General features: G+C 71.4%; 39 protein-coding genes and 1 pseudogene (2 of these 40 only partly in view). 17 read left to right on the plus strand and 23 right to left on the minus strand.

Annotated features, from left to right (window positions below):
- Both ACQP17_RS01135 and ACQP17_RS01140 read right to left on the minus strand, forming a co-directional pair.
- Window positions 1-2,834 carry the 5' end (the start) of an SDR family NAD(P)-dependent oxidoreductase gene (locus tag ACQP17_RS01135; RefSeq protein WP_433854474.1) on the minus strand. The gene continues 10,510 nt to the left of window position 1, outside the view, so 2,834 of the gene's 13,344 nt are visible here — the first part of the coding sequence; the start codon lies at window positions 2,832-2,834; the stop codon falls past the left edge of the window.
- A 57-nt stretch (window positions 2,835-2,891) separates the two neighbouring features.
- Window positions 2,892-8,912 (minus strand): SDR family NAD(P)-dependent oxidoreductase, encoded by a 6,021-nt coding sequence (locus ACQP17_RS01140; protein ID WP_433854475.1) that lies wholly within the window; start codon window positions 8,910-8,912, stop codon window positions 2,892-2,894.
- A gap of 490 nt (window positions 8,913-9,402) precedes the next feature.
- Here ACQP17_RS01140 and ACQP17_RS01145 point away from each other — a divergent pair, with 490 nt between their 5' ends.
- The 3 genes from ACQP17_RS01145 (at window position 9,403) to ACQP17_RS01155 (ending at window position 12,992) form a co-directional block, all read left to right on the plus strand.
- The gene (locus tag ACQP17_RS01145) at window positions 9,403-10,068 is read left to right on the plus strand and encodes a 4'-phosphopantetheinyl transferase family protein (protein WP_433854476.1); all 666 of its coding nucleotides are present in this window, start codon (window positions 9,403-9,405) and stop codon (window positions 10,066-10,068) included.
- 513 nt (window positions 10,069-10,581) lie between these two features.
- Entirely contained in the window at window positions 10,582-11,319 is a 738-nt protein-coding gene (locus tag ACQP17_RS01150; RefSeq protein ID WP_433854477.1) for a TetR/AcrR family transcriptional regulator, read from the plus strand.
- On the plus strand, window positions 11,316-12,992 hold the full coding sequence (locus ACQP17_RS01155; protein WP_433854478.1) for an MFS transporter: 1,677 nt from the start codon (window positions 11,316-11,318) through the stop codon (window positions 12,990-12,992). Before ACQP17_RS01150 ends, ACQP17_RS01155 begins: the two co-directional genes overlap by 4 nt.
- A gap of 185 nt (window positions 12,993-13,177) precedes the next feature.
- On the opposite strand, the gene ACQP17_RS01160 is transcribed toward ACQP17_RS01155, so the two are convergent.
- The 10 genes from ACQP17_RS01160 to ACQP17_RS01205 form a co-directional block, all read right to left on the minus strand.
- Window positions 13,178-14,527 (minus strand): acyltransferase domain-containing protein, encoded by a 1,350-nt coding sequence (locus ACQP17_RS01160; RefSeq protein WP_433854479.1) that lies wholly within the window; start codon window positions 14,525-14,527, stop codon window positions 13,178-13,180.
- A gap of 28 nt (window positions 14,528-14,555) precedes the next feature.
- Complete coding sequence (locus ACQP17_RS01165) at window positions 14,556-15,515, minus strand: class I SAM-dependent methyltransferase (RefSeq protein WP_433854480.1); 960 nt, start codon at window positions 15,513-15,515, stop codon at window positions 14,556-14,558.
- A 27-nt stretch (window positions 15,516-15,542) separates the two neighbouring features.
- Complete coding sequence (gene panD / locus ACQP17_RS01170) at window positions 15,543-15,959, minus strand: aspartate 1-decarboxylase (protein ID WP_364879707.1); 417 nt, start codon at window positions 15,957-15,959, stop codon at window positions 15,543-15,545.
- A gap of 16 nt (window positions 15,960-15,975) precedes the next feature.
- Entirely contained in the window at window positions 15,976-17,181 is a 1,206-nt protein-coding gene (locus tag ACQP17_RS01175) for a cytochrome P450 (protein WP_433854481.1), read from the minus strand.
- Window positions 17,181-18,440, minus strand: coding sequence for a cytochrome P450 family protein (locus ACQP17_RS01180; protein ID WP_433854482.1), 1,260 nt, complete (start codon window positions 18,438-18,440; stop codon window positions 17,181-17,183). Before ACQP17_RS01180 ends, ACQP17_RS01175 begins: the two co-directional genes overlap by 1 nt.
- Before the next feature lie 78 nt (window positions 18,441-18,518).
- Complete coding sequence (fabD, locus tag ACQP17_RS01185; RefSeq protein ID WP_433854483.1) at window positions 18,519-21,818, minus strand: ACP S-malonyltransferase; 3,300 nt, start codon at window positions 21,816-21,818, stop codon at window positions 18,519-18,521.
- Entirely contained in the window at window positions 21,818-22,819 is a 1,002-nt protein-coding gene (locus ACQP17_RS01190) for a methyltransferase (RefSeq protein WP_433854484.1), read from the minus strand. Before ACQP17_RS01190 ends, fabD begins: the two co-directional genes overlap by 1 nt.
- A gap of 22 nt (window positions 22,820-22,841) precedes the next feature.
- Entirely contained in the window at window positions 22,842-25,979 is a 3,138-nt protein-coding gene (locus ACQP17_RS01195; RefSeq protein ID WP_433854485.1) for a non-ribosomal peptide synthetase, read from the minus strand.
- Window positions 25,976-26,836: a hypothetical protein gene (locus ACQP17_RS01200; RefSeq protein ID WP_433854486.1), complete on the minus strand. Its 861-nt coding sequence runs from the start codon at window positions 26,834-26,836 to the stop codon at window positions 25,976-25,978. The genes ACQP17_RS01195 and ACQP17_RS01200 overlap by 4 nt, the downstream gene beginning before the upstream one ends.
- 1,524 nt (window positions 26,837-28,360) lie before the next feature.
- Window positions 28,361-29,068, minus strand: a complete 708-nt coding sequence (locus ACQP17_RS01205; protein ID WP_433854487.1) for a peptidylprolyl isomerase — start codon at window positions 29,066-29,068, stop codon at window positions 28,361-28,363.
- A gap of 367 nt (window positions 29,069-29,435) precedes the next feature.
- Between ACQP17_RS01205 and ACQP17_RS01210 the strand changes: the two genes are divergently transcribed.
- The 4 genes from ACQP17_RS01210 to ACQP17_RS01225 all read left to right on the plus strand — a co-directional run bounded on the left by ACQP17_RS01210 (window position 29,436) and on the right by ACQP17_RS01225 (window position 33,973).
- Window positions 29,436-30,227 (plus strand): AraC family transcriptional regulator, encoded by a 792-nt coding sequence (locus ACQP17_RS01210; protein WP_433854488.1) that lies wholly within the window; start codon window positions 29,436-29,438, stop codon window positions 30,225-30,227.
- Between the two features lie 230 nt (window positions 30,228-30,457).
- The gene (locus tag ACQP17_RS01215) at window positions 30,458-31,507 is read left to right on the plus strand and encodes an FAD-dependent monooxygenase (RefSeq protein WP_433854489.1); all 1,050 of its coding nucleotides are present in this window, start codon (window positions 30,458-30,460) and stop codon (window positions 31,505-31,507) included.
- A gap of 389 nt (window positions 31,508-31,896) precedes the next feature.
- The gene (locus ACQP17_RS01220; RefSeq protein ID WP_433854490.1) at window positions 31,897-32,574 is read left to right on the plus strand and encodes a matrixin family metalloprotease; all 678 of its coding nucleotides are present in this window, start codon (window positions 31,897-31,899) and stop codon (window positions 32,572-32,574) included.
- A gap of 317 nt (window positions 32,575-32,891) precedes the next feature.
- Window positions 32,892-33,973, plus strand: a protein-coding gene (locus tag ACQP17_RS01225; RefSeq protein ID WP_433854491.1) for an IS630 family transposase whose coding sequence is annotated in 2 segments (ribosomal slippage) — window positions 32,892-33,393 and window positions 33,393-33,973 — 1,083 coding nt in all. Because the reading frame shifts where the segments join, the coding sequence is not laid out codon by codon here.
- Window positions 33,974-34,110: 137 nt separating this feature from the next.
- Here the strand turns inward: ACQP17_RS01225 and ACQP17_RS01230 are convergent.
- Window positions 34,111-34,722 (minus strand): class I SAM-dependent methyltransferase, encoded by a 612-nt coding sequence (locus ACQP17_RS01230; protein ID WP_433854492.1) that lies wholly within the window; start codon window positions 34,720-34,722, stop codon window positions 34,111-34,113.
- Between the two features lie 182 nt (window positions 34,723-34,904).
- Entirely contained in the window at window positions 34,905-35,825 is a 921-nt protein-coding gene (locus ACQP17_RS01235; protein WP_433854493.1) for an NADP-dependent oxidoreductase, read from the minus strand.
- Between the two features lie 82 nt (window positions 35,826-35,907).
- Here ACQP17_RS01235 and ACQP17_RS01240 point away from each other — a divergent pair, with 82 nt between their 5' ends.
- The gene (locus tag ACQP17_RS01240; protein ID WP_433854494.1) at window positions 35,908-36,477 is read left to right on the plus strand and encodes a TetR/AcrR family transcriptional regulator; all 570 of its coding nucleotides are present in this window, start codon (window positions 35,908-35,910) and stop codon (window positions 36,475-36,477) included.
- 316 nt (window positions 36,478-36,793) lie between these two features.
- On the plus strand, window positions 36,794-39,118 hold the full coding sequence (locus ACQP17_RS01245; RefSeq protein ID WP_433854495.1) for a protein kinase domain-containing protein: 2,325 nt from the start codon (window positions 36,794-36,796) through the stop codon (window positions 39,116-39,118).
- A gap of 88 nt (window positions 39,119-39,206) precedes the next feature.
- Here ACQP17_RS01245 and ACQP17_RS01250 read toward each other — a convergent pair whose 3' ends face one another.
- The 7 genes and pseudogenes from ACQP17_RS01250 to ACQP17_RS01280 form a co-directional block, all read right to left on the minus strand.
- Window positions 39,207-40,196: a glycine betaine ABC transporter substrate-binding protein gene (locus ACQP17_RS01250; RefSeq protein ID WP_433854496.1), complete on the minus strand. Its 990-nt coding sequence runs from the start codon at window positions 40,194-40,196 to the stop codon at window positions 39,207-39,209.
- Window positions 40,196-40,378, minus strand: coding sequence for a hypothetical protein (locus ACQP17_RS01255; protein ID WP_433854497.1), 183 nt, complete (start codon window positions 40,376-40,378; stop codon window positions 40,196-40,198). Before ACQP17_RS01255 ends, ACQP17_RS01250 begins: the two co-directional genes overlap by 1 nt.
- Window positions 40,379-40,616: 238 nt before the next feature.
- Window positions 40,617-41,378, minus strand: a complete 762-nt coding sequence (locus ACQP17_RS01260; RefSeq protein WP_433854498.1) for a hypothetical protein — start codon at window positions 41,376-41,378, stop codon at window positions 40,617-40,619.
- Entirely contained in the window at window positions 41,375-42,286 is a 912-nt protein-coding gene (locus tag ACQP17_RS01265; protein ID WP_433854499.1) for a hypothetical protein, read from the minus strand. Before ACQP17_RS01265 ends, ACQP17_RS01260 begins: the two co-directional genes overlap by 4 nt.
- Window positions 42,287-42,445: 159 nt before the next feature.
- On the minus strand, window positions 42,446-42,811 hold the full coding sequence (locus ACQP17_RS01270) for a hypothetical protein (protein ID WP_433854500.1): 366 nt from the start codon (window positions 42,809-42,811) through the stop codon (window positions 42,446-42,448).
- Window positions 42,812-43,327: 516 nt separating this feature from the next.
- Window positions 43,328-44,437 (minus strand): annotated as a pseudogene (locus ACQP17_RS01275) (short-chain fatty acyl-CoA regulator family protein); the annotation flags it as partial.
- 51 nt (window positions 44,438-44,488) lie between these two features.
- On the minus strand, window positions 44,489-45,916 hold the full coding sequence (locus ACQP17_RS01280; RefSeq protein ID WP_433854501.1) for an aminotransferase class I/II-fold pyridoxal phosphate-dependent enzyme: 1,428 nt from the start codon (window positions 45,914-45,916) through the stop codon (window positions 44,489-44,491).
- A gap of 167 nt (window positions 45,917-46,083) precedes the next feature.
- Here ACQP17_RS01280 and ACQP17_RS01285 point away from each other — a divergent pair, with 167 nt between their 5' ends.
- The 8 genes from ACQP17_RS01285 (at window position 46,084) to ACQP17_RS01320 (ending at window position 56,052) form a co-directional block, all read left to right on the plus strand.
- Entirely contained in the window at window positions 46,084-47,094 is a 1,011-nt protein-coding gene (locus ACQP17_RS01285) for a hypothetical protein (RefSeq protein ID WP_433854502.1), read from the plus strand.
- Window positions 47,095-47,180: 86 nt separating this feature from the next.
- Window positions 47,181-48,014 (plus strand): deaminated glutathione amidase, encoded by an 834-nt coding sequence (locus ACQP17_RS01290; protein ID WP_433854503.1) that lies wholly within the window; start codon window positions 47,181-47,183, stop codon window positions 48,012-48,014.
- Between the two features lies 1 nt (window position 48,015).
- Window positions 48,016-48,951, plus strand: coding sequence for an ABC transporter substrate-binding protein (locus tag ACQP17_RS01295; RefSeq protein WP_433854504.1), 936 nt, complete (start codon window positions 48,016-48,018; stop codon window positions 48,949-48,951).
- A gap of 114 nt (window positions 48,952-49,065) precedes the next feature.
- Complete coding sequence (locus ACQP17_RS01300; protein WP_433854505.1) at window positions 49,066-50,022, plus strand: amino acid ABC transporter permease; 957 nt, start codon at window positions 49,066-49,068, stop codon at window positions 50,020-50,022.
- The gene (locus ACQP17_RS01305) at window positions 50,019-50,828 is read left to right on the plus strand and encodes an amino acid ABC transporter ATP-binding protein (protein ID WP_433854506.1); all 810 of its coding nucleotides are present in this window, start codon (window positions 50,019-50,021) and stop codon (window positions 50,826-50,828) included. Before ACQP17_RS01300 ends, ACQP17_RS01305 begins: the two co-directional genes overlap by 4 nt.
- Before the next feature lie 382 nt (window positions 50,829-51,210).
- Window positions 51,211-52,755, plus strand: a complete 1,545-nt coding sequence (locus tag ACQP17_RS01310; RefSeq protein ID WP_433854507.1) for an FMN-binding glutamate synthase family protein — start codon at window positions 51,211-51,213, stop codon at window positions 52,753-52,755.
- Between the two features lie 168 nt (window positions 52,756-52,923).
- Complete coding sequence (locus ACQP17_RS01315; RefSeq protein WP_433854508.1) at window positions 52,924-53,715, plus strand: alpha/beta hydrolase family protein; 792 nt, start codon at window positions 52,924-52,926, stop codon at window positions 53,713-53,715.
- A gap of 468 nt (window positions 53,716-54,183) precedes the next feature.
- Entirely contained in the window at window positions 54,184-56,052 is a 1,869-nt protein-coding gene (locus ACQP17_RS01320; RefSeq protein WP_433854509.1) for an Ig-like domain repeat protein, read from the plus strand.
- Here ACQP17_RS01320 and ACQP17_RS01325 read toward each other — a convergent pair.
- On the minus strand, window positions 56,033-57,091 hold the full coding sequence (locus ACQP17_RS01325; RefSeq protein ID WP_433854510.1) for a cytochrome P450: 1,059 nt from the start codon (window positions 57,089-57,091) through the stop codon (window positions 56,033-56,035). The genes ACQP17_RS01320 and ACQP17_RS01325 overlap by 20 nt on opposite strands.
- A 230-nt stretch (window positions 57,092-57,321) precedes the next feature.
- Window positions 57,322-57,671, minus strand: the 3' portion of a protein-coding gene (locus tag ACQP17_RS01330; protein ID WP_433854511.1) for an AraC family transcriptional regulator. 643 nt of this gene lie beyond the right edge of the window; the window shows 350 of its 993 coding nt (coding positions 644-993); the start codon falls outside the window, past its right edge; the stop codon is at window positions 57,322-57,324.

Consider the following 57,671-nt stretch of genomic DNA (forward strand, 5'->3'; position numbering starts at 1 on the left):
GCGGCCTCGCGCGGGGTGATCCGGAAGAAGCCGGGGTCGAACTCGTCGATGCCCGCCAGGAATCCGCCCCACTTGCTGTACGAGTGGCCGGCCGCGCGGTCGGGCCGGTAGAAGTCGTCCGAGGTCCAGCGGTCGGTTGGGATCTCGGTGACGCAGTCCCGGCCGGCGTTGAGGTTGCTCCAGAACCGGTCGAGGTCCTCGGCCATGGGGTAGCGGCCGGCGACGCCGATCACCGCGATGTGCCGGTCGTCGGTCTCCGGCGTGCCGTGGGTCTCCGCGGGCCGGGGGGCGGCGGTGCCGGTGGAAACGGCCCCGGCGGGGGCGGCGTCGGCGGGGGTGAGGCCCAGCGCTTCGCGGGCCCGCTCCGGGTCACCGTGGAGCACGACCAGCTCGGTGCCCGACAGGGCCAGGGCCCGCTCGAACGCGTCCAGGCCGGCCGCGGTCGGCAGCGGGGCCTGGCCCTGCCGGGCGAACAGGGCCTCGGCGGCGGCGTCCGTGCGCATACCGCCCTCGGCCCACAGCGGCCAGGCGAAGGAGAGCAGTCCGCGCTCGCGGGCGTAGGCGTCGAGGAAGGCGTTGGCGGCCGCGTAGTCGCTCTGCCCCGCATTGCCGGCGACGCCGGTGACCGAGGAGAACAGCGCGAAGAAGTCGAGGTCCAGGTGGCGGGTGGCCTCGTCCAGCAGTACGGCTCCGCGCACCTTGGGCGCGAGGACCGCCGCGAGGTCCGTGGCGGTCTTCGTGGTGAACAGCCCGTCGCGCAGGACGCCGGCCGCGTGCACCACGCCGTCCAGCCGGCCGTGCCGTTCGAGAATGCCGCTGATCAGGGCGTCGACCTCGGCGGGCACCGTGATGTCGGCGCGGACGTAGGGGACTTCGGACGCCGGGCGCGGCGTCCGTCCCACGAGGACGGGCGTGGCTCCGCGCGCGGTCACCCGGGCGGCGAGTTCCCGGCCGATGCCGCCCGCACCGCCGGTGATCAGGTAGACGCCGCCGGGCCGGAGGGGGACCGCAGGGCCGGGGTCGGCGTCGCGGTAGCGGCGGACATGGCGGCCGCCGGGGGTGTGCCGTACCCAGGACTCCCCGTGGTCGGTGAACTCCGCGAGCAGGGCGTCCGCGTCGGCGGGGCCGTCGGACTCGACGGCGGTGATCGCGAGGCGCGGCTGCTCCAGGCGCACCGTACGGGCCAGTCCCGCCACGGCGGCGGCGACGGGGCCCGGGCCCACGTGCACGACGGGGACCGGGCGGTCGGCGAGGACCTGGGCCAGGGCGAGCACCTCGGCACAGGCGGACCGTACGGCCTCGGGCAGGCCGGCGGCGCCCTGGTCCGCGGCGTGCAGGACCGCTTCCGGGGCCGTGCCCGCTCCGGCGAGGTCGGCGAGGAGCTGCCTCAGATCCCCGGCCTCGGCGGGGCGCAGCTCGTAGGAGTGCGGGGCGGTCCGGCGGAAGGCGGGACCGCGCCGGACGGTGATCTGGTCGGCCCGTACCCGCTGGTCGCCGATGACCAGCAGGGGTCCGGCGGCCGGTGCGAGAGGGCGCGGCGCCGCCTGCCACCGGCCGGTCAGGCAGTGGGTCCTGGCGGGGGTGTCCGCCGCGGGGGCGGAGGCGGCCGGGCGGGCGGGCCGCTCGGTGGGCAGCAGCCCGGCGAGGTGAGCGGCGACCGCGTCGACGGTCGGGTACTCGAACAGCAGGGTCGGGTAGAGCGCGATGTCCCAGTGCTCCTCGAACAGCCGCACCAGGGTGAGGAGATGGGAGGAGTCCAGGCCGAGGTCGTAGAAGCCCCGGTCGCCCTCGACCACCAGGGCGGGGTCGGCGACCGCCCGGCGGACCAGCTCGACCACCTCGGCCCGGAGGTCCACCGGTCCGGCGTCGGCGCGGACGGGCTCCGCGGGGCTTTCCGGCCGGGTGGGGACGGACGATGGCGCGGGGGCGGCCGGCTGCGCGGGGACGGCTCCGGCCGCGGCCTGCGGGGCCGGCTCCGGCCGCTCGCCGGCGAGCCGGGTGATCGCCGCGGCGGAGCGGACGCGCTTGAAGGTCAGGTTCGTGAACCGGGCGGCCAACGCGCCCGATCCGTCGTGCAGTTCGATGTCGGCCTTCACCACGTCGTCCCCGGCGCCGGCTCCGGCCGGGTGCATGCGCAGGTCGACGGTGCAGGCGTCCCCGAGGGTGCGGGCGGCGCGGAAGGAACCGATGTGCAGGGGGATGAGGGGGCGCCCGTCCGCGTCCGCGCCGTCGAAGGCGAGCGCGTACGACTGCATGGTCGAGCCGTCGAGCAGGGCGGGGTGCAGCAGGAAGTCCCCCACCGTGCTCCGCGCCTCGTCACCGAGCGCGATCTCGGCACGCACCCGGTCCGCCGTGGCGCGCAGGGTTCCCGCGCAGCGCATGAACGCCCGGTGCTCGATGCCGGCCGACCGGCCGGTGGCGTAGACCTCGTCGACGTCACGCGGCACGCCGGACGGCGGGAGTGCGGCGGCTCCGGTGAGCGGGGGCAGGTCGGTGCGCAGGGTGGCCCGCAGGTGGGTGGTCACGCCGTCGTCGACGGGCTGTCCGTCGCGGATCCGGCGGCTGGTCGCCGTCACCCGGAAGACCGCGCCGTCGGGTGTGAGGTCGACGGTCAGCTCACGGTCGAAGGAGTCCGTGGTGACCACCGGCTCGACGAACAGCACGTCGCTCAATTCGGCGCGGTCCAGGGGGATGTCGCGGGCGGCGAGCAGCCGGTAGACGATGTCGAGGAAGGTGACACCCGGCAGGGTGCGCACCCCGTGCACCCGGTGGTCGTCGACGATCGGGTTGTCCCGCTTCAGGTGCAGGGCACAGCGAACGGACCTTCGGTCCACGTGTTCTCTCCTGGTGGTCGGCGATGCGGGGGCGTGATCGGGCCAGGCCGCGCCGGGTTACGGGAAGGTCAGGTCGAGCCGGGCCGAGCGGACCGGCGTGGGGACCGGTCCGGGCGCGGCGGGCAGGCGCCAGAATCTGCTGCGCCGGTAGGCGGGCTTGGGCAGCGCCGGTCGTCCTGGTTCCCCGGGGGTGCCGGGGCCCAGCAGGACGTGGGCGTTGGTGCCTCCGAAGCCGAAGGCGCTGATGCCCACCCGGCTCCCGGCCGGCAGGTCCGTCACCCGGGTGACCGGATAGAAGGGCGAGTCGGCGAAGGCGAAGCGCGGGTTCGGCCGGTCGCAGTGCAGCGTGGGCACGAGCCGGCCGTGCCGCAGGATCTGGACCGCCTTGATGAATCCGGCGACGCCCGCGGCGCTGAGCAGGTGCCCCATCGAGCTCTTGACGCTGCCGATGCCGCAGTAGCCGCGGTCCTCGGTGTACGTCCGGTGCACGGCGGTCAGGGCCTGGAGCTCGATCGGGTCGCCGATCATCGTGCCGGTGCCGTGGGCCTCGACGTAGCCGACGGTGCGGGCGTCGGCGCCGGCGCGCGTCAACACGTCGGAGATCAGCGTGCGTTGGGCGCGGCCGCTCGGCGTGGTGTGCCCCATGGTCCGGCCGTCGTTGTTGACGCCCGAGGACTCGATGACGGCCAGCACCCGGTCCCCGTCGCGCAGGGCGTCGTCGAGGCGCTTGAGGAGCACCATCCCGGCGCCCTCGCCCGGGACGAGGCCGTCGGCGGACTCGTCGAAGGTACGGCAGCGGCCGGTGGGCGACAGCGCCTTGCCGGCGCTGAGCATGAGGTAGGGCTCCTCGTCGAACAGCAGGTCCACGCCTCCGGCCAGGGCCATCGACGTCTCCCCCGACGCCAGGCTCCGGGCGGCCAGGTGGATGGTCACCAGCGACGAGGAACACGCGCTGTCGACCACGAGATTCGGCCCGGTCAGATCCAGGAAGTGCGAGATGTGGGCGGCGACGAAGTTCTGGTTGACGCCGGCGATGTAGGCCCGCTGCGGGGGTTGCAGGTGCGCGCGGTGGTTGCCCGTGCGGGTGCCGACGAAGACGCCGACCGCCCCTCCCCGTACCTCGTCCTCGCGGTACCCGGCGTCCCGCAGGGCTTCCACGGACACCTCCAGCGCCTTGCGCGCCAGCGGGTCGAGGTGGTGGGCCGCCTCGGCGTCGAATCCGAAGAACTCCGGGTCGAACAGGGCGGCGTCGTCGAGGAATCCGCCCCACTTGCTCTGGCTGCGCCCCGGTCCGCCGTCCGGGCTGTAGAGGGAGGCCACGTCCCAGCGGTCGGCCGGCACCTCGGTGACGAGGTCGCGGCCGGCCAACAGGGCTGACCAGAACTGCGCCGGGTCGGACGCGCCCGGCAGTCGGCAGCCCATCCCGATCACGGCGATGGGCGTCGGCCGCCCGTCCGGGGACGGGGACGGGGTCGGGGCCGGGGCCTGTGCCCGGGTCCGTTCGTCGGCCCGGGACGGCTGCGTCGGCGCCGCGGGGGCGGGCGGGCCGGCCCGTTCGGGTACGAGGTCGGCCGGGGGTGCGCCGAGCGCGGCGGCGAGGCCGCCGAGCGTCGGGTACTCCTGGAGGAGGCTCGGATCGACCGGGTGGCCGAGGATCTCCTCCAGGGCGCGCACGAGTTCGGCCATCAGCAGCGAGTCCACGCCGATGTCACCGAGCAGGGTGTCGGTCGCCAGCAGGCCGGGGTCGACCTTGGTGGTGCGGGCCACGACGGCGTACAGCCAGTCCGGCGACGCCGCCGTGGCGGACGCACCGTACGGTGCGGTCGCGTGCGGTACGGCAACCGCCTCGGCCGAGGGCTGCGCGGGCCGCGGCGCCGCGGCGCGCCGCGGTGCCAGGAGCAACTCGTCGGCGGCCACGGCGGTGCGCTCCACCCGGCACGGCAGGACCACGGGGTCGCCGGGCACCCGCAGGGCGAGGTCGAGCAGTTCCAGGGCGTCGTCGGCGGCGAGGTCGGGGATGCCGAGCCCGCCGCCGGCACTCCTACGCTCCTGCCCCATGCCCACGCCCCGCCACAAGGGCCAGCGCAGGGCGCGCACCACGCACCCGGAGGCGCCGGTGTCGTGGGCGGCGGCGAAGTCGTCGAGCACGCCGTTCGCCGCCGCGTAGTCCAGGTGGCCCGCGGCGAGGGACGGCACCGCTCCCGCCACGGAGGAGAACAGCACCATGAGCCGGGGCGGCGTGGCCTCGAAGGCCGCCCACAGCACCCGCAGCCCGTCGGTCTTGGGCCGCAGCACCCTCGAGATCTCCTCGGGCGTACGGGACAGGAAGGACGTGGGCGGGTCCATGACCCCCGCGCAGTGGAAGACGGCGTCGATTCCGCCGGCCTGCTTCCTGACCCGGCCGATCAGCCGGCGCAGGGAGGCGACGTCGTCCAGGGCGTCGGTCCGCACGGTCAGCGTCACCCCCCGCTCGACGAGGGCGAGCAGCGCGGTGAGGCGGGCGCGCAGCGCCGGGTCGGTGGTGGGTGCGGCGACGAGGGCGGCCCACTGGTTGCGGACCGGCGCCCGGGAGCGCCCGACGAGCACGATGTGGCGGGCTCCCCGGTCGGCGAGGTGGGCGGCGAGGCGCAGGCCGATGCCGCCGAGGCCGCCGGTGATGAGCACCGCGCCACGGTCGACGCACGCGAGCAGGTCCTCGGCGGCCCGCGCCGGCGCGAAGGCGGCCACGGGCCGGCGGCGGCGCGTGCCCTCGTACCGGATCTCCGTCTCCCGGTCGACGGCGGCGGTCTCGGCCCGGACCGCGGCGGCGAGTTCGGCGGTGCCGCCGTCGACGCGGACGGTGCGGCCGTGGAGGGCCTGGAACTCGCCGGACAGGGAGCGGTAGAAGCCCGCGAGCGCGGAGCGTTCGGCGCCGCTGACGTGGACGCAGCGCAGCCCGACGCGGGGGTTCGAGGTGAGCGTTTGCTGCAGCAGGCTGATGCGCTCGGTGACGAGGGTGCCGGGGGCGGACCAGTCGACGAGGTCGACGATCCCGCCGAGGCCGGCCAGTTCGGGTACGGGCTCCCCGGGGACGTGCGCCACGGCGCGGTCGCCGAGCACCGTGCGGGCCAGTTCCGGGTCGGTGGTGACCACCAGCAGCCGGCCGGTGTCGTCGGTCTCCGGCGCCGGTGCGTCCGTCCACTCGGTGGTGAGGAGTTCGGCGCCCGCGACGGGCGCGACCCAGTGCTGGTCGCGGCCGAAGGGGTAGGTCGGCAGCGAGACGGGCGGTGCGTCCGGGGCCGTCCCGGCCGGCCCCACCCCTTCGGACTGTCCGTTCACGGGCGCGTTCGGCGGGGTGTCGAGCACGGAGGCGAGCCGCGCGGCGAGTGCGCCGAGGTCCGACGCCTCGACGGCGACGCGGTACGGCAGTGCCGCGCGCCCGGTGCTCAGGGTCCGCGCGATCGACGCGAGCGGCGGGGCGTCCGCGGAGCGGACCACCTCCAGCAGACGGGCCACGGACTCCCGCAGGGCCTGCGGGGTCCGGGCGGAGACGGACACGACCACCGGAGCGGACGTGGCGGGGGCCGCCGCCGGGCGGGGGCCCTCCTCCAGGACCACATGCGCGTTGGTGCCGCCCATCCCGAAGGAGCTGACCCCGGCCCGCAGGGGGCCGCCGCCCACGGGCGACTCCCATGCGCTGCGGTCGCGTTGGAGGCGCAGCGGCGTACCGTCGATCTTGATCATCCGGTTCGGGCGGTTCAGGTTGCGCGCGGCCGGCAGCGTACGGTGCCGCATCGCCAGGATCACCTTGACCATGCCGGCGATTCCGGCGGCGGCCTCCAGGTGGCCGATGCTCGTCTTGACCGAGCCGACCGCACAGTGCGGCGCGGTGGGACGTGCGTGGCCCCACTGCGCGTAGAGCCGCTCGAACGCGGCGACCATGCCGGAGACTTCGATCGGGTCCCCCAGGCGCGTGCCGGTGCCGTGCGCCTCGAGGTAGCCGACCGTGCGCGGGTCGACGCCCGCCTCGCGGTAGGCAGCGACGAGCAGGTCGGCCTGCGCGTCGGGGTTGGGGGCGGTGAAGGACTGGGCCTGCCCTCCGTGGTTGACGGCCACGCCGCGGATCACCGCGTGCACGCGGTCGCCGTCGGCCAGCGCCCGGTCCAGCGGCTTGAGGAGCAGGGCGGCGACGCCCTCGCCGCGGACGTATCCGTCAGCCTCGTCGTCGAAGGTGTGGCAACGGCCTCGCGGACTCAGCACGCCGGTGCGCTGGTAGGCGTGTTGCCGGGCGGGGTCGCACAGGACGTTGACGCCGCCCGCGAACGCCTGGTCGCATTCGCCGGCGCGCAGCGCGGCGACGGCCTGGGCAACGGCGACCAGGGACGAGGAGCACAGGGTGTCCACGGCGACGCTGGGTCCGCGCAGGCCGAGGGTGTACGAGACGCGGTTGGCCACGAGGGAGGGTGAGACCGCGACGCTCAGGTGCGGCTCGTCCCGCCCGGCGTGCCGGGCGATCAGCGCGGCGTAGTCGGAGTGGCACACGCCCGCGTAGACGCCGGTGCGGCTGCCGGTGAGCGAGGCCGGATCGCGTCCGGCGTCCTCGGCCGTCGCCCACACGGTCTCCAGCAGCAGCCGCTGCTGGGGGTCCATCAGGGCGGCTTCACGCGGGCTGATGGCGAAGAACTCGTGGTCGAAGCCGCGTATGTCGTCGAGCAGGGCCGCCTTGCCGACCAGACCGGGGTGGTCTGCCGCGTTCCAGCGGTCCGCGGGAACGTCGCGGACGGCGTCCTCGTCGCGGCCCAGGAGGTCCCACAGTTCGGGCACGCTGGGGGCGCCGGGGAACCGGCCGGCCATACCGATCACGGCGATCGGCATGGCACCGGGTCTCTCGGTCGGCGGCAGGGCCTCGGGCACTGCGGCCGCCGGCGCGGCCGCGGCCGGATCCGGGCGTTCGCCGCGCACGACGCGGGCCATGGCGGTGACCGTGAACGCCTGGAACAGGGTGCTGGGATCGATCTCGCAGCCGACCTCGTCCTCGGCCCGTACGGCGGCCTCGGACAGTGCCAGGCTGTCCAGTCCGCGCGGGCGCAGGTCGTCGTCCGCGGTCAGCGAGCCCGCGGGCTCCCCGAGCACGGTCTCCATCAGGGCCAGGAGCCGGCTTTCGAGGTCTTCGGGCAGGGGGCCGCGCGGCGGTCCGGAAACGGCAGCGGCGGAAGCGGAGGCGGACTCGATCGCGACGGCCGGAGTGGCGCCGCCGCCCGGGAGCGCGGCGAAGGCCTCGGGCCGGACGAGTCGCTTGACGGTCTCCAGGCGGGCTAGCGGCCGGCCGTCGCGTTCCCGCAGGAGGGAGGAGGTGAGGACCACCCGGTGCTCCGACTCCCGCCGGAACCCGTCCAGGCGGTAGCGCACAGCGTCGGACAGACCGCAGTTGCCGAGGTAGACGATGTCCCGGCTGACGGTGACGGCGTCGACGGCCCACTCGCCGCCGGGCACCACGGACCGTACGTAATTGCGCTCGCCGCGGTCGTTGATGTGCGGGTACGAGGCGAAGTAGAGCAGGCCCGCCGCGTTCACGTCGGCGAAGGGGTTCAGCTCGTACGTGTCGGTGTAGAGGCTGGTGGCGCCGTCGCCCTCCAGCCGGGTGTGGGCCCGGAACTCGCCCTGGAAGTCGTGGTGTTCCCTGCTCGCGCCCGCCACGGGGCCGCGGCCTTCGTGGCGCGGGGTGCCGGGGACCAGCCAGTTGCCGGGGCCCCTGCGGACGAAGGAGGTCAGGAGCCGGACGTCGACCGACGTCGTGGGCGTGGCGAAGCGGATGTCGCTGACGAAGGCGTGCTCGTCGAGCCGGGCGAGAGTGCCGGTCAGCTCTCCCTCGTCGTGCTCGGTGAAGAAGCGCAGGGAGCCGGCCGCGGTCAGGCCGGCGCGGGTGAAGGCGGGCAGCAGCCGTTCGCCGTCGGCGTCGGAGAGTTCCGCGACCGGGAGGCCGAAGTGCTCGCCGATCAGGGACCAATGGAGGTCGCCGGCCTCGCGTAACAGCCAGTTCTCGGAGAGGCCGCCGACGGAGAGTGCGGGAAGGCCGAGGACGATCCGGCGGGTCAGCATATGGGCACCCGCCCGGCTGCGGTACGCCCGGCGGACGCTGCGGGCCGGTGCGCGCCCCAGCGCGCATGCGGCCACGACTGATCACAGCGCTGAATCATCTACATCCCCCGATGAAATCCCTGAAGGCCTGTCAGGCACACCAGTCGGCAAAGTAGTTGAAAAGCGAAACTACTTACGCCGGGCCTGTATGGCGAAGTGACCACTGATGTGGCTGATCATTGAAGCCACCCCTGGCTCGGCCCCCTTCCCCGTCACGGAATTCGAGGGCCGACGAGAATGAATCGTGGACGACAATGCCTGGTTTCGCAAGTGGAATGGGTTGCCAATGTCAGGAATTCCGGAGCCGGTTCTCGGCATCCACCATCCGGCACGGAAGCCCGGTCCGACCTGGCCGGACGGCGTGAACCCCGGCCCCCGCACGGGGCCGGGGCCGGAGCCGCGCCCGGACGCCGGGGGGCCCGGACTACTCGTCGGTACGCTGCCGGACGTCGTGATCGTGGAGCTGTTCACCGACCCGCCGGACATCCACCTCTACCCGGAGGAAGCGGACAGGGTGAAGCGCGCGGTCGACAAACGCCGACGAGAATTCGCCACCGTCCGGCTGTGCGCCCGCACGGCCCTGGCCCGGCTCGGGGTGCCACCCGGGCCGATCCTCCCCGGTCCCGCCGGGGCGCCCCGCTGGCCCGAGGGCGTCGCGGGCAGCATGACCCACTGCCCCGGCTACCGGGCCGCGGCGGTCGCCAGGACCGCGACGGTCGCCGCGGTCGGGATCGACGCCGAACCGAACTCCGCGGTGCCCAGGGGCGTCGAGAGGATGGTGGCCTCACCCGGGGAACGGCGCACGCTGGACCGCCTCACCCTGTCCCATCCCGCCGTGGCCTGGGACAGGCTGCTGTTCAGCGCGAAGGAGAGCACGTACAAGACCTGCTTCCCGCTGATGGGCCGGCTGATGGATTTCAGCGACTGCACCATCACCCCCGATCCGGAGCGGGGCACCTTCAGCAGCTCCCTGCACGTGCCCGGCCTGGTGGTCGGCGGGCGACGGGTGAACACCTTCACCGGTCACTGGCGGACCGTCGTCCGGGAGGGCGTCGAGTATGTGGCGACGGGGATCGTCGTACCGGCCGCCCCCGCACCCGAGGTGGGCGGCCGGTAACGGAAGACTGCATTCCGACCACGGTCGACGCCTGGCCGAAATGCAGGGGAGACAAGTGCATTCCCCCTGGAGGATCCAGAGGAATTCAGCCAAGCAACTCGCCGAGCCCCGGGTGACCTCCCCGCCTGGGGGCACCGGGGAAATGGCCGGAACTCGAGCACAACCTTGGCGGCCCCTCGTGCGTCAGCAGGGTGATCGACATGCCGCAAGAAGGAAAAGGAAACGCCCTATTGACGGCCCTTCACGAGGGCGGTTCGCCTCCCGGTCCGGGAGGTGCAATGGCTCGTCCAGTCCGGCACAGGCCCCCACCCGGCCATGGACTCACTGCCCGGCTCGGTCGGCTACGACGGCATCACCTGGCGGGCGCCGGCCGAGGAGGTCGGCCTCCGCCTGCCCCTGCCGCTCGCCCACGGGCCGCCACCACGCCTTCGGGCACCGGTGGCAGCCCGTTCACATGCGCGCCCCGCAGCACGGCCGTTGCCTTTTCTTAATTCATTTCAGATACACCTTCGTATGGGAATACAGTCCTGTATTTGGAAGCGCGTCAAGGAGGCGATCACCATCACCAAGCGACTCACCCGGCAGCAGAGCCGGCAGGTCACCCGCGACCAGATCCTTCAGTCGGCGGCCGCACTCTTCGCCGGCCAGGGGGTCAGCGGAACCTCGGTGGAGCAGATCGTCGAGGCCGCCGGCTACACCCGGGGCGCCTTCTACGGCAACTTCGAGGGCAAGCACGAGCTCGTCCTCGCCCTGCTCGAACAGCGGACCCGACACGAGTTGGAAGAGATCCAGGCGCTGAGTCGCGAGGCGGCCACCTTCGAGGAGATGCTCGCCCACCTCCGCTCCTGGCACCGCCGGCGCGACGAGAACCTCGCCAGCTGGCTCGCTCTGCGCACCGAACTCTGGCTCTACGGACTGCGCGACCCGGAGCTGCTGCCCGTACTGGCGAACCGTGAGCGCCACTCCCGGGACGCGCTCGCCCAGTCGCTGGAGCAGGGCTTCGCCGCGCGCGGCGTGACCACGCCGGCGCCCGTGGAGCTCCTGGCGCTGATCGTGCACGCGCTGGACGACGGGCTGTCCATCCAGCGCGTGCTCTTCCCCTCCGACAGCGGCACGGACTCCGTCGTGGACGTGGTGGAGCTCCTCATGAAGTCCTGGACCGCACTCGCCCACAGCACCGCAACCGCTGCCGGACCCACCGCGGCACCCGCCGCCGAACCCCCGACCGAGAACCTGGAGAAGAACCCATGAACAAGGCAGGACAGGCAGAAAAGCCGGCGCACGCCGGCCCACCTGTCACCCCCGACGCACCCGAGCCCGACCCGAAGCGGTGGCTCGCGCTTACCGTCCTGCTGGTCGCCACCTTCATGGACCTGCTCGACGCCAACATCATCACCGTGGCGATCCCGAGCATCCAACGCGACCTCGGCGCCTCGACCGTCGCCATCCAGGCGATGACGGCCGGCTACACCCTGAGCTTCGCGGTCCTGCTGATCACCGGCGGCCGGCTCGGTGACATCTTCGGCCGCAAGCGGATGTTCCTCCTCGGCGTCAGCGGCTTCGTCCTCGCGTCCGCGATGTGCGCCGCCGCGCCCAGCACCGAATTACTCGTCGTCGCCCGCGCGCTCCAGGGCCTCACGGCCGCGATCATGGTGCCCCAGGTGCTCGCGCTCATCCACGTCTCCTTCGCCCCCCAGGAGATCGGCCGCGTCGTCAGCCTCTACGCGAGCATGGTCGGCGTGGCCATCGTCTCCGGTCCCCTCATCGGCGGCGCCCTGATCAGCTGGAGCCCGCTGGACCTCGGCTGGCGCAGCATCTTCGTGGTGAACCTTCCGGTCGGCGTGGTAGCCCTGATCGGCGCCGCGAAGTGGATGCGGGAATCGAGCTCCCCCCACGCGAAGCGCCTGGACATCATCGGCATGCTGCTGATCATCCTCGGACTGCTGCTGCTCATGGTGCCGCTGACGCTGGGCCGCGAGCTCGACTGGCCGCTGTGGAGCATCGTCTCGCTCGTCGCCACCACACCCGTCCTCGTGGCGTTCGTGGTCTACGAACGCCACAAGACCCGCAAGGACGGCTCGCCGCTGGTGACGCTGTCCCTGTTCAAGGTCCGCGCGTTCGGCGCCGGCATCAGCGTGCAGCTCCTCTTCAGCGCCATCCCCGCGGGCTTCTTCCTGAGCTGGACCCTCTACCTCCAGGCCGGACTCGGCTGGTCGGCCCTGCACACCGGTCTGACCGCGATCCCGTTCTCCCTGTGCGTGCCGATCGTCGGCGGACTCGCCGTCCGCAAGTTCTCCCCGCTCTACGGCCGTTACTGCCTGCTCGCGGGGGCCGCCCTGATGCTCGCGGGCATCCTCTCCTACGCCTGGGCGGCCGGCCACTTCGGGACGGACATCACCTCCTGGCACGCGATCCCGTCCATGCTCCTGATCGGCTCCGGCATGGGTCTGCTCATGCCCCCGCTGACGGCGCTGGTGCTCAGGGAGGTCCAGCCGCAGGAAGCCGGCGCCGCCTCCGGCATCATCAACGCCACCGGCCAGCTCGGTGCCGCGCTCGGCGTGGCGGTCATCGGCAGCCTCTTCTTCGCGGCCCTCGCGGGCAACGCCGGGCCGCAGGCCGAACGGGTCGTCCCCACCGTGCACTCGGTGTCGCCCGTGCAGGCCTCGGGCCTCAAGGACTGCGCGACCGAGGCACTCGGCCAGGACGACCTGGCCAAGGTTCCGGACACCTGCTCCACCCTGGTGCAGGGCGCCGACGGCGGCACCCGGAATACGATCAGTGGCGCGCTCGACGAGATCCGCGCGAAGACGTTCGTGTCCACCTACAGCGAGACGCTGTACTGGGTGGCCGGTGGCCTCGTGCCACTCACCACCCTCGTGCTGCTCCTGCCGCACCACCGGGCCCGGCGGGGGGAAACGGCCTAGTACGCCCCGTCCCTGACGACCGGTCGAATCCGCGCACCGTGTCACTGCGTCGGACCCTCTTCGACGTCGGGTGCCGCGCCAGGAGCCGGGGCGGTACGGCCTCACCGCCGCTCCGGTCGGCGCCGTCTGACACCGAGGGGCCCCCGTCCGGCCGGACGGGGGCCCCTCGGCCTTCGCTCGTTCTTCTAGGCAAGGACCGGCCGGCCCGCCGCCACGGGTGCCGGCCGGGGCCGGCGCACCGCCTCCAGTACGGCGGCCTGGTACGGGGTGAGGGCACCGGCCCGCTCCTGCGGGAACAGCGCGGCCCAGTTCGGCTCCCGCCCGCAGGCGTACAGGGTCCCGAGCGAGGCGAGCATGGAGCGGACCTCGGCCCGCCGCCTGCCGGAGGGCAGCAGCCATCCCTGCCGCTCCCTGTGTTCGAGGGTCTGGCGCACCGGGCTCAGCAGTACCGGATGGGCGCTGACCTCAAGGAACACCTCGTGTCCCGCGGCGCCCAGATGCTCCACCGCGGCCGCGAACCGCACCGGCTCCCGCAAGTTGCGCATCCAGTACGCGGCCCCGAGCCCGGCGCCCTGCACCGGCTCCGCCGTCACGGTCGAGTACATCGGCAGGCGGGTAGGGGCCGGCTCCAGGGTACGCAGGGCGGCGTGCAGGTCCTCGCGCAGCTCCTCCACGTAGTGGCTGTGCGAGGCGACCGTCCCCTTGATGACGCGGCAGTAGACGTCCCTCGCCTCCAGGTCGGCGACGAGCGCCGCGAGCGAGTGCGAATCCCCCGCCAGGACGGTGGAGCGGGGGCTGTTCTCCCCCGCCACGCTGATCCCGCCGCCGCTCGCCTCGGCCACCGCCTGCGCCTCGGCCGGGGAGAGTTCCGTCGTGGCCAGCGCCCCCTTGCCGGAGATCCGGCGCAGCAGCGCGCTGCGCCGACAGGCGACCATCAGGGCCTCGCGCAGGCTCAGGCCGCCGGCCGTGTGGGCGGCGGCGATCTCCCCCATGCTGTGTCCGACGACCGCGTCGGGCGTGATCCCCCAGCTGCGCCAGAGCGCGGTCAGGGCGATCTGCAGGGAGACCATCGTCGGCTGGAGGACGTCCAGTTCGTCCAGCCGGGCCTCCCCGGCCGGCAGCTTCAGCTGCTCGACGACGGAGAAGCCGGCGAACTCACCCACCAGCCGGTCGCACTGGAGCAGCGCCTCACGGAACACCGGTTGCCCGGCGAGGAGTTCGCGGCCCATCCCGTACCACTGGGCGCCCTGTCCGGCGAAGACGAACACCAGCCCGGGGCGCCGGGCCGTGACCTGGGCCGGGACCCGGCCCACCTCGCCCGCACAGGCCTCTTCGAGCTGCGTGCGCAGGTCATCGTACGAGTCGACGGCGAAGGCGATCCGGTGGGCTCCGGTCGTGGCCGTCGCCGCCTCGTGGCAGTACCGGGCGAGTGAGGGCAGTTCGCGTCCGGCACGGACCCCGTCGAGGTGGGCGGACAGCAGGACCTGGAGCAGGTCCTCGGTGCCGGCGGCGACGGCGAACAGGCGTGGGCTCATGCTTCCCCCTTTCGGTTTCGGCCCGCGGTCATCGGCGGACGGCGATCCGGTGGCGGTAACTCTCCATCGGCAGGCCGCTCATCCACGGCACGATGCCCAGCTTGCTGAGCGCCTTGATGGCGGGCGGCGGCCGGTAGCCCGCGAACATGCCGCCGAACATGAGGATCTGGCTGTGCGCGGCGATCTGGCGCACCAGCGGGTTCATGCGCTGCTTGCCGAGGGTGGTGCGGAAGTGGCTGCCGGGTGCCATCCGGCGGCGGACGGCCGCACGGACCCGGTCCGAGATGTCGTGGTCGGCCGTCCACTCCAGGCCCTTGGTCTCCTCCGCCGTGCGCCGCATGGTCTCCGTGCGCTGCCGGGTGTAGACGTCGATGTGGCTGAGGAAGCCACCGGGGCGCAGCACGCGGGTGGCCTCGGCGAGGAACCTGCCGAGGTCGGGGTAGGTGTGCGAGCTCTCGATGTTGACGAGCACGTCCACGGAGCCGTCCTCGAAGGGCAGGTCCTCCGCGTCGCCGTGCACGAAGGTGAGCGCGTCCCCGCGGGACAGGGTGGCGGTGGCCCGTGCGACGGCCTTCGGTGACAGGTCCAGGCCGGTCATGCCGGCGCCGGGGGCGACGCGGGAGAGGAAGTTGAGGCCCTCCCCCATGCCGCAGCCGACCTCCAGGACGTGGCGGCCGGCGTAGTCGTCCAGGCCGATGGGGAGTTCGCGCAGGGCGAGGAAGTAGAGCTGCTCGCTGAAGCCGTCGGTCCAGGGCTCGCCGAAGCCGGGCACCCGGGCGCGGATCTCCTCGACGAGCGCGGGGTCGTGCATGCCCCAGTTCCACAGGGCCCCGTGGCCGGAGAGCGTGGCGGCCATGTCGTAGATGGCGGCGCTGGCGGACTTCATGCCGGTGGCGTTGGCGTCGCGGCGGGCGGTGCCGGACTCGTCGAGGTTGATGTCCGCGAGACCGCTGGTGAAGGCGGTCATGACGTCAGGGCTGGCACTCATGTGGGTCTCCGGTGAGCAGGTGGGTGGTCAGGCACTGACGGTGTCGCCGCGCACCAGGCCGAATCCGTCGGGTACGTCGGCGGGGTCGGTGCCGGTCGTGACGGGTCGGTTGTCGGCGTCGACGAACACCACGCTCGGCCGGTACGAGCGGGCGTGCTCCTCGCTCATGGAGGCGTAGGAGATGATGATGACGAGGTCGCCGGGGTTGATGAGGTGGGCCGCGGCGCCGTTGATGCCGATGACCCCGCTGTCGGCCTCGCCCTCGATGACGTAGGTGCTGAGGCGCGCCCCGTTGTCGACGTCGACGATGTCGACCTTTTCGCCGGGCAGCAGGTTCGCGGCGGCCATCAGCGTGGAGTCGATGGTGACGGAGCCCACGTAGTGCAGGTCCGCCTGGGTCACCGTCGCACGGTGGATCTTGGACTTGAACATCTCTCGATACAGCACGTTTTCTCTCCGTTCACCAGGTCACCGGTAGGTCTTGGACGCCGTAGATGATCAGGTCGGGGTGGGTGCGGACCTCGGCGGCGGGAATGCCGAGGCGTAGCCGCGGGAAGCGCCCGAACAGGGCCTGGAGGGCGACCCGCAGTTCCAGCCGGGCGAGTTGCTGGCCCACGCACTGGTGGATGCCGTGCCCGAAGGCGAGGTGCGGTACGGGCTCGCGGGTCACGTCCAGCTCGTCCGGCAGGGCGCAGAGCACCGGATCGCGGTTGGCGGCCGCGAAGGAGAACGAGACCGCGTCCCCGGCCGCCATCCGGTGTCCCTCGAACTCCAGGTCCTCGCCCACGGCGCGGATGCCCCCTACGTGGACGACCGTGAGGTAGCGCAACAGTTCCTCGACCGCCCTCCCGGCCAGGGAGGTGTCGGCGGCCAGCGCGGCCGACTGCTCGGGGTGCTCCAGCAGGGCGAAGGTGCCCAGGGCGATCATGTTCGCGCTGGTGTCGTATCCGGCGGTCAGCAGCACGGCGCCGACCGTGACGAGTTCCTCGTCCGTGAGCCGGCCCTCGGTGACGAGGGTGGCGAGCAGGTCGTCGGCCGGTTCGGCGCGCTTCGCCTCGACCAGCCCGCGCAGCAGGCCGGTGAGGGCGTGCCAGCCGGCGATGGCCTCCTCGGCGCTGGAGTGCACCGCGAACAGCGCCTTGATGGCCCGGGCGAAGGCCGGGCGCTCCGACAGGGGCACGCCCAGCAGCTCGCAGATGACCGACGCAGCCATGGGCTCCGCGAACCCCGAAACCAGGTCGACCGGGCCCGTACCCCTGCCGGCGTCCATGGCGTCCAGGTGGCTCTCGGCGAGCTCCTTCAGCCGGGGTGCGAGGGTGCGGGTGCGGCGGGCCGAGAACCAGGCGGCCACCGCCCGCCGGTAGTGGGTGTGCTCCGGCGGGTCCATCGCCGTGAACATGCCCGGGGCCGGCTCGGTGCGGTCCGTCGCCATGGGCAGCGGGATGGGCGAGCGCAGCGCGTCCCCCCGGGAGCTCATCCGGGGGTCGGACAGCAGTGTGCGGACCTGGGTGTAGCCGGTGACCAGCCAGCCCACGTGTCCGTCCGGGAACTCCATGCGGGCGACCGGTTGGTCCGCGCGGAGCTCGCCCAGTTCGGGTGCGGGGTCGAAGGGGCACCGGCCCCGGGTCATCGGCAGACCCGGGACTGCGGGCAGGCCGTCGGTCATCACACCTCGTTCTCCGGGTACAGGCGGACGGGAAGACGCGGCATCGGCATCAGGTAGCGCGGCTCGATCTCCTGCGCGTCCACGGCCAGCGCCAGGTCGGGGAACCGCTTGAACAGTGCGGTCAGGGCGACCTCCCCCTCGATCAGGGCGAGGCTGGCGCCCAGGCAGTAGTGCGCGCCCCGGCCGAACCCCAGGTGCGGGTTCTGCGCACGGGTGACGTCGAGGCGTCCGGGCTCCTCGAAGACCTCGGGGTCCCGGTTCGCGGCGGCCAGCACCACCTGGATGGCCTCTCCGGGCTGCACCTTCACCCCGCCGATCTCGACGGGCTCGGTGGCGAAGCGGCGGAAGGTGTGCTTCACCGGCGCGGTGTGGCGCACGAGTTCGGCGACGGCCCGGCTGCCGAGCGAGGGGTCGTTCTTCAGCAGATCCAGCTGATCGGGGTGCTGGAGCAGGGTGAAGGCCCCGAGGGCGACGAGGTTGCGGACGGTCTCGTGGCCGGCCTGTACGAGGACCATCGCCAGGGCGGTCAGCTCGTCGTCGGTCAGCCGGTCACTGTCCTCCTCGTGAACCTGCACCAGCTCGGAGATCAGGTCGTCGCGCGGGTCGGCCCGCCGGGCGGCGATCAGTTCCCGGGTCACCCGGGCCATGCCCCGTACGGCCGGGGCGAACTGCTCGGGGTTCGGGCGCAGGGCCTGGGCAAGGGTCTCGCTCCACTCACGCCACTGCTCGCGGTACTCCTCGTCGACGCCGAGGAGTTCACAGATGACGATGATGGCCAGCGGGTGCGCGTAGTCCGCGATCAGGTCGGGCTCGGCCTTGCCGGCGAGGCCGTCGAGCAGGCGCTCCGCCACGCGTTCGACGGCCGGGGTCAGGGCCAGCATCCGCCGGGCGGACAGGGCCCGGGTGACGAGGCGGCGGACCCTCATGTGGTCCTCGCCGTCCATGGTCAGCAGGGTGGAGTCGAACATGTCGACGATGTCCTCGGGGATGCCCCGGCTGAGCATGCTCGCGCGGTGGGAGTCGCCCGGCGGGCGGCTGCGCATGGTCGGCTCGCCGAGCACCGTCTTGACGTCGTGGTGTCCGGTGACCACCCAGACGTCGCTGCCGTCGGCGAACTTCCCGCGGCAGACGGGCCGGGGGCCGCCGAGCCAGCGCTCCCCCGCCTTCGGGTCGGTGATGAACGCCGGGTCGGACAGGTCGAACTCGCTCGCCAGGTCGCCGGATCCGGCGCTGAGTTCCGTTGTGGGGGTCTCGGTCATGCGGTCTGCCTCGCTCGCTACGGAGAATGTCGATCGTGCGGATGGTGCGGTGTACGTGGTTCCGCCGCCCCTTCGGGGTCAGGAGCTGCGGCTGCGGAGCCCGCTGCCCACGACCTCGGCGGCCCCGGCCATCAGGCGCTCGGCGAGCACGTCGGCGTGCCGGTCCCGCCAGGCGTGCAGCGGTGTGCGGGCCAGCCAGCGGTTGCAGGCGCCGAGGGCTGGTCCGCAGGGGATCTGGTAGTCGGCGACGCGGCCCGGTGTGCCCTCGATCGCCCAGGTGGCCGCCTGGGCGCAGTACCAGCGGAAGACGAGCGCCATGCGCCGCTTGGGGTCGAGGGCGGACTCGGCGGAGTCACCGAGGCGGGTGAGGACCTCCTCGAAGGAGGCACCCAGGTAGTCGCGCTCCACCTTCGCGCGCACGGCGGCGGGTACCGCTTCCCACGCGTCGTGGTTGCGCCACAGGTCGTGGAGCTTTCCCGCGCGGGCATGGAACAGCACGCCCTTGCGCAACACCCTTGCGCGGCCGCCCAGTTCGAAGAGGTCTCCGTAGGGCGCGAAGGCGGTGTCGTGGACGTCGGCCTCCTGCAGGAGGTCCTTGGCCGCCGCGCTGGTCCCGCTCTCGGCGGTGCACGCGTTGAGGGAGCCGGTGAGGACGAAGTCGGCGCCCAGGACGAAGGCGGCCGCCGCCGACTCGGGGGCTCCGATGCCGCCCCCGGCCCCGACGCGCACGGCCCCGGCCACGCCGCCGAGCTCCGCGCGCAGTCCGCGCAGCGCGGGCAGCAGCGCCCACAGGGTCGCCATGTCGGAGTGGTCCCCGGCGTCCCCCACCGCGCAGACGTCGTCGGCCAGCGCGAGGCGTGCTCCCGCCTCGGCCTCCTCGGCGGTGAGCAGGCCCTCCGCCACCAGCCGGCTCACCAGCGCGGCGGGCGGCGGTTCCAGGAACAGGCGGGCGGCGTCCGGCCGGGTCACCTTCGCCAGTATCTTGCGGGGCACGTGCACGGTGCCGTCCGGAAGCACCCGGGCGCCCGTCAGCCGGTGCCGTACGAGGGCCGGCGTCGCCTCGACGTGGGTGGAGGCCTCCACGAACCGGACGTCGTCCCGGATCAGTACGTCGACCAGCTCGGACTCGGCCCGCGGGTCGAAGGGGTCGTGCGTGACGTTGACCCCGAACGGCGCCCCGGCCGGGACACGTGCGCGGATCGCGGCGACCGCCGAGGCCACGTCCCGGGCCGGGAGCCCCGAGGCGCCGTAGTACGAGAGCAGTCCGGCCCCGGCCATCCGGGCGACCAGGTCGACGGAGGCGATCCCCCGCCGCATCCCGCCGGCGGCGTAGGCGAGGCGGACGCCGTAGTCCCGCCGGAAGTCCTCCGACCCGAGCGACCCGGCGGTGACCGTGGCGGGGCGTACGGGCGCGGCCGGCGCGGGGACGGCCCGCACCGGCTCGGTAGGCGCCGGCTCGGACCGCCTGGGAGCGGCGGGCTCGGCGGCGGGGAGGGGGGACGCCTCGTTGCGGATCCGGTCGATGAGCTTGGTCAGCACCTTCCCCGGACCGAGCTCACGCACCGTGAAGTCGCCCTGGCCCATGAGGAGCCGGACGCTGTCGGTCCAGCGCACGGGTGAGGCGATCTGCCGCCGCAGGGTGGCGGCCACCTCTCCCGTCCCGTAGGGGCGTGCGTCCACGTTGGCGATGACCGGGATCTTCGGGGGCGCGAAGGCGGTGGCGTCCAGCAGCCGGCCGAACTCCTCGGCGGCGTCGGCCATGTACCGACTGTGGAAGGGCGCGCTGACGTTCAGCGGCGCGCACCGCGCACCGGCCGCCTTCAGCGCGGGCAGCGCCCGGTTGACCGAGTCCGCGGGACCGGCGATCACGGTCTGCGTGGGCGCGTTGTAGTTCGCGATGTCGACGTCGGAGAAGCCCTCGTCGCGCAGCACCCGTTCCACGAGGGCCGCGTCGACGGACGAGACGGCGGCCATCGTGCCGCCCGTGACCTGCCCCATGAGCCGGCCGCGCTCGGCGACCAGGCGCAGGCCCGACTCGAAGTCGTACACCCCGGCGGCGAACAGGGCGGAGAACTCGCCCAGGCTGTGCCCGAGGACGTAGTCGGGCAGCCGCCCGCCCTCGCCCACGGCCGCCAGCCAGGTGAGGGAGTTGACCACGTACAGCGCGGGCTGGGTGTATTGGGTGTTCCGCAGGTTGCGGCCCGGATCCTCCAGGCACAGCTCCCGAAGGGAGTAGCCCAGGACGGCGTCGGCGCGGGCGACGAGGTCGGGGAAGCGGTCGAACACCTCCCGGCCCATGCCCTTGGCCTGCGCGCCCTGCCCGGGAAAGACGTGGACGTCGAGCGTCGGTGCGGCGGCGGATCGGCGCACGGCGGTCGCTGCGGGAGCGCTCACGGGGTTCACCTCGATTCTTGCGGGGGTGGCGGCGAGGCGGGGGCGCGCGTCGAGGACGGCCCGGTACAGCACCTCGTCGCGGGCGTACGGGGACAGCAGCGGCAGCACGCGGGAGCGGCTGCCCTCCGGCAGGGCGGCCCGCACCAGGTTGGCCATGGACCCGGAGGGCCCGAGGTCGAGGAAGAGCAGGTCGTCCCGTTCCAGCAGGGGTGCCAGCGCCCCGGTCAGGTCGAAGGGGTCGCGGAGCACCCGCCACAGGTGCGCGGAGTCGGGTATCCGCACAGCGGCACCGGTGGTGCCGGAGATCAGCGGGATCGCGGCCGGCTTCATGGTCAGCTCGCCGATCAGGTCCTTGAACACGCCCTCGACCGGGTCGATCAGGGGCGAGTGGAAGGGGAACAGGACGGGCAGCCGCTGGCAGAGCGTGCCGGTGGCGTGGAGGTGCCGTTCGATCCGGTCCAGGACCTCGGCGGTGCCGGCCAGGACGAAGTTCTCCGGGGAGTTCACGGCGGCGACGTAGGCCCCCGCGAGGGCCGGGTCGCGGTCGGCGAGACCCGGGTCGGCCAGGACCGCGAGCATGCCGCCCCGCGGGCACTCGGCCTCGAAGACGTCCACCTGGCGCAGCAGGGAGCGCAGGCACGCGTCCGGGTCGACGACGCCCGCGACGGCCGCCGCCCCGACCTCCCCGAGGCTGGCGCCGAGCACCGCGCCGGGTTCGAACCCGTGGGCCCGGAGCATCTGCGCCAGCGCGTACTCGACCATGAAGATGGCCGGCTGGGTGAGGGAGAACTGCGTCATCGGGTGCTCGGGGCCGCGGCCGGGGCCGTGGATCGCCTCGATCACGGAGTCGCCGCGCACCTCGCGGACCGTCGCGTCCAGGGAGTCGAGGGCTTCACGGAACGCGGCGTCGGCCCCGTAGAGCCACTTGCCCATGCCGTGGTACTGGGAACCCTGCCCCGCGAACAGGAAAACCGGTGTGAGCATCAGGAGACACGCAGGGAGGACTCGAACACCTTGTGCTGCGTGGGCAGTTGCCCGACCGACTCCACGACGAAGCCGGCCTCCTCAAGGGCGCGCCGCATGGCGGGCTCGTCCAGTCCGGTGGTGCCCTCGTCGCAGGCCACGGCCTGGAACATCGCCCGCCAGCCGTCGATGTCGTTCTCCACCAGCGGCTCCACGACCAGCAGCCGGGCGTCGGCGGGGCTGTCGGCCATGGCGGTGGCGACGGTGCCCAGGATCCGGACGCAGTTCTCGTACGTCCAGTCGTGCAGCACGTTCTTCAGCAGGTAGCGGTCGGCTCCGGCGGGGAGCTCGACGAAGAAGTCGCTCGGGGTGAAGTCGATGCGGGCGAGCACCTCCTCCTTCGCGACCCGCTCCAGGGCCGTGCGGCCCCTGGCGCAGACGCTGGCCCGGTCGGCGACGGTGCCGCGCAGGTCCGCGTGGGCGGCCAGCAGGCCGGGGAGCAGCCCGCCGCTCCCGCCGCCCACGTCGACGACCGTCTTGACGGCGCTGAAGTCGTGCAGACCGAGCAGGCACTGGGCCACCGGCGTCGCCAGGTCGACCATGCCCTTGTCGAACAGGTCCGCCGTCTCGGGGTGGGTCTCCAGGTAGCCGTAGAGGGATTCCCCGAAGATCTCCTGGAAGCCGGACTTGCCCGTCTTCACCGTGTGCATCAGGCCGGCGAAGGCGTCGTCGTACAGCTCGGCGGCGAGGATGGCGAAGTGGCGCTGGGTGAAGGGGTGGTCCGCGCGCAGCGGCGCGTAGGCCTCGGTCAGCCGGAACTTCTCCCCGTCGCGCTCCAGGACTCCCGGCACGGTGAGCATCTGAAGGAGGCGGTGGAGGATGTCGGGGTCGGACTCGGTGCGCTCGGCGAGTTCGGCCGAGGTCATCGATCCGCCGTCGAGGATGTCGGCTATCTCCAGGCGGGCGGCGACCGCGAGGGCCCGGGCGAACCAGCCGCTGACGGCGAGCTTGAGGATTTCCATGAGAGCGTCTCTTTCGGTTCCGTCAGGAGAGCCGGCGCAGCCGGTCGGCCAGGGCGGCGGGGGTGGGCGTCTCGAACACGTCGGTCAGCGCGAGCCGGACACCGGTGAGGTCCTTGAGGCGCTGGGCGAGGGCGACGGCCAGCAGCGAGTGCCCGCCGTTGGCGAAGAAGTGCGCGTCGGCGTCGAGGTCGCTGCGGTCGAGCAGTTCGGCGAAGAGGCCGACGACGGTGGCCGTCAGGTCGTCCTGCGCCCCGGCGGCGGAGTCCGCGCCGTGGCCGCCGACGGCCGGGCCGGAGTGCCGGGCCGCCTGTTCGGCGAGGGCCAGGTGGTCGACCTTGTCGCTGCCGGTACGGGGGAAGGCGTCCACGGCGATGAACCGGTGGGGGACGACCGAGCGCGGGAGTTGCCCGTGCGCGTGGTCCCACAGTTCGTCCACGGCCTCGGGACGGCGCGGGACCCGGACGAACGCGGCCAGATAGCCGTCCGCCCCGGGATCGCCGACGACCACGACGGCCGCCGCCTCGACGTCGGGGTGCGCGAGCAGAACCGCCTCGATCTCGGCGGGTTCGATCCGGTTGCCGCGCAGTTTGACCTGCCGATCGATCCGGCCGAACAGGTCGATCCTGCCGTCGGTGCGCCAGCGGGCCACGTCGCCCGAGCGGTGGAAGCGCCCGTACTCGGCGTTCTCGCCGAAGCGTTCCGCGCTCAGGTCGGGCCGCTCGTGGTAGCCGGAGGCGACGCCGACGCCCGCGACGCACAGCTCTCCGCAGAGGCCGACCGGGAGCGGCCTGCCGTGCGGGTCGGCGATGAAGATCCGGGTGTTGGCGACGGGTGAGCCGACATCGACCCTTCCGCCGTGGCCGGCCGGTACGCGGCCGGCGGTCGCCCAGATCGTGCTCTCGGTGGGGCCGTAGACGTTCCACAGTTCGGCGCCGGCGTCGAGCAGCCGGGTGGCCAGTTCGGCGGGTAGGGGTTCGCCACCGGTCAGCAGGACGCGTCCGGCCGTCACGTCCGCGATCTCGTGGGCGACGAGCCGCCACGTCGTGGGGGTCGCCTGCAGCAGGCCGATGTCGTGGCCGGTGACGGCGGCCGCCAGCAGGGTGCCGTCCGTGCGCGCCTCGTCCGGGAGCACCACCGTGTGGCCGCCGTGGAGCAGCGGCATCATCAGTTCGAGCGAGGAGGTGTCGAAGCTGTAGGTGCTGAGCCAGCCGGTGGGGCGCGTGGAGCCGGCCACGCCGAAGCGTTCGGCGTAGTCGACGATGTGGTTGACGAGGCTGCCGTGCCGGATCGGGATGCCCTTGGGCTTGCCGGTCGAGCCGGAGGTGTGGATCACGTACGCGAGGGCGTCGGGGTCGGCGTTCACCGCCGCCTCGTCCACCGGCACCCGGGGCACCTGCTCCCAGTCGGTGGCGGGGACGGCGGCGTGGCCCTCCGGGGCGGTGATGCCGGCGCCGACGAGGACGACGCGGGCGCGCGTGTCGTCGAGCTGGTAGGTCAGCCGCTCCACGGGGTGGTTCGGGTCGAGCGGCAGGTAGGCCGCGCCCGCGAGCCAGGTGCCGAACACCGAGGCGGCCAGGGCTGCGCCACGCGGCAGGAGGAGGGCTACGACGTCGCCGGGACGTACGCCGGCCTCGGTCAGCCGGGCGGCCGTGTCGACGGCGGCGGACCACAGGCGGCCGTACGTGGCCGTGCGGTCGCCCTCCCGTACGGCCACGGCCGAGGGGTCGGCGGCGGCGCGGCGGGCGAAGCCGGTGAGCACCGACGGCAGGCCGATCGCGCGATCCGTGGCGTTGGCGGCGTCGATGACCTCGTGGTCGCGGGCCGACCAGGACGGCAGGGAGGCGATCGGGGTGTCCGCCCCGGTACCCAGCGCGACCAGCAGGGCGTCATAGCGCTGGACCATCAGTGCGACATCCGACCGGTCCAGCACCCCGGTGTAGAACGCGGCGCGGACGGTTGCGGTCTCCTGGTTGGCGGAGACGAAGAACTCAAGGTCGAACTGGCTGAAGCCGTTCTCGACGACGAGGAGTTCGGCCTCGGCGCCGGCGAGGGTGAAGGTGCGCTGGTCCTCGGCGAAGGGGACATAGTTGAAGACGTGCTTGAACAGCGCATTGCGCCAGCCGGAGCCGTCGCGTTCGACCATGTCGAGCACGTCGTCGGTCGGTACGTCCTTGTGCGCCATCGCCTCCATGAACGTCCGCCGGGTCAGGGCCGTGAGGTCCCGGAACGTGGCGTCACGGTCCAGCAGCAGGCGCAGGACGACGAGGTTGCTGTGGTAGCCGACCGCGTCCACCGCCTCGCGGGGGCGGGTGTTGACCGGCGAGCCGATGGTGAGGTCGGGCCCGGCGCCGTGCGCGGCGAGGAGGACGGCGTAGGCGGCGAGGAGGACGACGGATTCCGGCGCCCGCAGCTCGCGCTGGAGGCGGCGTACGACCGCGTGGGCCTCGGCCGACAGTACGTGGGTGACCTCGTCGCCCTGGAGGGTGGTGACGGGCTGGTCGCGCTGCTCGCAGAGGAGTTCCAGGCCCGAGGAGCTGAATCCGGCCATGCGCTGCTGCCAGTAGCCGCGGCTCTCGGGGGACGGTGCGGGCTCGTGCAGGGCGGGCACCTCGGCGGGGACGGGGTGCCCTCCCTCCAGGACCGCCTCGTAGAGGGCGACGAACTCGGCACGCAGGATGGCCGTCGACTGTACGTCCGACACGGCGTGGTGGAGGGCCAGGCACAGCACGTCGGCGTCCGGCCCGTGCAGCAGCAGGGCGCGTACGAGGGGGCTGCCGTCCGGGGTGAACGGGCGGGCCACGAAGGCCGTCAGGACGGCCGGTTCGTCCTCCGCGCCGCCGCGGTGCTCCGCCTCCTCCAGGCGGACGGCCAGGGACGGCAGGACGGCCCTGGTCAGCTCGGCGCCGTCACGCCGGTAGACAGTGCGCAGCACCTCGAAGCGCTCCGTCAGGAGCCGCAGGGCGTGCGCGGTGGCGGCGGCGTCGAGGCGGCCCCGCACGCGCAGGGCCAGCGAGAGGTTGTTGGCGCCGCTGCCGGGGACCAGCTCGTCGAGGAGCCAGAGGGAGGTCTCCTTGCGGCCCGCCGGTACGCGACCGGCCGCGCGGCCGGAGCCGTCCTGCGCCTCGCCGGCCGTGGGGCCGGCCGTGGCTTCGGCGCTCACGCGTGCTTCCCGGGGCGGCTTGCCAGGACTCCGCCCACGGCTTCGGCGATGGCGGGGGTGCGCAGCAGGTCCCGGTGCTCGACCTCGAAGCGCCGCTCGTCCGCGACCTCGATGGGGGCGACGCCGGGTGTGGTGCGCATCCGGTTCAGTCCGCTGGTCGCACTGGCGGAGGTGACGACCGTGGCCCCCTTCCAGCCGGGGCGCGGGTCGAGACCGGCGGCGGTGGCGAGGTAGGACATGAACGAGCCGACCAGCTGGACCAGTTCGCCGGCGTAGTCCTCGTCGAGCCCGGCCCGCCGCAGCGCCGCGGTGCCGATGGGGCGGAAGGCCGCGTACAGGCCGGCGGCGAAGGCGGCCGGGGTGATGTCGGGCTGCGCGGCGAGCCGCTCGGCCGCGCCGGACAGCTCGGCTATCTCCTCCGGGGCCAGAACGGTGGTCATGTTGCCGATGACCCGGCCGAACTGGAGGTGGACGGTGGGCACATCGACCAGTTCGGGGTCGAACAGCACCACACGGGGGGCAGTCGACTGCCGTGCGCCGATCTTCTCGGCGAGCACGCCGGCGAAGACGGAGCCCGCGCAGTAGCCGAGCACGGCGCGGACCGTGCGACCGGATGCGGCCACCTCGGAGAGCCAGGGCTCCAGGTAGCTGTCGTCCAGGGCCGCGGTCTCGGGGTCGCGGACCGGGGCGACGGTCTGCCACAGATCGCAGTCCAGCTTCAGACCGGGCGCCAGATCGGCGAATCCACCCTCGTTCCTCCCCGTCACCGGGAAATCGGCCGCGAGCACGATATCGGTGTCGGTGTCGGTGTCGGACCCTGCGTCCGAAACGATATTCCACACGGTGGAGTTGGGCATATCAAGATCCCCCGAGTCAAAGTCTCATCGATTTATTTTCCCGACCATCTCCGGCCAGAGCAGGCCAGATCTTAAGGTCGCCAGTCGGCACTGTCCACAAGAAATCGATCATGGACCGCCCGCCGTTCGACCGGAAAAACTCCGGGCCGCGAGGGAATCGCGCCAATGCATTTCGGACATGAGGGAAGCGGTTTCCGCCAGCCCGCATCACCTCGTGGCCGCATTTCCAGGAAGTTTCCTGGGCACACGCCCCCTTGAGCAGGCGGGGCCCCGCCTTGGAGGCCGACCGACCCCCCGGGGGGAGAACTTCCCGAACATCCCGATTTGACGCGTGACGGCCACCACACGAGACAGCTCCCTGACGGCAATCGTCGACTCCGGGTCCTGACGCGACAGAGGCACCGCCCGCCGGGGCCCGCAGAGTGGCGGAAACGAGGGCCCCGGCGGGCGGCGCATCCCGCTCCTGGTCGTGAGCCTGTCGTGTCACCGGAATCAGGCGCCGAGCTCCCCCGAGCCACCCGCGGCCCGCGCCAGATCGGCCGGGACCTCCGCCGGCGCCGCCATGCGGTCCTGTTCGCGAAGAGAAGACTGCCGGCCAGAAGGAATTCAGCCGCTTCACATCCATTGCAGACGCCACCCACAGAGTGATTTCGTCAAGGTATTCGCGGACGCAGCGACCACGTCTCGCCCGACTTCGAATACCAGGCCATGAATCCGAAACATCCGCTCCGGACCTGAGTCGCGACTGGACCGACCACGTCAACCAGGGCTTACGTCGCAAGAACCCGCCGGAAAGGGAACCTCCGCCCTCCTGGCCGAAATCCGAGGCCGTGCCCCAAGGCTGCCCACGCTCGGCCGCACACACGACTGCCCACGGCGGTCCACCGTGGCGCGCTCGACTCCCCCACCACCGTCCTGCCGTTCGGCGGGAACTGCCACGCCCTGCCCCAGGCGGCCGGACGCAACCGCTCCGGCATGCCGATCCGTGCAACGACATCCGCGCGCCGGTCGTCCAGCTCGCGAACCGGACCTCAGCCAATGCCAACGAGCGCACCAGAACGTCGAGTTGTTCCTCACCTGGGGACCGTAGGGAGCGGACCCTCGGCCTCCAGCAGTACAGCAGACACCTACCGACGCAGTTCCCAGTCGGTCCGCGTAGGGGATCATCGAGGAGGCCGAACGCGTCGGCGCGCTCAGGCCGGGACAGCCGGTGGTCGAGCTGACCAGCGGCAACACCGGCACCGGTCTGGCGATCGTGTGCGGCGTGAAGGGATACCCGCCTGAAGTATCTGTCCACGGACCTGTGGGCCGACGCCTGAAGCCCCGGCTCACCCGCTCGACGCCTCCAACGGCTCTGTGACGCACAAGGAGACCGACAGCGACTGACGCGGATCACGTCCTGCCCCCGGCCCATACGGACCGGGGGCATTCCCTGTGCACCGGGCGTGACGTCCGGGTCCCTCAGCCCCTTTGTCGCAGCCCCTTTGTCGCGTAGCTGAACCGCGCTGACCGCGCCACAATGCGTCAGGACAGGCAGGACGGCCGGACGCTGCGCAGCTCGGTCCGCAGCACGGGCGTGCCGTCGACAGGTGCCGGGTCCTGCGCAGTTGGTTCGATACCGCCAGCGGCGACCTTGTCGAGAGTCTTCAGGCCGGCGGCACCGACCGTGCCGAACACCGTGTAGTTCGGCCGCAGCGCGGAGTCGCCGTAGACGACGAAGAATTGCGAACCATTCGTGTCCGGACCGGCGTTGGCCATCGCCAGCACGCCGCGCCCGTAAAGGCGACGGGCGCCGGTCGGATCGCTCGGTGCCGGCGGCAGGTCCACCGGCAGCTCGTCCTTGTACTTGTACCCCGGCCCACCCTCGCCGGTACTGGTCGGGTCGCCACACTGCAGGACCTTCAACGTCGGATACGCCGTCAGCCGATGGCACGCCGTACGGTCGTAGAACCGGTGCCGCGCCAGGTGTAGGAAACTCTGGACCGTACACGGCGCCTTCACCCGATCCAGACGCAGCGGGAGCGGGCCCTGGCTGGTCCGGACCGCCATACCGACCGTGCCGTGACGGGGGGTGTGCCGCGGATCGGGCGGCAGGGAAACCTGCCGCGCCGGCGGCTCGTCCGGGGTCTGGGTGTACTGGCAAGGACCGTGCGTGGTGCGCGGCGGGACATCGGAAGCAGAGGCAATTCCGCCCCCGGACATGACCAATGCCGCCGAGACCAATGCGGTCACGAGAGTTCGACTCATCCTGCACACCCTCCAAAAGATCGTCAGATTTCGGAGCGGTCGCAGTCTAGAGGGCGGCCCGGCGGGCGGGAACCCGCCCGCCGGCCACATCCGCCTCCCAGCCATCGGCCTGTGGCCGCAGGCCACTTCGGATGCGGCACAGCGCCGACTGACGCATGGTCCGCCACGTGTGATCGCGCTGGGCAAGGGCCCAGATTTGTGACGACGGGTAGCTGGCGCCTCCGTCGAAGCACGTCGTGGTCCTTGCGGAGCGACAGCTCGGCCCACGCCACCGCCCGGCCCCTGCCCGAGCCCGCGGGAACTCCGCTCACCCGGCGCGCCAGGTGGCGCACCACCGGCACACTGTCCTCTGATGCCGACAACCAGCCAGCCCCCTCCGGGGCCCTCACCACCGCCCGCCCTCCCCAGCGGCGGCAGATGGCTACCGCACGGCTACCACCTCGACCCCCATTCTCATGACCACGGACAGCTCGTCTACGCGGCCGCCGGGACACTGGCCACCACGACCGAACGCGGAACCTGGGTCGCCCCGGCCAACCGCATGACGTGGACGCCACCCGGCTTCGCCCACTCCCATCGCTTCTACGGCCGCACCGACGCCCGCCTCCTGACCATCCCGATCGGCCTGTGCGGTGAACTCTTGGACCGGCCAAGCGTGTTCGCCGTCGGTCCGCTGTTGCGCGAGGCCGTCTTGGCACTGACCGACGAGCGGCCGGAGATCCGTCCCGGCGCCCACGGGCGACTGCTCGCGGTGGTCATCGACGAGCTCTACGACACGCCTGAACAGTCGTTGCACCTGCCCGAATCCGGCGACGACCGGCTGCGCACCGTCACCGATCTCCTGCACGCCGATCCTGCGCGGCCTGCGTCCCTGGCCGAGCTGGGACGCGTTGCGGGAGCCAGTGAACGCACCCTGAGCCGCCTGTTCCACACCGAATTCGGCATGAGCTTCCACCAGTGGCGCACCACGCTGCGCATCCACCATGCCCTGGGCCACCTCACCAACGGCATGTCGGTCACCGATACAGCGATGGCATGCGGGTGGTCGAACCCCTCCAGCTTCATCGACGCCTTCCACTCGGTCGTCGGCCAGACCCCGGGCCGCTACCAGGCAAGTCTGCACACCAGCCGCGCGCTTTCGTAGGGCTCGGCACCACCTCCCCGTCATGGACCAGTCGTCCAGGGATCGTCGCCCGTCGGGCGCCGGAGTGCACCAGGGTTGGCGGGTTTTCGGCATCAGCTGTCCCTTTACCGGTTGGGTGCCCCTGGGATCGGGTCCCACAGTGGTGCTCAGTACGCCACGCCAACTAGGCGGCGCGGTCGCTCACGCTCAGGCGGGTTCGGTCTGGCCGTCTGCAAGGAGCCGGAAACTACATGATCAAAACTGACAAGAACGCCACTGTCGTCATCGTGGGAGGCGGCATCGCCGGGCTGGCGCTCGGCAACTTCCTTCTGCGTAAGGGCATTTCCTGCATCGTCCTGGAGCGGCACGATCGTGACTACGTGGAGCAGCGGCAGAGGGCCGGCGCTCTCGATGCCGGCGGGGTCCGCCGGCTGCGCGAGTGGGGGCTGGCCGAGGTCGTCGAGGGCCACAGCAGCGGGAACCTTGATTCAGTTATACCGCTGCTGATCGAGGGCGAAAGGCGGCAGTGGAAGAGGGATGCCCACTCGGAGGATGTCGGCGGTGTGTTCTGCCCGCAGCAGATACTCGTCCAGAACCTCATCAAGGTCTTTCTCCGTGACGGTGGCGATCTGCGCTTCGGAGCCGAAGACGTTTCCCTGCACGACATCGATACCGAGCACCCTCTGGTGCGCTACCGGGACGCCGCCGGCTCGACAACGACCGTCGGCTGCGACTTCATCGCCGGCAGCGACGGCTTTCGTGGCGTCAGCCGGACGGCCGTTCCCGAGGACGTCCTCACCTGCTCCACCCACGAGTTCGGGTACGCCTGGCTCACCGTCATGGCCCAGGTGCCTGCGACCCCTCCATCCGTGCTGGCCGTGCACTCCCGGGGTTTCGCCGCACAGATCACTCGTGGCCCGAGCGCCAGTCGTCTCTACTTACAGTGCCCGCTCACCGACACCATCGAGGAATGGCCGGACGACCGCATCTGGAATGAACTGGACACTCGCTTCGGCGCGCCCGTGCCCACCAGGGGGCCGATCACCAGCAAGCAGGTCGTGCCGCTCCGCGGAGTGGTGTTCAGCCCCATGAGCTACGGCACGCTCTACCTTCTCGGGGACGCGGCGCACCTCATCTCACCGATGAGCGCACAGGGGATGAGCTCGCCCTCCATGACGCCGACGTGTTCGCCCGCGCAGTCATCCAGCACGTCGAGAACCACGACTCCGGTCTGCTCGATCGCTACTCCGACATCTGCCTGGACCACACGTGGCAGCGGCAGGCAGCGGCAGTCCGGTTGACCGAGACCATGCACGACTCCGGTGACCCCTCCTACGAAGGGGAGTTCCGCAAACAGATCGCCCGGAAGAACCTGGCACACATGCTGGAGCGGCCTGGGGCCGGCACTCTCCCCCTGGGTGCAGCCGATCCCTTGCCGCAAACCCCTGAACCGGCTGCGACGTCAACTCGGTAGTGGCGTCCCGGTAGTCACGTCCGGTCGGGGACGTGAGCCACTCTACGGCTTGGCGCGGGCACCTCAGCATTATCCCAGGCTGAAGGACACTTAAGGCTCGCATTTCCTGGCTGGCTTGTTCTTGCCGAACGTTCCTGGATCGCGTCCCGTCACGTCGTATGTGCGACAGGGAATTTACCGCTTCCCCCGGCCCTCCCCCACATCAAAGGAATGTTCATGCGCCGCACTGTGGCGGCTGCTTTCGTTGCAGCTTCCTCTCTTCTTGTGCTCATACCCAGCTACTCACAGGCGGCTCCGGCGCCAACCGATAAGCACCACGCCGCCCCATCGCACCACCAGGCCACCACTCGCCCCTATCTCGACGATGTGCTGGGGAAGAAGAAGGGGCAGGGGCTCGCCGCCGAGGCCAACAAGTGGCCCTCCGCCAAACTCACCTGGAAGCTGGACCATTACAGCTCCCGCCCCGACCTCCGGGGAAAGCAGGACGAGGTCGAGAACGCCCTCGCGAAGGCGCTGAACACCTGGGCCAAGGTCAGCAAGCTCCGTTTCACCAAGACCACCGGTAGCCAGGCGAACATCAAGATAGGCTTCTACACCGGCGGCCATGGCGACAATGCGCCCTTTGACGGTCAGGGGGGTGTGCTGGCACACGCCTATGAACCGCAGTGGGGGATGCTGCACTTCGATGACCGGGAGCCCTGGAGCACCACGACGCAGTCGGGACGAACCAACCTCAATTCCGTCGCCCTTCACGAACTCGGCCATATTCTGGGCCTCAGCCACTCCGCCAACCCGAAGTCCATCATGTACCCCTATTACACGGGCCCGAAGACCACGCTGGGCAAGGAGGACATTCAGCGAATTCAGGCTCTGTACGGGGCGCCGGTTCGGTGAATTCCGCGTGACCGGAAGAGGGAAGTGAACGGTCGCGCGTCGATCAGATCCGTTTCCCGTGAGCCCGCCCGCCGGGCGCCGTCTTCAGTCCACCCGGCCGGTACACACGACGAGGCCACAGCCGCGACGCTGTGGCCTCGTCAGGGCGGTCCTGGACTACTCAGGCTCGACCGGCGGGCGTTCAAGGCGGCCTGACCTCGCGGAAGACCCGCGGTAGGTTCGATGCGCCGAATTTTCCGTTACTGACTTCAGCTCGTCAGGGTGATCTTTGCTGAAGTTCCTGATGAGGCCGGGGCGTTGGTTGTATTCCGGGGTGTGTGAGATATGCGGATGGGGGTGGGCTGACCGTCGCAGGGCGTCAGCGCCGGGAGTCGCTTCGGATGCAGGCGGCTGAGCTGTTCGAGCAGAAGATCAAGCCGCCGGAGGTCGCACGGCGGCTGCGGGTGAGCCGAAAATCGGCCTACCGGTGGCATCAGCTGTGGCGGGAGGGCGGCGTGCAGGGTTTGGCCTCGCGTGGCGCGAGCGGGTCTCGGTGCCGTCTGTCCCCGCGCTGCCTGGAGAAGCTGGCCATGTATCTCGATGAGGGGCCGGCCGCGCACGGCTGGGTGGAGGACCAGGTGTGGACCGCCGCTCGGGTGGCCACGCTGATCGGCAGGAAGTTCCACGTCTCCTACAGCGTCTCCGGCGCGACACGGCTGATGCACCGGCTCGGCTTCTCCCCGCAGGTGCCCGCCCGGAGGGTGGCCGAGCGCGACGAGCAGGCCGTCACCGTGTGGAAGGAGGCGACCTGGGCCGAGGTAAAAGGGCCCGGGCGGCCTGCGGGGGCTACCTCTGCTTCGTGGACGAGGCAGGCTTCACCCGCAAGCCGCCCAAAGGACGCACCTGGGGCCGACGCGGCGTGACGCCGGTCGTCACGGTCAGCGGACGCCGCTCGGGGCGGTTGTCGGTGGCCGGGCTGATCGCGATGCGGCCGGGCTCGCGCACCCGACTGTGCCACCGGCTGATCTGTCACCCGTCGGGCCAGGGCAAGCGCCGCAGCATGGGCGAACGCGACTTCATCGCGCTGATCGACGGCGCCCACCAGCTCCTCAAGGCGCCGATCGTGCTGGTCTGGGACCGGCTCAACACCCATGTCTCTTGTGCCATGCGGAAGTTGATCGACGAGCGCGAGTGGCTGACGGTGTTCCTGCTGCCTGCTTACTCGCCCGACCTGAATCCGGTCGAGTGGGTATGGGCGCACGTCAAACACGGTCTGGCCAACCTCGCTGTCGTCGCCCTCGACCGCCTGGAGGCGCTCGTCCGCAACCGACTCAAGCGCCTCCAGTACCGGCCCGGCACCCTCGACGGCTTCATCGCCGGAACCGGCCTCACCCCAGACACCGGACCTTCGCCCCAATGAGCCAAGGTCAGTAACTCGGCGGTCTCGAAGCGTGCTTGCCCACACTGGGACCGCTCTCAGGCGCTCAGGCCGCCCATCCGGATAGCGCATCTCCTGGATATGCTGCCTGTCCTCCCGGCACCGCCCGATCCTGGAGGTCAGCCGCTGCGGGCAGCCCAGACCTCGACGTACGGGCCCCGGTCCACAGAGTCGACCGCGAATCCCGCACCGGCCACAGCGGAGGCGAACTCGTCGGGGTCCCAGACCGTGTACCACCGCCGGCCGTCAGGTTCGTCAAGCCATCCCGTGCGGCCTGTGACCTTGAGACACACGTACATCCTGCCCCCAGGCCGCAGTAGCCCGGCGAACTGCCCCAGCACGTCCGTTGCGTCCACCCTGTCGAGGTGGACAAGCGAGGCGGAGGCCCAGATCCCATCGAATGTTCCGGTCGGGAACCGCGTCGCGACCTCGCGCAGGTCACACCGGGACGTGGGCGCGTGGGCGTTGGCCATCGCCACGAACACCGGGTTGAGATCGACACCACGCACCACATGCCCATACTTCTGGAATCGCGCAAGGTCGCGGCCCGGACCGCACCCGGCGTCGAGGATCAGCGAAGGTGCAGGCAAGGACACCGCGAACCGCTCGACACGATCCGCCATCTTCGGGGCGTGCACCGCCGCGTAGTCGTCGGCATGGTCGCTGTAGACGGCGACTGACTCAGCTACTGGGTCCAACTGTCCCCTGCCGGATGTGCTGCGTGACTTCATCCCACCTATCCTGACCTGCCGCTGCATCGGTATCCAGTGGCCAGAACAAACAGGGATCAAGCTCATACGCTCGCACCCCACCGATACAGGCGACAGTGCGCCGAAGGACGCAATATGCGTCACCCTGAAGCGCAGAGGTCAGTAGTTGCAAATCCGGATCGCCGAGTGCACGTCGGGCCGGTTCACAGGGCGATCACGATCTTGCCGTGTACGTGCCTCGCTGCCTGCATCGTGACGGCTTCGCGGATCTGCTCGACGGGGAAGGTCGCCGTGATCGGCACCGTGATCTCGCCGGAACGGATCGCGTCGGTGATGCGTTGCAGGGCGCCCGGGTCCGCATCGACGGCGCCCGCCGAGCGCACGCCGGGCGGCGGGGCGGGGCCGTCGGCCACGACGGTGATCCGCTCGGGTGCCACGCCGAGTTCGAGTGCGGTCTCGGCCGCCTCCCTTCCGAACAGGTCGGTTGCGGCGGTGATGCCTTCGGGCGCGAGGGCCCGCACCCGGTCCGCCAGGCCGGGGCCGTACGCCACGGGTTCGGCGCCGAGCCCGCGCAGGAATCCGAAGGTGCGCTCGGAGGCGGTGCCGAGCACCCGGGCGCCCGCAAGCTTCGCCAGCTGTGTGGCGAAGACGCCCACGCCGCCCGCCGCCCCGCCGATCAGAACGGTGTCCCCGGCGTGGAGCCCGATCGCGGCGAGCGCGGCGGAGGCCGTCAGGCCGGCGACCGGAAGCGTGCCCGCCACCTCGTCGCCGATGCCCTCCGGTGTGCGCCACAGCGTCGCCGCGGGTGTCTTGACCAGCACGAAATCGGCGACGGACCGGCCGATCGCAGCCCCGTACACCCGGTCGCCGGTCGCGAATCCGGTGGCGTCGGCGCCCACCTCGTCCACCACTCCGGCGAAGTCGCTGCCGAACCCGGCCGGCAGGGTGATGCCGAACCGCGCCGCCATGTCGGGCTGCGTGGTGATTTGCCAGTCCATCGGATTCAGCCCGGCGGCCGTGACCCGGACGCGCACCTCGTCAGGTGCGGCGTGCGGCTCGGGTATCTCCTGCAGTTCGAGTACTTCGGGACCGCCGAATCGTCGGTATCGGACAACTCTGCTCATCGTGACGTCTCCTGGGCAGTGATGGGACTTGGTCTCATCGACCGTACACCAGCGATGGGACCAAGTCCCGTACACTGCTCCCATGGCTCGCTGGCAACCCGACGCACCCGGACGACTCGCCGCCGCCGCCCTCGACCTCTTCGAGGAGCACGGCTACGAGAACACGACCGTGATCGAGATCGCGGAGCGCGCGGGACTCACCAAGAGCACGTTCTTCCGGTACTTCCCGGACAAGCGCGAGGTGCTCTTCGGCGGGGGCACGGTGGCCGATCTGCTCGTCGAAGGGATCACCTCGGCCCCGCCGGCGGCCGAGCCGCTCGATGCGGTGGCGGAGGGCCTGGATGCGCTCGGCCGGACGTTCTTCACCGTCGAGCGCCGCGAGTTCAGCGGCCGACGCCAGGCCGTACTGAACGCCCATACGGAACTGCGTGAACGCGAAGCCCTGAAGAGGATCGACCTCACCGCCTCGATGATCGAGGCCCTCAACCGCCGTGGAGTCCCGGGCCTGACCGCGCACGTGGCCGCGAAACTGGGCAGCCTCGTCTGGGAGATCGCCTACGACCGGTGGATCGACACCGACAACGGCGAGGACTTCGGCCCGCTGGCGCGGCAGGCACTCGCCGAGGTACGCGCGGCCGGAGCCGTGTGCTGACCCACGATTCCGCGGCGGGTCTCGGGCCGCCACCTCGACCCGCTGCTTCCGGAGTACCGCTTCGACCTCGCCCGTGCGCTGGTGAGCGGCGAGGGCTCGCTGGTCACGGTGCTGCGGGCCGAGCCGGATCTCGTCCCGATGCCGGCGCGCGAGTCGAGCACGCTCCGAGAACGCCTCGCCGATCACCGGCACTGAGTCCGCGCGCCACGCCTCACCCGCTGTGCTCTGCTGAACTGCCCTGCGGCTAACTTGTGTGCAGGGCAGGTACGCAGGCCCGTGGTGGCAGAGGTGGACGAGGGACGGGAGGTCGGGGAGAGTGTCGCTGCGCGCAGGTGATCCAGCCGAAATCGGCGGTTATCCGCTGGAGGCGCGACTCGGTTCGGGTGGCATGGGCACGGTCTTTCTGGCTCGTACGAGTTCGGGCCGTCCTGTCGCGATCAAGCTGATCCACCCGCAGTTCGCGGCGGACGACGAGTTCCGCATCCGCTTCCGGCAAGAGGTGGCGGCGGCACGGCGCGTGAGCGGCGCGTTCACCGCCGCCGTGGTCGACGCCGCCCCTGAGGCCGAGCAGCCGTGGATGGCGACGACCTACATCCAGGGCCACACACTCGCCCGGCGCATCGCCACGAAGGGCCCGCTGAGCGGAGCGGAGTTGCGCAGGCTCGCCATCGGGCTGGCGGAGGCGCTGCGGGACATCCACCGGGTGGGGGTCGTCCACCGTGACCTGAAACCTTCGAACGTCGTGCTCTCACCCGAGGGCCCACGCGTCATCGACTTCGGCATTTCGCGCGCCGTGGACCAGCAGACGCTGACGATTACCGGGCGGGTGATCGGAACGCCGCCCTTCATGTCGCCGGAGCAGCTGCAGTCGCCGCGCAATGTGGGGCCTCGGTCCGATGTCTTCTCGCTGGGGACGCTGCTGGCGTACGCAGCGACGGGCCACGGGCCCTTCGACGCGGACAGCCCGTACATTGCTGCGTATCAGGTGGTCCACCAGGAGCCGTCGCTGGAAGACGTCCCGATGGCCTTGCGCGCGGTCGCCGAGTCGTGCCTGGCCAAGGAGTCCCACGCGCGCCCCTCGGCGGACGAACTCCTGGTACTGCTGCGGGACCTGCCGACCGACCTCGGCCAGAGCGACGCGAGGGGAGTCGGCGCGGGCCGCACCCGCGACATGGTCACCGAGCATCACTTCGCGCCACCGGCCACTCCGACACCGGTCACCCCGGCGGCGGTCACCACGACAGCGGCCACCCCGACGGCGGCCACCCCTCCGTCGGCCACCCCTCCGTCGGCAGCGTCGACCGCTACCTCGGCCGGTCCCGATACGGGGAGCGCCGACACCTCCCTCGGCCGCCGATCGCGTCGCCGCCGGCGTTCCGTGCTCGCGGCCGCGGTCGCGGTCGCGGTGGCGGCGATCGGTGGAGGAGTCGCCGCACTGACGGCGGGCGGCTTCGGCGGGAGCAGCGGCGGCGACAAGGGCAACAGCCCTGCGGTGCCGGCTGCCGCGCTTCCGGACGGCTTCGAGCCGTGGCACAAGGCCGTGCTCGGTGGCCGCCCGGACATCCCCGACGAACTGCGTTGCGTCGCGCGCGGCGACGCGCTGTTCTGCGGGGGCGGCAGTGTGGTCGCGACCCGTATCAGAGCCGGCGACGGCTCGCGGGTGTGGACGGCGAAGAGCCCCGGCGTCCCCACCAGCGGCCTGCACCTGGTGGGCGCCACCGACGACACCGTGCTCGGTTACCGCTTCGCCGCCCAGGACGCCCCGCATGACCCTCCGCGCGAGGTGGTGGCCATCGACGCGAACAAGGGCCGGGAGCTGTGGTCCGTACCGTCCGGGGCGCAGTCGTCGGCCGTGACGGGTCGGGCGCAGGACGCCGTGGTGGTCGGTTCCGACGTCGTGACGGTCGACGCTTCCCACTCCCGCTTCGAGTCGCGCAACGCGCACAGCGGTCGGGTCACCTGGACGTCGCCGTTCCCGGCCGGTAGGCAGTGCGCTCCCGTCCCGGTGGGCACTCAGCTCGTCGCGATGTGCGCGAAGAACGCGGAGGTGGATGCCTTGGCGGTGCGTCACCCCACCCTGTACCCGGTCGACCGCGCCTCGGGGACGCTGGGCGGGCCCCTCGCGGTCAACGGCCCCGCCGTGCCGGTGGGCGTCGCACACGGCAGGCTCGTACTCCTGCACGTACACCGGAAGGGAACGGACCTGGCCGGCTACGACGGGGTGGCGCAGGTCGACCCGGCCTCGCGCAAGGTCACGTACTCCCGACTGGCCTCGACATTCGCGGGGACGCCCGGCATGGCGGACGGCACCGTGTACGTGAGCGGGCAGGCCGGTCTCGTCACCGCACTCGACCCCGCGACCGGCCGGAAGAAGTGGTCGCGGCAGACCGGCGTAGAGGGTGCGTCGGGCCCTGCTGCAGGAGGGGACGCACTGTATTTCAGCTCGGCCACCGGCCGGGTGGTCGCGCTGTCGGCGGACCACGGCAAGGTCCTGTGGACAACAGACCCGCAGGTCGATGCCTTGACGGGCGAGCAGGGCGCAAGCCCCCGGGTGACTCTTGCGGGGCGTGCGGTGATCGTGGCCGCGGCCAAGAACAGTCTCTTCGCTTTCGACGCGCAGAAGCCGCCGAAGTCGGGCTGACCCATGGGTCCCGCCGGCCGTCGTCGAGGGCCGTGGAAGGCTACGACGGCCTCGGGCTCATACTCGGAGACTCCTACGATTCCGTCCGTCAGCCTTCCCGGATGAAGCCCTCCCGCACCAGCCAGTCCTTCGCCACCTCGTGCGGGTCCTCCCCGCCCACGTCCACCCGCGCGTTCAGCCGCTGGGCCTGCGCCCCCGTCAGCCGCTTGGTGATCGGGGCGAGGAGGCCGGCGATGGCGGGGTACTTCCGCATCGTGGCGCTGTTCATCTCGGGTGCCGCGTTGTAGTTGGGGAAGAAGTGCCGGTCGTCCTCCAACACCTTCAGCTTGAGTTCGGGAATGCGGCCGTCGGTGGTGGCCGCCACGCCGAGAGCGCAGGCCGCGCCCTCGGCGACCTGGGTGTAGACGACGCCGTCGTCCATCTTTTTGAAGTTCCCGCGCCGGAGGGCGAATCCGTACGTCTTCGCCACGCCCGGCAGGCCGTCCTCGCGCACCGAGAACTCGCTTCCGCCGCAGATCGTCGCCGCTCCCGGGTCCTTCTTCGTCAGACGTGCCACGTCGGAGAGTGTGCGCAGCCGGTACTTCTGCGCGTTCGCCCGGTTCGCGACCAGCGCATAGGTGTTGTTGAGCGGGGCGGCGGGGAGCCAGGTGACGCCGTTGCGGCGGTCCTCCTCGCGTACGGCCTCCCACTGCTCGTGCGGGTCGACGACCCGCTTGGTGTGGCCGAGGTAGGTGATCCAGGCCGTGCCGGTGTACTCGTACATCCCGTCCGCCGCACCGGACTTGACCGCCTCACGGGCACCGATCGAGCCCTGGATGTTCGTCCGGTCCAGGACTTCCGCGCCGGCCGCTTTGAAGACCAGCCCCATGATCTGCCCCAGGATGATCTGCTCGGTGAACTCCTTCGAGGTCACGGTCAGTTGGGCGCCCTCCAGCGGTCGCCCCTTCCCGAGGGAGCCGGGCCGCACCGAGTCGGCCAGCGGGCTGCCGCTGGTCAGTCCGCAGCCGCTCAGCCCTGCGGCGGCGAGCAGCAGGGCACCCGCGCCCGCGACGGCCGTCCGTACCTGGGCCAGGCGCATCAGTCCACCTCCAGGCCGCGTGGGCGGGTCACCGCACGAACCCCGGCGAGCGCCTCGTCGGCATCAGTACCTCTGAAGACCACCATGGCACGGTCGCAGATTGTCACCGGGAGATCGGCCGCCTTGCCCTTGAGGATGACCGGCTCCCCCAAGCACGGTACGCACTCGGCCAGTTGAAGCACCAACCCCTCCTCCCAGGATGACGCACCGTTCCCCTACCCCACAGGGCCTCGAATCAGCCTTCCCGGCGCAAAGTGCAGAGTGAAGGTCTGGTTCACGGAATGCCGCGCCCGCTTTGTCCACCCTGTACCAGCAGCTGGTTCACCACGCCCGCCAGACGGGGTGTCGTAAGGGTCGTGAGGGGGATCACGTGCCGATGTGGCCAGCGGTCCCGTGAGCCCTGTCCGCAGCGGCAGGTGTCTACGTCAGCAGGTCTGCGAGCCGTTCGCCTACGTCGCCCTTGTCCGACTCGGGGTCCGGCACCAGTTTCTCGCGGTTACCGGGGTCGCGGGCAAGGACGTGCAGTCGTCCGCCGCTGCGGGCCAGCACCAGATCTCTGCTGGTGCCCGCGGTCTCGGCGGAACCCTGCGCCGTGTATTCGGTGACGGTGACCAGTGCGGAGCGCTCCGCGGCGGCGAGCAGGGCGTCGGTGTCCACCGCCTTCTCGTGGTCCGCCGACGGGCCTCGCGGCAGCCACTCGGTGAGCGCGTTCAAGGCTTCGTCGAGCTTGTACAGCCCCATCTGGTGGACGCCGAGCGCGTCGATGCGGACCATGAGACAGATCCGCTCGGGTTGGGGGAGCAACAGGATCCGCCACGGCTCACCCGGACCCGACCCCGTCGTACGGGCGTCGAGCACCTTGCGGGCCCGTTGCTGGAACGCCACGGCGATGCCCAGGTCTCCCTGTACCTGCACCTGCTCGCCCGTGTCACCCGCCAGCAGCAGTTGTCGGGCCGCCAGCGAGCGCACCGCCTCGGCGATCACGTCGTCCGACGGCCTGGCCTCCAGGAAGTCCACGATCGCGTCCACGGCGGTGAGTTCCGCGATGGTGTACGCACCAAGCAGCACCGGTCCGGTGTTGACCAGGTTCACCACGGCCGAAACGAGTCCCGCGGGGGCGGACGCCGCGCCCGTGTCCGACGGCGCCGCAGGGGGAACATCACGCTGCTCGTCGTCGCTCATGGCGGTCCTCCCGTCCGCAGCAATTCCACCGTGGTCGGCACGCGAGTCTCACGGAGCACCGCGCCGGCGCTGCGTGAGAGGGTCTCGGTCACCCACACCTCGGAATTGCCGAACAGCCCACGGCCCGCCCTGCCGGACAACGACTGTCCCAGCTCACCGGCGAGGTCCTGACGGTCCGGGGGCGGGAAGCGAGCCGCCAGGTCCGTAGAAACGGCAGTGACGTCATCGGCCTCCTCGATCCGGCGCAGAGCCTGGGTCAGCACCCGCGCGACCGGAGGTGTCAGGGACGTCGGCACGGCGAGGAACGGCGCCAGGTACAGCGGTCGGCGCTCGGTCATGCGGGACAGCCCCCAGGGCCCGACATTGCTGCGGGTGATCCGGTAGACCACGTAGTCCATGAGGTGGCGGAGGTCGCTCACACTGGGCAGCTTCCGCCCGCCGAAAGCGGCCGGTGTCTTCTCCAACTGGACCCAGGTGCCCTGGGCGGTGCGTCCGTGCAGCTTTTCCCGCACCACGTCCCCGCGCATCCCGATGTCGGGATAGAGAGCCTTGTCGATGTCACGGTGATGGCTGGAGAGGCGCTCGTGGCTCACCTTGGTGAACCGCCAGTCCTCGTACAGCCGCGGTTCATCGACGAGCACATGGCCGCCGCACAGCACGTCGTGCAGCTGGGGCACCTGCAGTCCGTGGCGCTCCAGATCCGCGAGGATCGCCGCTTCCTCCGGGCTGAGCCGGCGAACGGCCGCGATCAGCCCTTTCCGGTACGCGCCTACCCGCGCCGTGATCTCGATCATGAGCCGGACGCGGGTGCGCACCTGCTCGGCCCGCCGGTCACTCGCACTGTCCGAAGCCGCGCCGCCGGAGTGCCTCCGGTGGGTGACCGATGCCAGTGCGTGCTTCCGCTCCACCTCGCCAGTACAGCACGACAAACCCTGGCACGCACGGGCTCGGCGTTCGGCCCGGGGCTCGTACGGCACGAGGGAATTCGGTGTCGTACGCGGTCGCATCGACGTCACCGGCCACCTGGCCGCCACGTTCCGTACCCGCACGGCCACCCCCGTGCGGCCTCACGGGAGGCGGATGCCCCGCGTTCGCGAGGACGACCCGGTGCGTAGACCGCGAGCAAGCACCCCGAGCACGGTGAACATGCCGCGTGCACCGAGGGCGCGCCTCGGGCCGGCGGTCAGCAGGGACCACCGTGCCTGGACGGACAGCACGCTGCCGGTGCTCTGCAGGGACCCGAACGACAGCAGCGAGAGGGAAGACCCGATCGAGCCGATGGACAGTGCGGAGCCGACGGCGCCGATGGACAGCACGCTGCCCACCGAGCCGATGGACAGCACGGAGCCCGCTGAGCCGATCGACAGGAAGGAGTCCCTCGACCACAGGGAGAGCGCGGAATCTCCGGCCGCGCGGGAAAGGAATTTCGTCATGGGGGCAGTCTGCCGCGAGAAGGCGCGGCTCACACCGCAACGCACAGAGGCCGAGCCGAAGGGACCACGACAGGCACGGAACAGACCGCCATGGGCCTGGTACGGCACCCTCCCGGGCGCGCTCGGGGCATTCCGTGACATGAGACGGCCGCTCGCCCCGGGTCAATGGTGCGGGCGGTGTGCCGTGTCCCTCCGGAGTCCGGGGCGGGCGCGGGCCGGTCTGTCCCAATTGCCTTGTGGTGAAGGGTTGGGGGACGCGCGTCCGGACCGGCGTCCCCTGCCCCAAGGGGCCGGCCGGCCATGCCATCGGCCGGTCCCGAGGCGGGCCGAGCACGAGAATCCACCGGGCAGCAGCCGCCCACGGCCGACGCCGTCCTGGCGGCGCCCTCCCACCGTTCTGGGCAAGGGCGCTATGCGGAGGCGGAGTTGACGCGTTCGGCGCAGTCCCCGGGGCGCGGGGCTCGGCAGTGGAGGCAGCAGACGAAAGCCCCGGGCTCCCGGCCTCCGGACCCGTGGTCAGGCGCCCGGTTCGGCGACGGGGTACGGCACGAACGTGCTCCTGTTCTCGTCCACCGCGAGGCGGCGGTCCAGCGGCGGAACCGCTCGCTGGGGGCAGTCGGTGCGTTCGCAGATGCGGCAGCCCATGCCGATCGGGGTGGCCGCCGCGGCGTTGTCGAAGTCCAGGCCGTCGGAGTAGACGAGCTGGGAGGCGTGGCGGACCTCGCAGCCCAGGCCGATGGCGAAGGTCTTGCCGGGCTCGCCCCAGCCGCCGCGGTGCCGGGTGAGCGCGCGGGCGGTCCACAGGTAGCGCTGTCCGTCGGGCATCGCGGCGATCTGGACGTGGATGCGGCCGGGTGCGGCGAACGCCTCGTAGACGTTCCACAGCGGGCAGGTGCCGCCGGCCCGGGAGAAGTGGAAGCCGGTGGCCGACTGCCGTTTGGACATGTTGCCGGCGCGGTCCACCCGCACGAAGGAGAACGGCACGCCGCGCAGGCGCGGGCGTTGGAGGGTGCTCAGTCGGTGGCAGACCGTCTCGTAGCCGAGGCCGAACTGGTCGGTGAGCCGCTCGATGTCGTAGCGGGCCTCTTCCGCCGCCGCGTGGAAGCGGCGGTACGGGAGGATCATGGCCGCGGCGAGGTAGTTGGCGATGCCGATGCGGGCCAGCGACCAGGCGGCGGAGTCCGGGGTGAAGTCCTCCGAGGCGAGGCGGGAGAGTTCGTCGTCGTATTCGAGGAATGCCAGCTGGGTGGCCATCCGGAACGCCTGCTGGCCGGGGCGCAGTCTGTTCGACAGGTGCAGGACGCGGTCGGCGGCGTCGTAGTGGTGCAGGGTCCGCGAGTCCCCCGATACCCGGACACCGTGCCGTTCCGCGAGGCGGGCGGACAGGAGACGGACGACCTCACCCGGGCGGATGCCGATCTGCGCGGCGAGTTCCTCGGCGGCGAGGTCGGCGTCGTGGAGGTAGTTGCGGCGGCGGTAGAAGAACTCGCGGATCTCCTCGTGCGGGGAGCGCGGCAGGGTGCCCACGGTCTGCCCCCTGCCCTCCGCGGCTTCGGCCAGCCGCTCGGCGAGCTGGTGGTTGCGCCGGCCCAGATCGACCAGCACTCCGGCGACATCGGGCATGCGGGGGGGGGCGGTTGTAGCGCAGGCGTATGGGCGGGGCGCGACGCCTGCCGCTCAGTGCAGGTGGTCCGCCGTGGCCGAGGCCGCGAGGGCGAGCAGCGTGGCCGTCTCGTCCAGGGCGGCCGGGTCGTCGGAGAGTCTGCTGGTGGCGACTCGGATGTGCGGGGTGTCGTAGGAGACGCAGTAGCGGCTGCCCGGTGACACGGTGATGCCGCGGGCAGCCATGGTGACCAGGGCGGACGTCTCGTCGGCCACCGGCACCCAGAGCATCAGGCCGTCCTGGTTGCGGGTGGGCACGCCGTGCCGGTCCAGGCGCTCGGCGAGGGCGGTTCTGCGCAGCCCGTAGCGGTGGGCGGCCTCGCGGACGAGGCGGGTGGTCGCCTCGTCGGTGAGGAGGTGGGCCAGGGCGTCCTGGAGGATGCGGCTGGTCCAGCCGGCGCCGAAGGTGCGCAGGACGCGGGCCCGTTCGACCAGTTCCCCGGGGCCTCCGATCACGCCGAGACGCAGGTCGGGGCCGTATGCCGTGGAGTACGAGCGCACCAGGGCGGTGCGGGCGGGCAGGTGTGCGCCGATGCTGGTGCCGGGGACGGCGGCGAGGGGGCCGATGCCGTCGTCTTCCAGGACGGTGACGTTCGGCGCGCTCGCCAGAACGGCGGCGAGGGCGGCGGCCCGCGCTTCGGTGAGGGTGCGGCCGCAGGGGACCTGGGCGCGGGGCTGATACAGGAACAGGGCGGGGCGCCGGTCCAGGGCTTGGGCGAGTGCGTCGGGCAACGGGCCGTGGTCGTCGCAGGCGACGGGGACGATCTGGGCGTCCAGGGCGTCCAGGATGTCGAGCAGCCGCGCCGCCGTCGGGTCCTCCACGATCACGCGGTCGCCCGGCACGAGCAGCGACTGACACAGCAGGTGGATGCCCTCGTAACCGCCGCCCACGGCCAGCCATGCGTCGGGAGTGAAGGGCCAGGTGTCGCGGACGGCGTCGAGCAGCGCGTCGGTGACGGGGGTGCGGGCGTAGTCGTTGAGGCGGGGGGTGCGGGCTCCGGCGAGCAGCGCCTCCTCCAGGGGTGGCAGCAGCGCGGGGTCGGGCACGGCGACGGCGAGGTCGAGGGTGAGGCGGTCGCCGAAGTTGCCGACGCGCTCGTAGCGCAGGGGGCGCGGTACCGACGGCGGGCCGCTGACCACGCTGCCGCGCCGCCCGAGCGTGGCGATCATCCGGTGCCGGCGCAACACCGCCCAGGCTTCCGCGACGGTGCCGGGGCTGACGTTCAGCGCGCCGGCGAGGGCCCGCACCGTGGGCAGCGCGCTGCCGGGTGCCAGCTCCCCCGACCGGATCAGGTCAGTCAGGGCGGCCGCGATGCCGCGGGCGCTCGGGTCCTCGACGCGTGCGGCCAGGTCGGCCGTGGACCAGGTCCGCACCTCGCCGCTTCCCCCATTGCCGCTCTCACCCACGCCGTGTCCGCCGTTCACCTGGGCGTTCTCCCGCATCGGTCCTCCCCTGCCGCGTATGGCTCCACAGGTTACGCCACGGCAAATTAATGTTCAGTAACAAAATGACTCTTGTTTTCTTTGTTTTCTGAACAATAACCTACTGCACAGTGCATGGCCGAAAGAGGGCTATATGCATCATGTGCGATCTGCTAGGAGGGCGAGCTGTGTCACGTTTGTCCGTCCCCACCGTCCGCCTGGGCCTGCGCGACTGGGACCATCTGGTGCCATTGATGTCGGGACGGGTGCGGGTTCCGGGCTTCGATCTGCGGATCGACGCGCGGGACGGCACCCCGGACGTACTGACCGAGCCCGGCCTGGCCGGCGGGGAGACCTCGTTCAGCCGCTATGTGCAGGCCAGGGCGGCGGGCGACGACCGGTTGGTGGGCCTGCCCGCCTTCGTGATGCGGGGCTTTCGCCACCGCTGTGCGCTGGTGCGGACCGACAGCCCGCTGCGGTCGTTCGAGCAGCTCACCGGCGCCCGCGTCGGCCTCACCGGCTGGCCCGACTCCGGCAACACCTGGACCCGGGCGCTGATCCGCGCCGCGGGCGTGGAACTGGCCGACATCACCTGGCGCGTCGGCCCGCTGGCCGCCGGTGAGATCGGCAAGGACCGGCTGGGCGACCGCCCGCTGCCGGCGAACGTCGTGGCGATGAAGACGGGCGAGTCCCTGACCGGGGAGCTGGCCGCCGGGCGCCTGGACGCGATCCTCACCCCCTTCATGCCCCCTGAGTTCTTCACCCCGGACAGCCGCTTCAGGCATCTGCTCGACGACCACCCCACCGCCGAGCGCGCCTACTGGTCCGCCACCGGATTCGTCCCCGGAATCCACCTGGTGACCCTCAAGAAGGAGGTCGTCGAGGCCCACCCCGAGCTGCCCACCGCACTCCTGGCGGCGCTGGAGCGGTCCAAGCGCCACTGGCTGAGCCGGCGCCGGCTGCTCACCGACACCACGCCGTGGCTGCTGCACTCGCTCACCGAGTCGGCCGGCGTCTTCGGCGACGACTGGATGCCGTACGGCACCGTGAGCAACGCGGCGATGACCGCCGCCTTCTGCGAGGAGCTGTACGCACAGGGCGTCTGGCCCGACCCGATCGACCCGGCCGTCGTCCTGCCGGAGGGCTTCCCGGAGCCCTTCCCCGATCCGTCCGCAGCAGCAGCCACCTCGGCCGCGTAAGCCGCAGACCCCGCCCCACCCGACCCCCTCGCCCTGATCCACGTCTCCTTCGTCCACCCGCCACCGCCTTCGGGAGGAGCGCGCGCATGCGTATCGCCGTAGGACAGTTCGCCGCCGGTCCCGACTGGCAGGACAACCTGACCGCCTGCATCGACCTGGCCGCCGAAGCCGACCGGGGCCACGCCGACCTGCTCGTACTGCCCGAGGGCGTGCTGGCCCGGTTCACCGAGGACGGCCACCGCATCCGCGAGGTGGCACAGCCCCTGGACGGCCCGTTCGTCACCCGGCTCGCCGCGGCCACCGCCCACAGCAGCACGGCCCTGGTGGTCGGCGTCCATGAACCGTCCGACGACGGCCGGGTCTTCAACACGCTGGTGGTGCTGCGCGCCGGTGAACTGATCGCCCGCTACCGCAAGATCCACCTCTACGACGCCTTCGGCACCCAGGAGTCCGTCAACGTCCGGCCCGCCGACGAACCGCCCGTGGTCGTCGACGTGGCCGGCACCAAGGTCGGGCTCATGACCTGCTACGACGTGCGCTTCCCGGAGCTGGCCCGGCTGCTCGCCGACGCCGGTGCCGAGGTGCTGGTGCTCCCGGCGGCCTGGGTCCGCGGCCCGGCCAAGGAGCGCCACTGGGAGGTCATGGCCACCGCGCGGGCCCTGGAGAACACCTGCTGGGTCGCGGCCAGCGGCGAATGCGGCCCGCGCAACATCGGCAACAGTCTGATCGTCGATCCGCTCGGCACCGTCCGCTCCCGGCTCGCCGCAGCGCCGGGCCTGGCCTGGGCCGAAGCCGACCCGGGCGTCACCGCCGCGGCCCGCAGCGCCCTCCCCGTCCTCGCCAACCGACGGTTCGCCGTCGACCCCGCTGTCCGTCTCCTCGGCACTGTCCCCGCCGACGCGCATCCCCTCGGAGCCTGACATGTTCACCAACAGACGACTCGTCCTCGCCCTCGGCGCCCTCTCCTGCCTGACCCTCCTCGCTGCCTGCGGCAGCAACCCTCCGCAAGCTGAGACGGGCGGGGCGGCCACCTCCGGCTCGGGCAGCACGGTCAAGATCAGCGAGGACAGGACGCTCCACGACAAGCTGCCCGCCAAGGTCCGCACGGCCGGGAAGCTGGTCTCGGTCAACAGCGGGTCCTTCCCGCCCTACGAGATCGCCGGCACCGACGGCCACACCCTCACCGGCGCCTCCGCCGACCTGGAGACCGCCCTCGGCCGGCTCCTCGGCGTCAAGATCGAGGACGTCACCACCGACGGCCTGCCCAGCGTGCTCACCGGCATCAAGGCCGGCCGGTACGACTTCGCCATGGGCCCGAACGGCGACTTCAAGGAACGACAGGGCGCCAGCGACTTCGTGGACTGGGTGCGCGAGTTCGTCGTCTTCGCCGTGGCCAAGGGCAACCCTGAGAAGATCACGTCCCTCGACACCGCCTGCGGCCGGAAGATCGCCGTCATGGCCGGCGGCTCCGCCGAGGGCGTCATCAAGAAGCAGTCCCAGACCTGTGTGAAGGACGGCAAGTCCGCCGTCCATGTCCAGTCCTACAAGGACCAGCCGTCCTCCGTCCTGGCCGTCAAGTCCGGTCGCGCCGACGCCTTCTTCTCCTCGCAGGCCCCGCTCACGTACTTCGTCAAGCAGTCCAAGGGCCAGCTGGAACTCGCCGGCACCGGGCAGTCCAACGGCTTCGACACCCTCTACCAGGGTGCCGTCGTTCCCAAGGGCAGCGTGCTCCGCGACGTCCTGCAGACGGCGTTCCAAAAGCTCATCGACAACGGCACGTACGGACAGATCATGAAGAAGTGGGGTCTTGAGGACAACCAGCTCAAGCAGGCGGGCATCAACCTCGCCAAGTCCTAGGCGCCGGACCACCCACGCGAGCGACAGGAGACAGCCGCCATGGGCATCCCATCCCCCTCCCCGGAGCCCCGGGGAAACGCACCCACCATCACCGTCGGGACCGTGAAGGCGCCTGTGGACAACAGGCACGTGGACGACGTGGACGTGGCCCACGCGATTCCCCTACGGCATCCGCTGCGCTGGCTGTCCGTAGCCGTCCTGGCCGTGCTCGCCGCCCAGCTCGGGCACGTCCTGTTCACCAACCCGAACTTCGAGTGGGGCACGGTCCGCGCCTACTTCGGCGCGCAGGTCTTCGGCCAGGGCATCGCCACCACCCTCGAACTCACGGTCGTGGCCATGACGATCGGCATCGTCGGCGGAGTGTTCGTCGCGGTGGGCCGGATGTCGGAGAACCGGGTGCTCAACGCGGTCTGCGGGGCGTACGTCTGGTTCTTCCGCGGCATCCCCGTGCTGGTGCAGCTCATCTTCTGGTACAACCTCTCGGCGCTGCTGCCCCGGATCTCCTTCGGCATCCCCTTCGGCCCCGAGTTCGTCAGCGCCGGAACCAACTCGCTGATCAGCCCGTGGCTCGCCGCCATCCTCGGCCTCGGGCTCAACGAGGCCGCCTACATGGCGGAGATCGTGCGCGGCGGTCTGCTCGGCGTCGACCACGGCCAGACCGAGGCCGCCTCGGCACTCGGCATGGGCCGGGCGCGGATCCTGCGCCGGATCGTGCTGCCGCAGGCCATGCGCTTCATCGTGCCGCCCACGGGCAGCCAGGTCATCAACATGCTCAAGGCAACCTCGCTGGTGAGTGTGATCGCCCTGGCCGACCTGCTCTACACGGCCCAGTCGATCTACAACCGCACCTTCGAGACCATCCCACTGCTCATCGTGGCCTGCCTGTGGTACCTGGTCATGACCTCGGTGCTGTACCTCGGGCAGTCGTTCATCGAGCGCTACTACTCCCGCGGCAGCAGCCGCAACACCCCGCAGAGCTTCTGGGACTTCGCGCTCTTCCGCCGGCGCACGGCACCCGCGAAGACACCCTCGGCTGACACGGCAGAGTCCGCATCGGAGGCCTCCTCATGACGACCGGTACGACGACGATCACGACGGACGCCGCCCCGGCCACCGATACGCCGATGGTGCGGGCCCGCCAGGTGCACAAGCGCTTCGGGCACCTGGAAGTCCTCAAGGGCATCGACCTGGAAGTGCGCCGCGGGGAGGTCGTCGTACTGCTCGGCCCGTCCGGCTCGGGCAAGTCGACGTTCCTGCGCTGTGTCAACAACCTGGAGCGGATCGACTCCGGCTCGATCCACGTCGAGGGCGAGTTGATCGGCTTCCGCAGGTCGGGCTCCCGGGTCCACCACCTGCGCCCGAGCCAGGCGACGGTGCAGCGGCGGGACATCGGCATGGTGTTCCAGCACTTCAACCTGTTCCCGCACCAGACCGTCCTGGCCAACATCACGGAAGCCCCGGTAGGAGTCCTCCGCCTCTCCAAGCCCGAGGCACGTCGGACGGCGCTTGGCTTGCTGGATCAGGTGGGCCTCGCCGACAAGGCGAACGCCTACCCCCGCCAGCTCTCCGGCGGCCAGCAGCAACGGGTCGCCATCGCCCGCGCCCTGGCCATGCGCCCCAAACTGATGCTCTTCGACGAGCCGACCAGCGCTCTCGACCCCGAACTGGTCGGCGAAGTCCTCGCCACCATGCGCGACCTGGCACGGGGCGGCCTCACCATGCTGGTCGTCACCCACGAGATCGGCTTCGCCAAGGAAGTCGCCGACCGCGTGGTCTTCATGGACGACGGCCGCATCGTGGAGAGCGGTACCCCCACGCAGGTCCTGGACCACCCCGAGAACCCGCGCACGAGGGCCTTCCTGAGCCGGTTCCTCTGATCGGACCACATCGAGGTGCTCACCCTGGACCCCACGCTCCGGAGTCGCGAGCGGTGGCGGTGTTCATGCGGTCTCCCACGCGCCGCCACCACATCGGTTTCCGTCACCCACGCCCGGCCCGGCCCGGCTCGGCACGCGGCGACGTGATGACGTGACGACGTGTTGCGTAAAAGTCACCATGCGTCGTCCGCTCCGACGCGCCCGGGTCATGCGCCACAGGGGAGGTCACCCCACCCGCGACCCGCCGTCCGGGCGAGCCCCTACTATCATCTGGCGTCCTCCGCCGGACGCTGACGCCCGCTGAGTCGTGTCTGCCGCCCCACGCCGACACGACGGCTCCACCGCTTGGCAATGGAGTCGAGCACCGAGGAGAGGAACGTTCATGCGCGCCCGGAGCATCGCCACGGCCACCGCAACAGCACTGGCACTGGTGGCCGCTCGTGACCTGGTCCAGAAGAAGCACGCACTGCTCCGGAACTTCCCCGTGCTCGGCCACGCCCGGTACCTGCTGGAGACGATCGGGCCCGAGCTGCGGCAGTACATAGTCACCTCCAACGACGAGGAGCGCCCCTTCAGCCGCGACCAGCGCACCTGGATCTACGCGTCGGCGAAGGGCGAGAACAACTACTTCGGGTTCGGCACCGACAACGACGTCGAGCACACGCAGGGACACGCCTACCTGAAGCAGCGCACGTTCGCCGGCACGCTGCCCGACATGCACGACCCGCAGTCCCCACTGCCGTCGGCCAAGGTGCTGGGCGGGCCGCGCGGGCGCGCCAAGGCGTTCCGGCCGGCGAGCGTGGTGAACATCTCGGCGATGAGCTTCGGCTCGCTCTCCGGCGCGGCGATCACGGCGCTCAACAAGGGCGCGGCGCTGGCGGGCACCCTGCACAACACGGGCGAGGGCGGTCTCTCGCCCTACCACCGCAACGGCGGCGACCTCGTTCTGCAGATCGGTACGTCCTACTTCGGCTGCCGCGACGAGGACGGCAGCTTCGACCTCGACAAGCTCAAGGACGTGGTCGCCGGCGCCCCGGTCAAGGCCATCGAGATCAAGCTCTCCCAGGGCGCCAAGCCCGGGCTGGGCGGCATGCTGCCGGGCGCGAAGGTGACCCCGGAAATCGCCGAGATCCGCGGCATCCCGCGCGGCGAGGACTGCGCCTCCCCGTCGCGGCACACCGCGTTCGGCGACGTCGACTCGATGCTCGACTTCGTCGAACTGCTCGCCGCCGAGACCGGACTGCCGGTCGGGATCAAGAGCGCGGTCGGAGAGATGGAGTTCTGGGAGGAGCTGGCCACGCTGATGGCGCGTGGCGACCGCGGTGTCGACTTCGTGACCGTCGACGGCGGCGAGGGCGGCACCGGGGCGGCGCCGCTGACCTTCTCCGACTCGGTGTCGCTGCCCTTCCGGATGGGCTTCTCCCGGGTCTACGGCGCGTTCGCCGAGCGGGGACTGACCGACGACCTGACCTTCATCGCCTCCGGCAAGCTCGGCCTGCCCGAGAACGCCGCGGTCGCCTTCGCCCTGGGTGCCGACATGATCAACGTGGCCCGTGAGGCGATGCTGTCGATCGGCTGCATCCAGGCGCAGAAGTGCCACACCGACAAGTGCCCCACCGGCATCGCCACCCAGAGCCCGTGGCTGGCCCGCGGCCTCGACCCGGCGTCGAAGGCCACCCGGGCCGCCGTCTACCTGCGCACCCTCCGCAAGGAGCTGCTGAAGGTCTCGGCGGCCGTCGGCGTCGCCCACCCGGCGCTCATCACGGCCACCGACATCGAGATCATGAACGGCGACTACGAGGCCCGTACCCTGGCCGGCGTCTACGGCTACAAGGACGGCTGGGGCGAGCTGGGCCCGCACCTCGCCGAGGAGATCACCGCACTGCTCACCACCGAACAGCCCTCCGAGCCGTCCTCCGACCAGTGATCCGACCAGTCCTCCGAGCCGTCCTCCGACCAGAATCCGACCGCCTGACGTGCCGATCACGGCAGGCACCACGCCCGTCGCTCCGCTGCCGGTGCGCGCGCGTGGCGCCGGCCGGTGGCACTCTTGTCTTCCTGCTCCACGAACAGCCCCTGCCTAGGTGATCACAACATGAGCGAAAAAGTGAGATTCCCCAGCGTCGTCGGCCCCGAACTGGCCGGCGCGATCGACCTGCCGGAGGGTGAGGTCCGCGGCTGGGGGATCTTCGTGCACGGATTCACGCTCGGCAAGGGCTCGCCGGCCGCGTCGCGCGTCAGCAAGCAGCTGGCTCGCGAGGGAATCGGCATGCTGCGCTTCGACAACCTCGGGATCGGGGACTCCGACGGCGACTGGGGCGACGGTTCCTTCACCGTCAAGGTGCAGGACACGATCCGTGCCGCAGCCATGATGGCCGAGCGGGGGACCCCGGCAGACCTGCTGGTCGGGCACTCGTGGGGAGGCGCCGCCGTCCTCGCCGCGGCGGCCGAGGCCACCGGCGTCCGCGCGGTCGCCACGATCGGCGCGCCGGTCGACCCCAGCCACGTCGAGCGACAGTACGACGCGGTCGTGGACCGCGTCCTCAGTGACGGGCAGCACGAGTGGTTCGTCGGCGGGCGGACCCTGGTCCTCAAGCGCGCCTTCGTCGAGGACGTCCGCCGTGCCCATCTGCGCGACCGCATCGGCGAGTTGGACCTGCCGCTGCTCGTGCTGCATTCGCCGACCGACAACACCGTCGACATCGACAACGCCGGCGAGATCTTCCGCGAGGCACGCCACCCGCGAAGCTTCGTCTCACTCGAAGGCGCGGACCACTTCCTGACCGCCCGAGGACAGGCACAGCGAGCCGCCCGCATCATCAGCGCCTGGGCCGACCAGTACATCCACGCGTCACGGGCCGCAGGAAAGTCACCCCAGGGGGGTTAGGCGCTCGCCCGGACAGGTACGGGGTCAGGGCGTTGCGCGCCCTCCGGGCCAGATCGCGTCGCAGGGACCTCCACCGAGGTGTCGGCCGCATCCGGGTTCGTGCCCGGGCGGGACCGTGCACTGATCTGTTCGGGTGAAGTCGCGTCAAGGGCATGGTGCCGTAGTGGTTATTTCGGGTTAATGGTGGTGACCGTTTTCCGGTGGGTTGCCCATCTCTCCGGGGAGAGATGGGCAACCCCTGCGGGGCGCCGATGCGTGGCACGTGCCGGTGTGTCCTCTCTCAGTCCCGGTGTGCAAGCGGTGATCCGGTTCGCGTGTTCCGGCGCCGTGCGATGCGGGCCCCGGTGGGAGTTCCTGGGTGGCCCTCTCAGCTGAGAGAGGTTTGTCATGGATCTGACTACGGGTTGGTGGGGAGCTCCGGCGGTAGCCGGCGGGGTTCGGCCGGTTGTACCGGCCGGTGGATCCGAGGTGGCCCCGGTACGGGGGCTGGTGGCCGCGCCGTTCAGTGCGGCGTTCTCCACGGTGACGATCCCGGCGGGCACGACCCCGCTGGCGGTGGCGGTGGCGCAGAACGGCAACGTCTACGTCGGCAACGCCAATTCGGCGAACGTGACGGTGATCAGCAGCACCACGAACACCGTGCTGGCCACCGTCCCCGTAGGCTCGGACCCGGCCATGATCGCGGTGGCGGCGAACGGCAACGTCTACGTCACCAACCAGAGCTCGAGCAGCGTGACGGTGATCGACAGCGCCACGAACACCGTCCTGGCCACCGTCCCCACCGGCGGGGGCCCGTTCGCGCTGGCGGTGGCACCGAACGGCAACGTCTACGTCGCCAACAGCACGTCCAACAACGTGACCGTGATCAACAGCACCACGAACGCCGTCGTGGCCACCGTCCCCGTCGGCGCGGTCCCGGACGCCGTGGCAGTGGCGGCCAACGGCAACGTCTACGTCGCCAACCGCAACGCGGGCACCGTGACGGTGATCAACAGCACCACGAACGCTGTCGTGACCACCCTCCCCAGCGGTGGTTTCCCGGGCGCGGCGGCGGTGGCGCAGAACGGCAACGTCTACATCGCCAACCAGACCTCGAACAACGTGACGGTGATCAACAGCACCACGAACACGGTCGTGGCCACCGTCCCCGCGGGCACGGTCCCGGGGGTGATCGCGATCGCGCAGAACGGCAACGTCTACGTCACCAACACCGTTTCGAACAACGTGACGGTGATCGACAGCGCCACGAACACCGTCCTGGCCACCGTCCCCACCGGCGGGGGCCCGTTCGGGGTGGCGGTGGCGCCGACCGGCAACGTCTACGTCGGCAACAGCAATGCCAACAATGTGACGGTGATCAGCAGCACCACGAACACGGTCGTGGCCACCGTCCCCGTCGGCGCGTTCCCGTTCTCGGTGGCGGCGGCGCAGAACAGCAACGTCTATGTCTCCAACGCCAATTCGGCCAACGTGACGGAGATTTCGCCGTTGACGGTGACGACCTCGCCGGCGTCGCCGGTGTGCGGGCAAACGGTGACGTTCAGCATTTCCGGGGGGACTCCGAACGGGACCGCGGTGGTGGACTTCGGGGACGCCGGCCCCACGGTCACCGTCCCCCTGGACGCCACCGGGAGCGGGCAGACCACCCACACCTACGCCGCCGGTTCGTTCACCGCGACCGTGAACGGCAACCCCACCCCCGTCACCGTGAGCACCGACCCCACCATGACGACGCTGTCGGTGGCACCGAACCCCTCCTCCTGCGGGCAGACCGTGACCGTGTGCGCCACCGTCACCCCGACAACGGCCACCTCCACGGTGCCGACCGGCACCGTCACCTTCACCCTCCCCAACAGCCAGACCCAGACCGTCGCCGTCAACGCATCAGGGCAAGCCTGCTTCACCACCACCGCCCTGACCACCGGCACCCTCACCGCCACCTACAACGGCGACAGCTGCTTCACCAGCTCCAGCGGCAGCACCCCCGTCACCGTGAACGCCAACCCCACCACGCTGACGGCGCAGCCCGGCACGATCCGGCTCCGGCTGACCCCGCTGCCCGAGTTCTACATCCCCAGCCTCAGCGCCACCCTGACGACCACCGGGGGGATGCCGGTGGCCGGTCAGCCGGTGACCTTCACCGCCACCACGCTCTTCGGCCCGGTCAACCTCGGCACCGCCCTCACCGACGCCAACGGCATCGCCACCATCCACAACGCCGTCGTCCCCGTCTTCGTCGTCGCCACCCCCTTCTACACCGCCACCTTCCCCGGCACCGCCTGCAACACCGCCGCCACCGCCCACGGCATCCTGCTGTTCATCCCCCTCCCGGGCTGATCTCACCGGCTCCGAGACCCTCGTCACCTGGTCCGCTGCGACGGGAGGACCACGCCGTGGCCCCACTGGACGAACGGGCCGACCGGTCGGGGGGTGGGGCGACACGCGTCCCGCGGCGGGCTGAGCACGAAGATCCGTCTCGCCCAGCTCGCTGCTGTACGAGCGGTGCATCAACCGGCTCAAGCGGTTGGCGAGGAATCGCCAACCGCTTCGAGACCGCAATCTTCAAAGGTCCCGTGGCCGCACCGTCATCCGGATCCCGTCCCGTGCCCAGAGCACGAACCGTTCCGACCGGCGTCACTTCGTGCCCCGGCACGGGCCGAAAGCGCAGGCGCTTGAGGAGGACGGCCAGGACGAGCCGGGTCTCGACGGTGGCCAAGGCGGCGCCCTCGCAGCTGCGTGGCCCGATCCCGAAGGGGACGTACGCGAGCCTCGGCCGCTTGGCCACCTCCTGCGGCGTGAACCGTTCGGGGTCGAACCGCTCCGGCTCGGGCCAGTGCTCAGGGTTCAGGTGCACCGCCCAGAACGGGTAGAACACCGTCGTCCCGGCCGGGATCTCGTAAGGGCCCAGCACCAGGTCCTCGGTCGTCTCGCGTGCGCCGTACGGGCCGGGCGGGAACAGGCGCATCGACTCCTTGAGCACCATGTCGAGATACGGGAGCCGCCGCAGATCACCGTATGCGGGCATGGCGCGCTCGCCCAGCACCCGGTCCAGTTCGGCGGCGACCCGATCGGCCACGGCGGGATGGTGACCCAGCAGGTGCAGCGTCCACGCGACGGCGACGCCGGTGGTGTGGTGGGCGGCGAGCAGCGTCACCATCACGGTGTCCCGGATCTCGGGCCGCGTGTCGAGGTGCGCCGTGGCCTCCAGAAGCACGGGATCCGCGACCGACACGGCCGTGTCCGCGCCCGGCAGTTGGAAACGCACGACGGGCCCGTGCTCCTCGTGCAGGCGTAACTGATACCGGTGCAGCCCACCCGCAGCCGCAACGGCGCCCAGCCCGCCGTCCTCCTGGTACTCGGGTCCGGGGATGCGCATAGCGGGGCCTCCTGTCCGAAGTCCTGCCCTCAAGTCTGTTCGAGAGGCCTCTCCACTCGCCCTTCCCGGCACGGGCCGATCGACCGGTCTCCGCGTGATCTCGGCACAGGCACCCAGCACATCACTCAAGTCCCGTGGTCCCGCAGAACTGCGGGGGGGGATGGCTCAGCGGCCTGTCTCGCCCTCTGCGCGCCCGCTGATCGACGAGGCGGCCGAACGACCGCATTCGCCTATGACCGCAACGTCTTCGAAGGCGACTCCCCGAACTGCCGGCGGTACACGACGGAGAAACGGCCCGGGTGCAGGAAGCCCCAGCGGGAGGCGACGGCGGTCACGGTCGCGGAACCCGGGTCGGAGGTCAGGAGTTCCTGGCGTACACGGTCCAGGCGGACTTCGCGCAGGTACGCGAGCGGTGTGGTGTCGAGGTGCCGGCGGAAGCCTTCCTGGAGGGCCCGTACGCCGACGCCCACGCATTCCGCGATCTCCGCGACCGTGAGCGGCTCGGCGGCGTGTGCCTCGATGACCTCCATGGCGCGGCGGACCGCCGGCGGTGCGACGCGCGGCTGTTCACCGAGGAGCG

It is taken from the genome of Streptomyces kronopolitis, from assembly GCF_050953795.1.
In the GTDB taxonomy this organism is placed as follows: domain Bacteria; phylum Actinomycetota; class Actinomycetes; order Streptomycetales; family Streptomycetaceae; genus Streptomyces; species Streptomyces kronopolitis_A.

Coding starts and splice junctions, on each gene's coding strand:
- ACQP17_RS01140 (WP_433854475.1), bottom strand. CDS start 8,912: ATGCTGACCCGCCGGATCGTCCTCGGCCTTCCCGCACTCTCCGTCGGC.
- ACQP17_RS01150 (WP_433854477.1), top strand. CDS start 10,582: ATGGGAATACAGTCCTGTATTTGGAAGCGCGTCAAGGAGGCGATCACC.
- ACQP17_RS01155 (WP_433854478.1), top strand. CDS start 11,316: ATGAACAAGGCAGGACAGGCAGAAAAGCCGGCGCACGCCGGCCCACCT.
- ACQP17_RS01160 (WP_433854479.1), bottom strand. CDS start 14,527: ATGAGCCCACGCCTGTTCGCCGTCGCCGCCGGCACCGAGGACCTGCTC.
- ACQP17_RS01165 (WP_433854480.1), bottom strand. CDS start 15,515: ATGAGTGCCAGCCCTGACGTCATGACCGCCTTCACCAGCGGTCTCGCG.
- ACQP17_RS01175 (WP_433854481.1), bottom strand. CDS start 17,181: ATGACCGACGGCCTGCCCGCAGTCCCGGGTCTGCCGATGACCCGGGGC.
- ACQP17_RS01180 (WP_433854482.1), bottom strand. CDS start 18,440: ATGACCGAGACCCCCACAACGGAACTCAGCGCCGGATCCGGCGACCTG.
- fabD (WP_433854483.1), bottom strand. CDS start 21,818: ATGCTCACACCGGTTTTCCTGTTCGCGGGGCAGGGTTCCCAGTACCAC.
- ACQP17_RS01190 (WP_433854484.1), bottom strand. CDS start 22,819: ATGGAAATCCTCAAGCTCGCCGTCAGCGGCTGGTTCGCCCGGGCCCTC.
- ACQP17_RS01200 (WP_433854486.1), bottom strand. CDS start 26,836: ATGCCCAACTCCACCGTGTGGAATATCGTTTCGGACGCAGGGTCCGAC.
- ACQP17_RS01210 (WP_433854488.1), top strand. CDS start 29,436: ATGCCGACAACCAGCCAGCCCCCTCCGGGGCCCTCACCACCGCCCGCC.
- ACQP17_RS01215 (WP_433854489.1), top strand. CDS start 30,458: ATGATCAAAACTGACAAGAACGCCACTGTCGTCATCGTGGGAGGCGGC.
- ACQP17_RS01220 (WP_433854490.1), top strand. CDS start 31,897: ATGCGCCGCACTGTGGCGGCTGCTTTCGTTGCAGCTTCCTCTCTTCTT.
- ACQP17_RS01230 (WP_433854492.1), bottom strand. CDS start 34,722: ATGAAGTCACGCAGCACATCCGGCAGGGGACAGTTGGACCCAGTAGCT.
- ACQP17_RS01235 (WP_433854493.1), bottom strand. CDS start 35,825: ATGAGCAGAGTTGTCCGATACCGACGATTCGGCGGTCCCGAAGTACTC.
- ACQP17_RS01240 (WP_433854494.1), top strand. CDS start 35,908: ATGGCTCGCTGGCAACCCGACGCACCCGGACGACTCGCCGCCGCCGCC.
- ACQP17_RS01250 (WP_433854496.1), bottom strand. CDS start 40,196: ATGCGCCTGGCCCAGGTACGGACGGCCGTCGCGGGCGCGGGTGCCCTG.
- ACQP17_RS01260 (WP_433854498.1), bottom strand. CDS start 41,378: ATGAGCGACGACGAGCAGCGTGATGTTCCCCCTGCGGCGCCGTCGGAC.
- ACQP17_RS01270 (WP_433854500.1), bottom strand. CDS start 42,811: ATGACGAAATTCCTTTCCCGCGCGGCCGGAGATTCCGCGCTCTCCCTG.
- ACQP17_RS01280 (WP_433854501.1), bottom strand. CDS start 45,916: ATGCGGGAGAACGCCCAGGTGAACGGCGGACACGGCGTGGGTGAGAGC.
- ACQP17_RS01290 (WP_433854503.1), top strand. CDS start 47,181: ATGCGTATCGCCGTAGGACAGTTCGCCGCCGGTCCCGACTGGCAGGAC.
- ACQP17_RS01295 (WP_433854504.1), top strand. CDS start 48,016: ATGTTCACCAACAGACGACTCGTCCTCGCCCTCGGCGCCCTCTCCTGC.
- ACQP17_RS01305 (WP_433854506.1), top strand. CDS start 50,019: ATGACGACCGGTACGACGACGATCACGACGGACGCCGCCCCGGCCACC.
- ACQP17_RS01310 (WP_433854507.1), top strand. CDS start 51,211: ATGCGCGCCCGGAGCATCGCCACGGCCACCGCAACAGCACTGGCACTG.
- ACQP17_RS01315 (WP_433854508.1), top strand. CDS start 52,924: ATGAGCGAAAAAGTGAGATTCCCCAGCGTCGTCGGCCCCGAACTGGCC.
- ACQP17_RS01325 (WP_433854510.1), bottom strand. CDS start 57,091: ATGCGCATCCCCGGACCCGAGTACCAGGAGGACGGCGGGCTGGGCGCC.